General features: G+C 64.9%; 54 protein-coding genes and 2 pseudogenes. 32 read left to right on the top strand and 24 right to left on the bottom strand.

Annotation, left to right across the window (positions count from 1 at the left end; genetic code table 11):
- Positions 1-97: 97 nt before the first annotated feature.
- From KRX52_RS16200 to KRX52_RS16180, 5 genes are all read right to left on the bottom strand, one after another.
- Complete coding sequence (locus tag KRX52_RS16200; protein ID WP_217682765.1) at positions 98-892, bottom strand: hypothetical protein; 795 nt, start codon at positions 890-892, stop codon at positions 98-100.
- Between the two features lie 35 nt (positions 893-927).
- Complete coding sequence (locus KRX52_RS16195; protein ID WP_217682764.1) at positions 928-1,464, bottom strand: hypothetical protein; 537 nt, start codon at positions 1,462-1,464, stop codon at positions 928-930.
- A complete protein-coding gene (locus KRX52_RS16190) occupies positions 1,461-4,211 on the bottom strand; it encodes a glycoside hydrolase family 19 protein (RefSeq protein ID WP_217682763.1) in 2,751 nt (916 codons plus the stop codon). The genes KRX52_RS16195 and KRX52_RS16190 overlap by 4 nt, the downstream gene beginning before the upstream one ends.
- 61 nt (positions 4,212-4,272) lie before the next feature.
- Entirely contained in the window at positions 4,273-6,300 is a 2,028-nt protein-coding gene (locus KRX52_RS16185) for a type VI secretion system Vgr family protein (RefSeq protein ID WP_217682762.1), read from the bottom strand.
- Between the two features lie 234 nt (positions 6,301-6,534).
- Positions 6,535-7,830 carry an NAD(P)/FAD-dependent oxidoreductase gene (locus tag KRX52_RS16180; protein ID WP_217682761.1) on the bottom strand — a complete coding sequence of 432 codons (1,296 nt, stop codon included), beginning with the start codon at positions 7,828-7,830 and terminating at the stop codon, positions 6,535-6,537.
- A gap of 126 nt (positions 7,831-7,956) precedes the next feature.
- On the opposite strand from KRX52_RS16180, the gene KRX52_RS16175 reads away from it, so the two are divergent.
- Positions 7,957-8,757, top strand: a complete 801-nt coding sequence (locus tag KRX52_RS16175; protein WP_217682760.1) for an IclR family transcriptional regulator — start codon at positions 7,957-7,959, stop codon at positions 8,755-8,757.
- Positions 8,758-8,859: 102 nt separating this feature from the next.
- On the opposite strand, the gene KRX52_RS16170 is transcribed toward KRX52_RS16175, so the two are convergent.
- A complete protein-coding gene (locus KRX52_RS16170) occupies positions 8,860-9,792 on the bottom strand; it encodes a LysR family transcriptional regulator (protein ID WP_217682759.1) in 933 nt (310 codons plus the stop codon).
- Between the two features lie 136 nt (positions 9,793-9,928).
- On the opposite strand from KRX52_RS16170, the gene KRX52_RS16165 reads away from it, so the two are divergent.
- Both KRX52_RS16165 and KRX52_RS16160 read left to right on the top strand, forming a co-directional pair.
- On the top strand, positions 9,929-11,029 hold the full coding sequence (locus KRX52_RS16165; protein ID WP_217682758.1) for an NADH:flavin oxidoreductase/NADH oxidase: 1,101 nt from the start codon (positions 9,929-9,931) through the stop codon (positions 11,027-11,029).
- Between the two features lie 14 nt (positions 11,030-11,043).
- The gene (locus KRX52_RS16160) at positions 11,044-11,343 is read left to right on the top strand and encodes a putative quinol monooxygenase (protein ID WP_217682757.1); all 300 of its coding nucleotides are present in this window, start codon (positions 11,044-11,046) and stop codon (positions 11,341-11,343) included.
- Positions 11,344-11,371: 28 nt separating this feature from the next.
- On the opposite strand, the gene KRX52_RS16155 is transcribed toward KRX52_RS16160, so the two are convergent.
- Together KRX52_RS16155 and trhA are read right to left on the bottom strand one after the other, a co-directional pair.
- The gene (locus KRX52_RS16155) at positions 11,372-13,435 is read right to left on the bottom strand and encodes an HD domain-containing protein (protein WP_217682756.1); all 2,064 of its coding nucleotides are present in this window, start codon (positions 13,433-13,435) and stop codon (positions 11,372-11,374) included.
- 31 nt (positions 13,436-13,466) lie between these two features.
- Positions 13,467-14,084: a PAQR family membrane homeostasis protein TrhA gene (gene trhA / locus KRX52_RS16150; RefSeq protein WP_217682755.1), complete on the bottom strand. Its 618-nt coding sequence runs from the start codon at positions 14,082-14,084 to the stop codon at positions 13,467-13,469.
- Between the two features lie 163 nt (positions 14,085-14,247).
- Between trhA and KRX52_RS16145 the strand changes: the two genes are divergently transcribed.
- The gene (locus KRX52_RS16145) at positions 14,248-14,907 is read left to right on the top strand and encodes a M23 family metallopeptidase (protein ID WP_217682754.1); all 660 of its coding nucleotides are present in this window, start codon (positions 14,248-14,250) and stop codon (positions 14,905-14,907) included.
- 74 nt (positions 14,908-14,981) lie between these two features.
- Here KRX52_RS16145 and KRX52_RS16140 read toward each other — a convergent pair whose 3' ends face one another.
- Positions 14,982-15,344 (bottom strand): hypothetical protein, encoded by a 363-nt coding sequence (locus KRX52_RS16140; protein ID WP_217682753.1) that lies wholly within the window; start codon positions 15,342-15,344, stop codon positions 14,982-14,984.
- 263 nt (positions 15,345-15,607) lie between these two features.
- On the opposite strand from KRX52_RS16140, the gene KRX52_RS16135 reads away from it, so the two are divergent.
- From KRX52_RS16135 to KRX52_RS16115, 5 genes are all read left to right on the top strand, one after another.
- Positions 15,608-15,817 carry a CsbD family protein gene (locus KRX52_RS16135; protein WP_217682752.1) on the top strand — a complete coding sequence of 70 codons (210 nt, stop codon included), beginning with the start codon at positions 15,608-15,610 and terminating at the stop codon, positions 15,815-15,817.
- 131 nt (positions 15,818-15,948) lie between these two features.
- Positions 15,949-16,779 (top strand): BON domain-containing protein, encoded by an 831-nt coding sequence (locus KRX52_RS16130; protein WP_217682751.1) that lies wholly within the window; start codon positions 15,949-15,951, stop codon positions 16,777-16,779.
- Positions 16,780-16,851: 72 nt separating this feature from the next.
- Positions 16,852-17,229 (top strand): hypothetical protein, encoded by a 378-nt coding sequence (locus KRX52_RS16125; RefSeq protein ID WP_217682750.1) that lies wholly within the window; start codon positions 16,852-16,854, stop codon positions 17,227-17,229.
- Positions 17,230-17,253: 24 nt separating this feature from the next.
- Positions 17,254-18,171, top strand: a complete 918-nt coding sequence (locus tag KRX52_RS16120) for a hypothetical protein (protein WP_367890555.1) — start codon at positions 17,254-17,256, stop codon at positions 18,169-18,171.
- A gap of 153 nt (positions 18,172-18,324) precedes the next feature.
- A complete protein-coding gene (locus tag KRX52_RS16115) occupies positions 18,325-18,483 on the top strand; it encodes a DUF3309 family protein (protein ID WP_217682749.1) in 159 nt (52 codons plus the stop codon).
- Here KRX52_RS16115 and KRX52_RS16110 read toward each other — a convergent pair.
- Positions 18,430-19,227, bottom strand: coding sequence for a Crp/Fnr family transcriptional regulator (locus KRX52_RS16110; protein ID WP_217682748.1), 798 nt, complete (start codon positions 19,225-19,227; stop codon positions 18,430-18,432). The genes KRX52_RS16115 and KRX52_RS16110 overlap by 54 nt on opposite strands.
- A gap of 209 nt (positions 19,228-19,436) precedes the next feature.
- Here KRX52_RS16110 and KRX52_RS16105 point away from each other — a divergent pair, with 209 nt between their 5' ends.
- The 5 genes from KRX52_RS16105 (at position 19,437) to KRX52_RS16085 (ending at position 22,849) form a co-directional block, all read left to right on the top strand.
- A complete protein-coding gene (locus tag KRX52_RS16105) occupies positions 19,437-19,583 on the top strand; it encodes a lmo0937 family membrane protein (protein ID WP_217682747.1) in 147 nt (48 codons plus the stop codon).
- 123 nt (positions 19,584-19,706) lie between these two features.
- Complete coding sequence (locus KRX52_RS16100) at positions 19,707-20,267, top strand: lipid-binding SYLF domain-containing protein (protein ID WP_217682746.1); 561 nt, start codon at positions 19,707-19,709, stop codon at positions 20,265-20,267.
- Between the two features lie 370 nt (positions 20,268-20,637).
- A complete protein-coding gene (locus KRX52_RS16095; protein WP_302850388.1) occupies positions 20,638-21,885 on the top strand; it encodes an AI-2E family transporter in 1,248 nt (415 codons plus the stop codon).
- Between the two features lie 241 nt (positions 21,886-22,126).
- On the top strand, positions 22,127-22,423 hold the full coding sequence (locus tag KRX52_RS16090) for a hypothetical protein (protein WP_217682744.1): 297 nt from the start codon (positions 22,127-22,129) through the stop codon (positions 22,421-22,423).
- A 105-nt stretch (positions 22,424-22,528) separates the two neighbouring features.
- Positions 22,529-22,849: a DUF2388 domain-containing protein gene (locus tag KRX52_RS16085; protein ID WP_217682743.1), complete on the top strand. Its 321-nt coding sequence runs from the start codon at positions 22,529-22,531 to the stop codon at positions 22,847-22,849.
- A gap of 166 nt (positions 22,850-23,015) precedes the next feature.
- Here the strand turns inward: KRX52_RS16085 and KRX52_RS16080 are convergent, their stop codons facing one another.
- Positions 23,016-24,482, bottom strand: coding sequence for an MFS transporter (locus tag KRX52_RS16080; protein WP_217682742.1), 1,467 nt, complete (start codon positions 24,480-24,482; stop codon positions 23,016-23,018).
- 231 nt (positions 24,483-24,713) lie between these two features.
- On the opposite strand from KRX52_RS16080, the gene KRX52_RS16075 reads away from it, so the two are divergent.
- Together KRX52_RS16075 and KRX52_RS16070 are read left to right on the top strand one after the other, a co-directional pair.
- Positions 24,714-25,982, top strand: coding sequence for an amidohydrolase (locus tag KRX52_RS16075; protein ID WP_217682741.1), 1,269 nt, complete (start codon positions 24,714-24,716; stop codon positions 25,980-25,982).
- Entirely contained in the window at positions 25,979-26,602 is a 624-nt protein-coding gene (locus KRX52_RS16070; RefSeq protein ID WP_217682740.1) for a trimeric intracellular cation channel family protein, read from the top strand. The genes KRX52_RS16075 and KRX52_RS16070 overlap by 4 nt, the downstream gene beginning before the upstream one ends.
- Positions 26,603-26,989: 387 nt before the next feature.
- Here the strand turns inward: KRX52_RS16070 and KRX52_RS16065 are convergent, their stop codons facing one another.
- The 3 genes from KRX52_RS16065 to KRX52_RS16055 form a co-directional block, all read right to left on the bottom strand.
- On the bottom strand, positions 26,990-28,444 hold the full coding sequence (locus tag KRX52_RS16065; protein ID WP_217682739.1) for an ATP-dependent nuclease: 1,455 nt from the start codon (positions 28,442-28,444) through the stop codon (positions 26,990-26,992).
- A 33-nt stretch (positions 28,445-28,477) separates the two neighbouring features.
- Positions 28,478-28,816, bottom strand: coding sequence for a hypothetical protein (locus KRX52_RS16060; protein ID WP_217682738.1), 339 nt, complete (start codon positions 28,814-28,816; stop codon positions 28,478-28,480).
- Between the two features lie 108 nt (positions 28,817-28,924).
- Positions 28,925-29,524: a helix-turn-helix domain-containing protein gene (locus KRX52_RS16055; protein ID WP_217682737.1), complete on the bottom strand. Its 600-nt coding sequence runs from the start codon at positions 29,522-29,524 to the stop codon at positions 28,925-28,927.
- Positions 29,525-29,777: 253 nt separating this feature from the next.
- Here KRX52_RS16055 and glnT point away from each other — a divergent pair, with 253 nt between their 5' ends.
- The 5 genes from glnT (at position 29,778) to KRX52_RS16030 (ending at position 35,967) form a co-directional block, all read left to right on the top strand.
- Positions 29,778-31,112: a type III glutamate--ammonia ligase gene (glnT, locus tag KRX52_RS16050; RefSeq protein WP_217682736.1), complete on the top strand. Its 1,335-nt coding sequence runs from the start codon at positions 29,778-29,780 to the stop codon at positions 31,110-31,112.
- A gap of 61 nt (positions 31,113-31,173) precedes the next feature.
- A complete protein-coding gene (locus KRX52_RS16045) occupies positions 31,174-32,079 on the top strand; it encodes a class II glutamine amidotransferase (RefSeq protein WP_217682735.1) in 906 nt (301 codons plus the stop codon).
- Positions 32,080-32,090: 11 nt separating this feature from the next.
- Positions 32,091-32,774, top strand: coding sequence for a GltB/FmdC/FwdC-like GXGXG domain-containing protein (locus KRX52_RS16040; RefSeq protein ID WP_217682734.1), 684 nt, complete (start codon positions 32,091-32,093; stop codon positions 32,772-32,774).
- Between the two features lie 257 nt (positions 32,775-33,031).
- On the top strand, positions 33,032-34,354 hold the full coding sequence (locus tag KRX52_RS16035; RefSeq protein ID WP_217682733.1) for an FMN-binding glutamate synthase family protein: 1,323 nt from the start codon (positions 33,032-33,034) through the stop codon (positions 34,352-34,354).
- A gap of 332 nt (positions 34,355-34,686) precedes the next feature.
- Complete coding sequence (locus KRX52_RS16030) at positions 34,687-35,967, top strand: ammonium transporter (RefSeq protein ID WP_217682960.1); 1,281 nt, start codon at positions 34,687-34,689, stop codon at positions 35,965-35,967.
- Between the two features lie 349 nt (positions 35,968-36,316).
- Here KRX52_RS16030 and KRX52_RS16025 read toward each other — a convergent pair whose 3' ends face one another.
- Together KRX52_RS16025 and KRX52_RS16020 are read right to left on the bottom strand one after the other, a co-directional pair.
- Positions 36,317-36,709, bottom strand: a complete 393-nt coding sequence (locus tag KRX52_RS16025) for a globin (RefSeq protein ID WP_217682732.1) — start codon at positions 36,707-36,709, stop codon at positions 36,317-36,319.
- Between the two features lie 424 nt (positions 36,710-37,133).
- Positions 37,134-37,265 (bottom strand): annotated as a pseudogene (locus KRX52_RS16020) (TraR/DksA C4-type zinc finger protein); the annotation flags it as partial.
- 338 nt (positions 37,266-37,603) lie between these two features.
- On the opposite strand from KRX52_RS16020, the gene KRX52_RS16015 reads away from it, so the two are divergent.
- Positions 37,604-37,999 (top strand): lysozyme inhibitor LprI family protein, encoded by a 396-nt coding sequence (locus KRX52_RS16015; RefSeq protein WP_217682731.1) that lies wholly within the window; start codon positions 37,604-37,606, stop codon positions 37,997-37,999.
- Positions 38,000-38,013: 14 nt separating this feature from the next.
- Here KRX52_RS16015 and KRX52_RS16010 read toward each other — a convergent pair whose 3' ends face one another.
- Complete coding sequence (locus KRX52_RS16010; protein ID WP_217682730.1) at positions 38,014-38,280, bottom strand: DksA/TraR family C4-type zinc finger protein; 267 nt, start codon at positions 38,278-38,280, stop codon at positions 38,014-38,016.
- 199 nt (positions 38,281-38,479) lie between these two features.
- On the opposite strand from KRX52_RS16010, the gene KRX52_RS16005 reads away from it, so the two are divergent.
- The gene (locus tag KRX52_RS16005) at positions 38,480-39,457 is read left to right on the top strand and encodes a hypothetical protein (RefSeq protein WP_217682729.1); all 978 of its coding nucleotides are present in this window, start codon (positions 38,480-38,482) and stop codon (positions 39,455-39,457) included.
- Between the two features lie 10 nt (positions 39,458-39,467).
- Here the strand turns inward: KRX52_RS16005 and KRX52_RS16000 are convergent, their stop codons facing one another.
- Positions 39,468-40,334: an isocitrate lyase/PEP mutase family protein gene (locus KRX52_RS16000; protein WP_217682728.1), complete on the bottom strand. Its 867-nt coding sequence runs from the start codon at positions 40,332-40,334 to the stop codon at positions 39,468-39,470.
- 340 nt (positions 40,335-40,674) lie between these two features.
- Between KRX52_RS16000 and gstA the strand changes: the two genes are divergently transcribed.
- On the top strand, positions 40,675-41,283 hold the full coding sequence (gstA, locus tag KRX52_RS15995; RefSeq protein ID WP_217682727.1) for a glutathione transferase GstA: 609 nt from the start codon (positions 40,675-40,677) through the stop codon (positions 41,281-41,283).
- A gap of 68 nt (positions 41,284-41,351) precedes the next feature.
- Here gstA and KRX52_RS15990 read toward each other — a convergent pair whose 3' ends face one another.
- Positions 41,352-42,134, bottom strand: a complete 783-nt coding sequence (locus tag KRX52_RS15990; protein ID WP_217682726.1) for a TorF family putative porin — start codon at positions 42,132-42,134, stop codon at positions 41,352-41,354.
- 288 nt (positions 42,135-42,422) lie between these two features.
- Between KRX52_RS15990 and KRX52_RS15985 the strand changes: the two genes are divergently transcribed.
- On the top strand, positions 42,423-43,229 hold the full coding sequence (locus KRX52_RS15985) for a hypothetical protein (protein WP_217682970.1): 807 nt from the start codon (positions 42,423-42,425) through the stop codon (positions 43,227-43,229).
- Positions 43,230-43,254: 25 nt separating this feature from the next.
- Here KRX52_RS15985 and KRX52_RS15980 read toward each other — a convergent pair whose 3' ends face one another.
- Positions 43,255-44,166, bottom strand: coding sequence for a response regulator (locus tag KRX52_RS15980; protein ID WP_217682725.1), 912 nt, complete (start codon positions 44,164-44,166; stop codon positions 43,255-43,257).
- 1 nt (position 44,167) lies between these two features.
- A complete protein-coding gene (locus KRX52_RS15975) occupies positions 44,168-45,472 on the bottom strand; it encodes a sensor histidine kinase (protein ID WP_254797633.1) in 1,305 nt (434 codons plus the stop codon).
- Between the two features lie 242 nt (positions 45,473-45,714).
- Here KRX52_RS15975 and KRX52_RS15970 point away from each other — a divergent pair, with 242 nt between their 5' ends.
- The 6 genes from KRX52_RS15970 (at position 45,715) to KRX52_RS15945 (ending at position 50,760) form a co-directional block, all read left to right on the top strand.
- Positions 45,715-46,263, top strand: coding sequence for a hypothetical protein (locus KRX52_RS15970; protein ID WP_217682724.1), 549 nt, complete (start codon positions 45,715-45,717; stop codon positions 46,261-46,263).
- A 314-nt stretch (positions 46,264-46,577) separates the two neighbouring features.
- Positions 46,578-47,126 (top strand): dimethylamine monooxygenase subunit DmmA family protein, encoded by a 549-nt coding sequence (locus KRX52_RS15965; protein WP_217682723.1) that lies wholly within the window; start codon positions 46,578-46,580, stop codon positions 47,124-47,126.
- Positions 47,123-48,067: a PDR/VanB family oxidoreductase gene (locus tag KRX52_RS15960; RefSeq protein ID WP_217682722.1), complete on the top strand. Its 945-nt coding sequence runs from the start codon at positions 47,123-47,125 to the stop codon at positions 48,065-48,067. Before KRX52_RS15965 ends, KRX52_RS15960 begins: the two co-directional genes overlap by 4 nt.
- A 15-nt stretch (positions 48,068-48,082) precedes the next feature.
- Positions 48,083-49,108 (top strand): heme-dependent oxidative N-demethylase family protein, encoded by a 1,026-nt coding sequence (locus KRX52_RS15955; protein ID WP_217682721.1) that lies wholly within the window; start codon positions 48,083-48,085, stop codon positions 49,106-49,108.
- 86 nt (positions 49,109-49,194) lie between these two features.
- Positions 49,195-50,328: an aminomethyl transferase family protein gene (locus KRX52_RS15950; RefSeq protein ID WP_217682720.1), complete on the top strand. Its 1,134-nt coding sequence runs from the start codon at positions 49,195-49,197 to the stop codon at positions 50,326-50,328.
- A gap of 87 nt (positions 50,329-50,415) precedes the next feature.
- Positions 50,416-50,760 carry a DMT family transporter gene (locus KRX52_RS15945; RefSeq protein WP_217682719.1) on the top strand — a complete coding sequence of 115 codons (345 nt, stop codon included), beginning with the start codon at positions 50,416-50,418 and terminating at the stop codon, positions 50,758-50,760.
- A 95-nt stretch (positions 50,761-50,855) separates the two neighbouring features.
- Here KRX52_RS15945 and KRX52_RS15940 read toward each other — a convergent pair whose 3' ends face one another.
- Positions 50,856-51,476 carry an eCIS core domain-containing protein gene (locus tag KRX52_RS15940; RefSeq protein WP_217682718.1) on the bottom strand — a complete coding sequence of 207 codons (621 nt, stop codon included), beginning with the start codon at positions 51,474-51,476 and terminating at the stop codon, positions 50,856-50,858.
- A gap of 495 nt (positions 51,477-51,971) precedes the next feature.
- On the opposite strand from KRX52_RS15940, the gene KRX52_RS15935 reads away from it, so the two are divergent.
- Positions 51,972-52,472: a hypothetical protein gene (locus KRX52_RS15935; protein ID WP_217682717.1), complete on the top strand. Its 501-nt coding sequence runs from the start codon at positions 51,972-51,974 to the stop codon at positions 52,470-52,472.
- A gap of 78 nt (positions 52,473-52,550) precedes the next feature.
- On the opposite strand, the pseudogene zapE reads toward KRX52_RS15935, so the two are convergent.
- Together zapE and KRX52_RS15925 are read right to left on the bottom strand one after the other, a co-directional pair.
- Positions 52,551-53,713: pseudogene (gene zapE, locus KRX52_RS15930) on the bottom strand (cell division protein ZapE).
- Positions 53,714-54,169, bottom strand: coding sequence for a nucleoside deaminase (locus KRX52_RS15925; protein ID WP_217682716.1), 456 nt, complete (start codon positions 54,167-54,169; stop codon positions 53,714-53,716).
- Positions 54,170-54,678 lie beyond the last annotated feature (509 nt).

Below are 54,678 nucleotides of genomic sequence, written 5' to 3'. Positions count from 1 at the left end.
GATTGCATGGCGGTGGCTCGTTGGACGAGCGTGCAATTATCGTAAGTGCGGCTCGGCGGTGGAGCGCTCAGGATCTCTCGAATAAATTAACGGCTCCCTAGAACTTTTCAGTGCACTGTTGATATGGGAGGGATTTGAGGTCTGTAGGTGTGTATTTTTTGAATTCGTATTTTTCTGGGGTAACGAGTACGAAAATTCCGATGGGCTGAGTCGGATTGGTTGTTGAGTAATTTATGAATGTCTTCTTGTAGGGGATTGTATAGCACTCGTTGCTTTTTCTCAGGTAAGTGTCTGGGGTTGAGTTTTCAAGATCAGATAGAGATTTGTAGTTTTCGTGAATCTCAATCAATGCTATATTTCCTTTTGTTATGTCGAGCGACTTTCCATGCATGGTTAGCGAGGTGATGTCAATTGTAGATGCTTCATTCTTCCATTGATCGGTAAATGAGTATCCAAGCTCTGCATAGTTTTGGTCTAATTCCTTGTTTATGTCGCACATGGACTTTCTGATAGATACTCCTGTCTGATTGCTTCTGGTCTCGGCAATAGCACAGTCGATGAGGGTTTTTCCATTTTTTTCTTTTAGCGTATATATGATGTCCGCGTCGCCTGAGGTAAACAGTGCGGGGGTTCCGTTAGTTTTGATCAGGTCTCGATAGGTTCCGTCTTTGGATTTTGTTATGTCTTCGTAAATGATTTGGTTGTTTAAGATTATGCCGCCATTTTTGCCCTTTGTGATTTCTGCGGCATCGGTCGGCAGAACTAGCGCTATTTGTGCGGAGGTTACGATGAATAAAAGGCGTTTGGTTTTTTGGTGTGTGAGAAGGCGATGGTGATTTTTTATAAATATCATTGGTGTGGTGAGTGAGGTTGCAAGAAGTAAATATTTCATGCTTCTGATTTTTGAATTTATTGGAGGATTAAGATTCATTTGTCGGTATTTGAGATTTCTTTTTCTCCGAGATTGATGGTTTGTATTCCGTCAAAGGCGTCGTCCGCTATGTAAATTTTTCCAGGTTCTTCGCATGATTTGTTGAAGACTTCCTTTCCGTTTTCCGTGACCACCAGTCGATAGCTTGAAAGTCCCCGCTTTTCGAATGAATAGATGTAGGTCTCTTTACTAAATCTTAAGGCTTGGGTTATTCCGTCAATACTGTCTGATTTATAGATTTTAAATATTTTTTTGGGGGAAGTGATGCTTTTAGGAAATTGCAGTTCAAGCTTTTCTCCTGGGATCCCGTACCGGTATTGAATATATCCTGAGTCAGGTGATTCGTTGCCCTTCGCACATATGGATGCGACTTTTATTTTGTTTTTCTCATTGGCGTTGAAGGAGCAGCTTATGTATATGGCTTCTCCTTCCGTACACATGGTGTCGTGGATGTCAATGTAGGGGTCTCCCCCGAATGAAATTGTTGGAAGTAGTAGAGTGCAGCCTACAACTGTTAATATTGTTGATTTCATTCCATTATTCCTTTTCGCCAAATTGTCTGGAAATGATTTTTTCTTTCTTGTCGGCTGTCGGTGTTCATGTTGACAATATCTGTTATTAGGTCAACTGCTTCTGGGGTGCTACCTGTGTCTGCTCTTTGGTGTAGATTATTGGTTATCCAGAAGTTCGCGGCAGATCGAACGGCATATTTTATGGTTTTAAGGAGGTCAGGGTTTTCAATGAAGTTGTTTTCATCGCCTGGCCATTGGCTTAGGTTCTCACGATGCCATGAGTCAAATGAAGTGTAATTAGCGCGTCCGGTCAGTTGCTTCAGTCCACGCCCTCTATATTTCCAGCCGTCCCCGCTTGCATAATTACCGTTCCCAAGTTCGCGTCGGCCGCCATAAGCACCATTCGCGATGGCTTCGAAATCTGTTTGGTTCATTGGCTGGCCATTTCCTTTTATTGCTCCGTGAAGTATGACGAATCCGTGCTCTTCTGCTTTGTCTGGATTGTCTCGAAAATATTTGAACTTTGCGGTTAGTCCGCTTACTCGATATGTTAGATCTTCTTCTGTTCGAAGTCTTTGGCCAGTCTCTTGAAGGATTTGTGCAAAAAAATGAGCTCTTCGTAGGGGGGTGTCGAGTTTGTAAAAATATATATGGTTGTTTATTTCGTTCGCGATTTCTTTGAGCTCTGGGAGGCGCGCCGTAGGCAAATCTTGATATAGCTGTTTCATGATATCTAGCGTGAACCTAAAGCCCGTGTTGTTAAAGCATTCGATCAGTGCGGTTGGATGTAGGTGGTAAATGTTTTTGGTGGTTAAAATGCTTCTCAGATCGCTCCACCAAAGGAGTTCATTGATACGCTGTTTTTCTGTGTTCCAGTCTTTTTCGCCCTCCTTGGTCATGTGGCAATCCAGTGCTTTCCACTTGCTCAGTTCAGGATCTGCATGCCACTCGCTTTCATATTGCACAATCAATCGGCTTATGGATTGTGCATGCCAAGGCTTTTTTAATGCTTCCTTGATCTCATTAGTTGTAAGCTTGTAATCGTTGTTCTTGTCGATGATTTTATAAAGTCGCTCATTAATTGGTCCCCCGTCCGCGTTGTTGATCTGCGCCAGATAGTTGGTCATCTCCCCCTCATCCAAAACACCATCAGCGCTGAGCTTGCAAACATACTGCTCGCTCGGAGTGCTGGTTTCCTTGATAAAGTCGAAGCCTTCCCAGTCCCAAGCATGCAGGCGAGGAGTCATGATTTCGCCTTCTTTCACCCAGCCGCTGATGGGGTTGCCGTCCTTGCCGGGCAAGTTGTCCAGCTTCCACCATTGTTCCGTCGTGGTGGCGCCGTTGACGGTGGTGGTCAGGGTGATTTTCTTGTCCGCTGGCAGTGCATTGAGTACCGCCAGGGGCAGGATCATGTCGTAGGCGGTGGGGTGGCCGGGATCGGAAGGATGTGGTGGGTTCGCCTGGCTGGCACTTTCTTTGGTGATGACCTTGGTCTCGGACGGAATCTTCAGCAGGGTCTTCTGTTCCGGCTTGAGTTGCTGGGCTCGTGCGCGACTTTGGGCGACCAAGGTCTCTACGTCATCACAGGAGAAGACTTCGAGGTGCAGAAGGTCGTGAGCTTCACTCTGCGAGGCGGCTTGGTACTTGCCAAGATGGCCGATCAGCGCGCCGGCTTGGATCGGCACAGGCGTTGGCAGAACTTGAACGGTTCTGAGCGGTGGTGTCTCCGGCGATGCGGCCTTCAGTGAGTCGAAGTGAATGTAGCCGGCAATGTTCGGGGCGCAGTTGGCGCTCAGCGGCGCACTCAAGGTGGAAGCGGTTATCGATTTGATCTTGCGGTACTTTCCGGTTCCGTCTTCGAGCTGGACTTTGGCGCCAACGGGAAGAACGGCCATTGCCGCGGAGTCTCGCTTGGCTTCCTTGCGCACCGTCAGACCCTTGCCCGGGAGAAGTGAGGCGTTAACATCGTTAGCCTCCTCCCCAATAAGAAATACATCGCCATCTGTGGTTGGGCTCATTTCGCCGGGAAAGACCCAGTGCTCGATTTCGGGGGCCAGCGCAGGAGATGCCTTCCCTTCCAGAATGCTAACGAGCTTCCGCCATCTTTCGTCGACTGATGAGATCTCACCGACTCTGACCTTACAGCCCTTAGGGATGATTGCGACTTTGTTCGCATGCTCCGGGGTACCTGGAGCGCCACCCCTAACGAACAGTCCAGAGAAGTCATTCGTGGAGCCTTCTTCGCTGACGGCGTACTGAGTTGGGCACATGAAAGTGGGCGGGATCGGCGCCCCTGCTTTTTCGTAGTTCTCCCAGTCCATCAAGTGCATGTACAGACTGTAGAACGTCAGCTCTGGCTCAGCGGCAGGCGGCGTTCCGGCGGGTGGAGTAGTCGCTGCGGGGGCCGGCGGCAGTTCCATACGGTGTTTCACCAGCACGAACCCGGTCGAGTAGGTCACCTCTCTGGAAGTGCAGCTTCCGGTGTAAGTGAGCTTCTTGTAGAACTCGTCGATGCGATAGGCGATCACCACGCCATCGGCGATGCAGCGCACGGAGGACTGGTCGAGGATTGAGGCGGTGTTCTGGTCGAAGTGCACGCCGCCGTGCCAGAGGCCGTTGCTAGCGACCGGGTAGTAGCCACTTTCGGCTTTCGCCAAGGCCTCATAGTAGATCTGCGGGTCGGTGACTTCGCTGCTGGCGGCAGCGCCGCTGCCCTTGGCCTTGAAAGGGTAGGACCAGCGTTCGACTTTCTTCTGTTTTTCTTCCATGGTGATGTTCCGTTTCCAGTTCCGTTGAGCCGGCGGGTAGGCGTCCAGCCTGGCTATCCGATCAGAAGGAGAAGTTCAGCATTCGGCGTTTGGTGGTGGTCAGCTCCAGCGGCGCATTGATCAACGCCTGCTCCGTTACTTCCCCCGCCTTGTCCCCATCCGCCGCCCCCGGCAGCACCGGAGCCTTGATGCCAATCCCCGACCCCGCCCCCGGCGAGCCCCCCGCATTGACCCGCACCTGCGGCCCAACCACGGTGACGCCGCCCGCATCCAGTTTGATGAAGCTCCCACCCACCTTGAGGGTGAGTTCGGCGCCGGCTTCGATGATGATCTTCTGTCCGGCCTTGAGGTGGATTTCGCGGCCGGCTTCGATCAGCTGGGCGGTGCCGAGCTTGATGTGCTGGCTCTGGCCGACGGTGAGGTGGTCGTCGGGCTTGACCTCGACCTTGCGGTCGCCGTGCACGGTCAGGTGTTCCTCGGCCTTGAGCTCCGTGTAGCTGTTGGCCTCCACCGTGTCGTGGCGCTGGTGGCCGACGCGGATTTTCTGGTCGTGCTCGATGTTCTGGTCCCAGTCGCGCTGGGCGTGCAGGTAGATCTGCTCCGCGCCCTTGCGGTCTTCGATGCGCAGCTCGTTGTAGCCGCCACCGCCGGGCGAGCTGAGTGTCTTGAATACCGTGCGGGTCTTGTTGGCCGGCAGGTCGTAGGGGACCACGTGTTCCTTGTGGTACAGGCAGCCGCTGACCAGCGGCTGGTCGGGGTCGCCTTCGAGGAAGCTGACCAGCACCTCCATGCCGACGCGCGGAATGGCGATGCCGCCGTAGCGGTCGCCGGCCCAGTTGGAGGACACCCGCAGCCAGCAGCTGGTGGTGTCGTCGGCCTGGCCCTCGCGGTCCCAGTGGAACTGCACCTTGACCCGACCGTACTCATCGCAGTGGATCTCCTCGCCGGCCGGGCCGGTGACCACGGCGGTCTGGCTGCCCAGTACCCTCGGTTTGGGATGTTTCAGGGGCGGACGGTGGGGGATGTCCCAGGGCGTGGCGGTGAAGCGGTTGCGGTAGCCCTGCTGGAAGCCGTCGCTGGGTTGAGCAGTGCTGGTGACCGACTCTTCCAGCACCTGCGGCTGCCGGCCCTGGTGATGAATTTCCCGCAGCAGCCAGAGGTCGTTCCACTCCCGGCGCGGATGTTCGCTGATGGCGAGGAAGTGCCCGCTGCGCAGCGCCGGCTGGTCACTGTCGCCCTCGGCCAGCCGGTAGTCGCTGCGGTGGCTCTCCAGGGCGCGGCGGGCCAGATGCTTGCCGCGCGTGCGGTCGGTGAAGCGGCCGGGGTAGTCGTAGTCCTCCAGGTCCGGGGCGAACTCACTGGCGGCGGCGCTTTCCAGCTGCAGGCGCGGCTGTTCGAAGTCGTAGTCGCGGCGGGCCACCCGGTTGCTGCGGGTTTCCAGGCGCACGCCGAAGCGCTTGATCACCGGCTCGTCGGCGACCATGCCGCTGTCCTGCACATAGGCGCTGGGCCGCCCGAGCTTGGGGAAGGCCGTCTGGTCGTCGCCGAACACCAGCAGGTGGCCGTCCGAGCTGTGGCGGAAGTGGTAGTGAAGGCCTTCCTCCTCGCACAGACGCTGGATGAAGTGCAGGTCGGACTCGTCGTACTGCACGCAGTAGTCACGCGCGGGGTAGCTGGCACCGAGCTGGAACAGATGGCCGTCGCCGGCGAGGATGCCGTGCTCCTCCAGCACCCGAGCGAGAATCTGCGGCGCCGTCAGGTGCTGGAAGATGCGCTGGTTGACTCGGTGGGCCAGGTAGGCGAGGCGCGGTACCAGGCTCAGTCGATAGCGGGTCAGGCGCTGGCCCGACTCGCCCTGGGCGATGCTATAGACCAGCCCATGTACCCCGCCGCCATCCGGTGCGAACCTCAGAAAAGCCGGGCGGTTGAGCAGGGTTTCCAGGTCGAGATCGGGGCGCGCGCTGACCAGTTCGAGGTCGAAGCGGTAGGGCGCGTCGAGGGCCTCGCGGCCGTCGAAGGCGAGCACCTGCAGATCGGTGGCGACGCCGGCTACGGCCAGCGTGATATGCGCCTGATTGGCATCCAGCATGCCTTGGCCTCCTTCCTTGGGGTGGGCGAAGGCGGCAGGGTGCAGGAGTGGGTGGCGGCGTTCAATGCAGCAATTCCCATATTCAGAATGTGGTCAAGGACACCCTGTAAAACTGTGCCATCAGTTGCAATATCCAGGCGGAACCGGTCAGCCGCGACCAACCCTGTCGCCTCCTCTGATCGGTGCCTACCTCGGAAAAGATCCCAAGACGCCCCGTTTGCCAACCGCTCAGCGCTACAGCCGCTCGAAGCAGAACGGACGCGGATCCACCAGCGGCGGCGTCTCCATGATCAGATCCGCCAGCAGCTGCCCCGCCCCCGGCGCGATGCCGAAGCCGTGGCCGGAGTAGCCGGTGGAGAGGAACAGTCCCGGCAGTTGCGCCACTGGCCCGATCACCGGAATCGCATCGGGCGTCACGTCCATCGCCCCGGCCCAGCTCTGCGCGATGCGCAGGTCCTTGAAGAACGGGTAGACCGCGCCCAGCGCCGCACGCGCTTCGGCAAGGATCGCCGGCGAGGGCGCGGGATCGAGAACCCGGCAGCGCTCGAACGGGCTGACTTCGTCCAGCGCCCAGCGGCTGGGCAGGCGCCACTCGTCGATGAATTCGCGGCCAAGGCGCACGCGCACCTCGCGGTATTGCTTGCTTAGCGCCGGCAGGAAGTCGCCGAGGTAGCGGAAGCTGTCCGGGGTGATCGGCGCGAGGTTGGCGGTGCGCTGGGCGATGGTGTAGCCGCCGTCGGCGCGCTTGCGGAAGGCGAAGCGGCTGGCGCCCAGCGCCTGCTCCGGGCCGCCCGGCATCGGCGGGGTGCGCAGCACCGAGGCGATCACCTTGAGCTGCGGCAGGCGGATGCCGAGACTCCTGCACAGCAATGAGGACCAGGCACCGCCCGCGAGCACCACCGTGGAGCAGCGCAGTTCGCCGCGCTCGGTAATCACCGAGGCCACGCGGCCGCCTTCGGTGCCCACCCCGCGCACCGCGCAGCGGGTGAAGATCTGTGCGCCCAGCCGGCGCGCGGCGCGGGCAATCGCCGCGCTGGCCAGCTGCGGCTCGGCGCGGCCGTCGTGCGGGGCGAACAGCGCGCCGCTCCAGCCGGCGTGGGCGCCCTCGGGCAGATGACGGCGCAGTTCGGCGCCTTCCAGCAAGCGCGCTTCGGCGCCATAGGCGCTGGCGCCGCGCAGCCAGGCGGCCTGCTCGGCCAGCTGGCGCGGGTTCTCGCAGGCGTAGCAGATGCCGGTGCGCACGAAGCCGGTGTCCTCGCCCAGCGTCGTCTGCCAGTCGTCCCACAGGCGCAGGCTGGCCAGCGCCAGCGGAATCTCCGCCAGGTCGCGGCCCATGCTGCGCACCCAGCCCCAGTTGCGTGACGACTGCTCTGCGGCGATCTCGCCCTTCTCCAGCAGGGTCACCGCGATGCCGCGGGCGGCTAGCGCGTAGGCGGTGCACACGCCGACGATGCCGCCGCCGATGATCGCCACATCGGTGCGGGCGGGAAGCTGGGCGTCGCTGGCGACGGTGGGGATCTGCGGATACATGGCGCACCTCGGATGGGACGGGAATGACCCCGATCCTGCCGCACGGCCCGCGGCGCGCAACTTGCATCGATTTCCAGCGAGCGACTTTCCCAGCATGTGGGAATCACCCCGCGGAGATCCGCCGCCATGCCTACCGCCAGCCCCGCCCAGGTGCCGGGCACCCAGACCCTCGATCGCACCTTCGCCCTGCTGCGCGCCATCGCCGCGGCGGGGGAGGCGGGCGCCAGTCTGGACGAGCTTTGCGCCCAGCTGGGCGGCACCACGAGCACCACCTACCGCCTGCTGCAGGCCCTGCGCCAGCAGGGCTTCGTGCGCCCCGGCGTGGAGCGCGGCCGCCATGTGCTGGGCTACGAGCTGTTCGCCCTCGGCGCCCAGGCCGGCAACCCCGGCGGCCTGCGCGACCTCGCCCGTCCGGCGCTGCTGCGCCTGGCCGAGTGCTTCGGCGACAGCTTCTTCCTGCTGGTGCCGGACGGCCACGCCGTGCTGTGCCTGGAACGCCAGGGCGGCAAGCAGCCGGTGCGCAGCTACAGCGAGGCGGTGGGCGGGCGCATCCCCATGGGCGTCGGCCAGGGCTCGCAGGTACTGCTGGCACATCTGGGGCGCCGCGATTGCCGCGACATCCTGCGCCACAACGCCGCGACGCTGCGCCTCGACTACGGCCTGGACGCCGAGCTGATCGCCGCCAGCCTGCCCAGCGTGCGCCGCCTCGGCTACGCCTGCGGCCTGCCCGACCGCCGCCTGCCCGGCTACACCGGCCTGGCCGTGCCCATCGTCGACGGCGCCGGCCAGGTGCTCGGCGCGCTCAGCTGTGCGCTGTCGCGGCCACGGATGACCGCCGCCCGCCGCCAGGCGCTGGCGGAGGCGATGATGGGCGAAGTGGTGCAGATCGTCGGGTCGCCGTCTGGCGGAGTTGTTGCCGGCGGTTGAGGATGCGCAGAGCAAGTCGTCCCCGCGCAGGCGGGAATCCAGAGGCCCCTAGCACCTGGGCTCCCGCCTGCGCGGGAGCGACGGTAGCGTTGCCTCGCGGTTTCAGCCGCATGCTTGCGGCTGCTGCAACTCCCCCGCCACCTGCTGGATCTGCTGGCGCAGCCAGCGGCGCAGGCGGTCGGCGTCGGTGCGTTCGTGCCAGATCTGCATCAGCTCGACGCGTGGCAGCTCGATGGGCAGCGGATGAACCACCAGGTCGGGGTCGCGTTCGGCGGCTTCCATGGCGATCGAGCGCAGGCAGGTGAGCAGCAGGTCGGTGCCGCGGATCAGCCGGGTGGGGACGACGAAGCTGGACAACCCGGCGGCCACCCGGCGCTGCAGCCCGCGCGCCTCCAGGGCGCGGTCGACCAGCCCGTGCAGGTCGCCGGTCAGGGTGGTCAGCAGGTGTTCGCAGGCGACGAAGGCGGCGAGGTCGAGGCCGCCGGCCAGCAGGCGATTGCCACGCGAGGCGAGTACCACGAAGTCCTCGCCGAACAGGCGCTGCTGGCGGAAGGTGTCCGGCAGGTTGGCGTAGAAACCGGCGATGGCCAGGTCGCAGGTGCCCTTTTCCAGCTCCTCGCGCGGCAGCTGGCCGCGGGTGTTGTGGGTGATCAGCACCAGCTCCGGCGCCTGCGCGCGAATCCGCGGCAGCAGGCGGGGCAGCAGGGTCTGCTCGATGAAGTCGGTGGTGTACAGGTGGATGCGCTCGGCGCGGGCGAGGAGGTCGCGGCCGTCGCAGTGGTCATAGAAGGCGTCCAGCTCGCCGACCAGCCGCTGCACCGTCGGCGCCAGCTCGTGGGCCCGCGGCGTCGGCGTCAGCCCGCGCGGCGCGCGGACGAACAGCGGGTCGCCGAACTCGTGGCGCAACTTGTTCAGCTTGTGGCTCAGCGCTGGCTGGCTGAGCGCCATCCGCGCCGCAGCCAGCGAGGCGTTGCGCTCCTGATAGAGCACGTGGAAGACCAGCAGCAGGTTGAGGTCCTTGTTGCAGATATTCATAAACCGAATACCTCAGATCAAAGCTTTCGAATTATCGAATCATAGCCGTCCGCCTATGATGCTCGCCATCCAACCCGCCATTGGCCCCGCCACGGGCCGGCGCACCCGTTCATCCCGATTCCTGAGACGACTCCGCATGTCCGCACTGTTTTCCTCGTTCCAGCTGAAAGACGTCACCCTGCGCAACCGCATCGCCGTGCCGCCGATGTGCCAGTACAGCGCCACCGACGGCCTGATCAACGACTGGCACTTGCACAACTACGCCAGCATCGCCCGCGGCGGCGCCGGCCTGGTGATCGTCGAGGCCACCGCGGTTTCCCCGGAGGGCCGCATCTCCCCCGGCTGCACCGGGCTGTGGAACGACGCCCAGGCCGCCGCCTTCGCCCCGGTCGCCCGCGCCATCAAGGCCGCTGGCGCCGTGCCGGGTATCCAGATCGCCCACGCCGGGCGCAAGGCCAGCGCCAACCGCCCGTGGGAGGGCGACGACCACATCGCCGCAGGCGATCCGCGCGGCTGGCAGACCATCGCCCCGTCGGCCATCCCCTTCGGCGCCCACCTGCCCAAGGTGCCCGAGGCGATGACCCTCGACGACATCGCCCGCGTGCAGGCCGATTTCGTCGCCGCCGCGCGCCGCGCCCTGGCGGCCGGCTTCGAGTGGCTGGAGCTGCACTTCGCCCACGGCTACCTGGCGCAGAGCTTCTTCTCCACGCACTCCAACCAGCGCGACGACCAGTACGGCGGCAGCCAGGCCAACCGCAGCCGCTTCCTGCTGGAAACCCTCGCCGCGGTGCGCGAGGTGTGGCCGGAGCATCTGCCGCTGACCGCCCGCTTCGGCGTCATCGAGTACGACGGCCGCGACGAGCAGACCCTCGAGGAGTCCATCGAGCTGGCCAAGGGCTTCCGCCGCGGCGGGCTGGATCTGCTCAGCGTCAGCGTCGGCTTCACCATCCCCGACACCAACATCCCGTGGGGCCCGGCCTTCCTCGCCCCGGTCGCCGAGCGCGTGCGCCGCGAGGCGGAGATTGCGGTGGCCTCGTCCTGGGGCATCGACAGCCCGGCCAACGCCGAGCGCGTGGTCGCCGACGGGCAGATGGATCTGGTGATGGTCGGCCGCGCCCACCTGGCCAATCCGCACTGGCCGCTGCAGACCGCGCAGCAGCTCGGCATCGAGCGCCCGACCTGGGTGCTGCCGGCGCCCTACGCGCACTGGCTGGAGCGCTACCGGGTCGGCGAATGAGAGAGGAGAGCACGATGACCATCCACGTGATCGCCCGCGTGCAGGCCAGGGCCGAGCACCGTGCCGAGGTGGAAGCCGAACTGCGCCGCATGGTTGACGCGACGCGCGCCGAGCCGGGCTGCCTGCGCTACGACCTGTTCGCCGACCAGGACGGCGGCGCCGGCTTCTCGCTGGTCGAGGCCTACCGCGATGCGGCCGCCCTCGACGCGCACCGGGGCAGCGCCCACTACCAGGCCTATCGCGAGCGCGCTGCCGGGTGGCTGGCGGCGCCGACCGCGGTGCAGGTGCTGCAGGCGCTCGACGTCCGCGACTAGGCTCGTCGCGGTGGCGGGGCGCGCCGGTTCAGAACACCAGTGCGTTGTGGATCGGATGCTCCTCCGCGTACTTCTCCCGCAGCCAGTCGAACAGGGTGCGGGAGAAGGCCTTGCTGCTCGCCCGCAGCTCCATGTACAGGTCGGAGTCCTCGCGGTGTTCCTCGCGCAGGGCGGCCAGCTCGCGGCGGTTGGCCGGCTCGGAAATCTGCCGCAGGAAGAACTCGTAGATCGCGAAGATCTCCCGCGTCTTCGCCCGCAGGCGGTCCGAGGCTGGCTCGGCGCTGGCGACGGCCTGAATCCGCTCCAGCGCGGGCAGCTCCAGCAGGGCGAGCAGGCGCTCGATGCGCGCGTCCTGGGCCGTCTCGCCGGCGGTTTCGGCGATGGCGACGATGCCGGCGAAGTACAGCAGCTTGCGCGAGAACTTCAGCTTGATGCTGCGCAGCCCCCAGTCCCTGCGGTCGACGCTGGCCTTGTGCTGCACATCGGTGGCGATGGTCCGGTAGCAGCGGATCACGTCGTTGAGCAAGAAGCGCGAGATCGCCTTGTCCCGGCTGCCCTTGCCGATGTACGCCTCCAGCAGCCGCCGGCGCAGGCGCGCGAAGTGCTCGTCGCCGTACAGGCTGCGGCCCTCCAGCAGCAACAGCATGCGCCGGGTCAGCGAGCGGTTGCTGTCCTGGCTGCCGCCGATGTGCTCGACCAGCGGCGCGAAGTCCTGGGTCGCCTCGCTGCCGAACAGCCCGGAGTCGCCGGGTTCGCGGGCGATGTGGCGTCCGATGACCTGGCGGGTCTGCGCCTTCTCCGCGAGCACGTCCGTGGCCGCGCAGCCATCGAGCAGGATGAACCAGTCCAGGTCGGAGTCCGCGCAGGCCTCGTCGCGTCCGTAGGAGCCGGTGGCCACCACGCACAGCCGTTCGCGGCACGGGCTGGCGTCCAGATGCGCGTGCAGGTCCGCGCGGATGCGCTGCACGACTGCCGCGCTGTGCTGCCTGGCCCTGGCGATGTGCGGATAGTCGTGCAGGAAGTCGCGGTACGCCGGGTTGCGCGCCCGCTGCGGACGTTCGTGCGGCTCCAGCTTGGCCAGCAGGGCGCTGGCCTGGGTCTGCTGGTGGCCGCGGATCAGCCGGTAGCGCTGGCTGAAGTCCTGTTCGCCATCGACGAAGTAGCCGCGAAATTCGATCTCGAAGTCCTCGTCGCTGAGCCACGCAGGCAACTGGTGGCGCTGCAACTGCGCGAAGCCCTCGAACAGGCGCGGGTACTTGTGCTGCCAGAGGGTTTCGCCAGCATAGAAGTCCTCTTCGGCGATGGCCTGCCCGCCCTGGGCGCCGGCGAAGAACTGCCGGCTGGCCTGGTCGGCGAGAATCCCCAGCGGCTGGCGGATGAACTGCGTGTAGACCAGGTTCTTGCGCTCCCAGAACTCGTCGAGGGTGGCCAGCGCCTGGGCGTCGTGCTGGCTGTCCAGCAGCGCGGCGCGGGCGGTGCTCAGCCTGCACAGCGGCGGCAGGCCGGGCGCCAGGCAGTCGAGGGAGCGGGCGATGCCGTCGAAGGTGTCGATGTTCATGCGGCTGACGAACAGGTCGCCGCCGGTGGTGCCGCCGATATTCTGCTCGAGCAGGTTGAGCAGGAAGGGCACGTCGGCCACGCTCTGCAGCAGGGCGTTGAGTTCCCGGCCGATGCGCACCTCGCCGCGGATGATCCGCGCGCCGGCCTCGTGATGGTCGTAGCCAGTGCGCGCGCGCAGGGCCGCTTCGGCGCTGTGCGACAGCGGCGGGTGGCCAATGTCGTGGAGCAGGGCGGCGATCACCAGCTGCTGGCGCAGGGCCGGCGGGTAGTCCCGGCCACAGGCCACGTAGTTGGCCAGGGCGGCGACGTGCAGGGAATGGGCGGCGCGGCTGCGCTGCGCCTTGGGCAGGAACAGCCGGTGCGTGTAGTCCAGCGCGCCGAGAAAGGACACGTCGTGCAGGCGGCGGAAGGCCTGGGTGTGCATGATCGCCAGGACCACCGGGTCGCTGGCGGTTTCCGCGAGCCAGGCGTCGAGGCTGGCTTCCCGTGCGGTTGCGCCATCACTCCGGGGCCGGCCGGCCATGGGGTTCATGGGGTGGGCCGGCGCTTGTCTATCGGTGTCTTCACACCACATACACCAGTACCGTCACGTAGTGCAGCGTGCTGCCGCCAATCACGAACAGGTGCCAGATGCCGTGCCAGTGACGGAAGCGGTCGTCGAAGACGAAGAAGACGATGCCGACCGTGTAGGCAAGCCCACCGGCGACCAGCCAGCCCAGCCCGCCCTCGCCGAGGGCGTCGGCCAGCGGCCCCAGCGCCAGCACGGCGCTCCAGCCCATCAGCGCATAGATCACCAGCGACAGCACCCGCGCCTCGGAGCGCGGCTTGAGTTCCTGCAGCATGCCGACCAGCGCCATCCCCCACACCAGCCCGAGCAGCGACCAGCCCCAGGGCCCCTGCAGGGTCACCACGCAGAACGGCGTGTAGCTGCCGGCGATCAGCAGGTAGATCGACAGGTGGTCGAGCTTGCGCAGCACCACCTTCGCCGGGCCGCGCACGCTGTGATAGGCGGTGGAGACCACGTAGAGCAGCACCAGGCTGCCGCCGTAGACCGCGACGCTGCCGATCTTCAGCGGCTCGCCCTCCCACGCGGCCGGCACCAGCAGGCAGACCGCGCCGATACCGGCCAGCACCGCGCCGACCAGATGGGTCCAGGCGTTGAAGCGTTCACCGTGGTACATGATTGCCTGCCTCACGCGTCGATACGGGCATGAGCATCCTGCAGGGGCGGCGGTCGCGATCACTGCGGCCCGTAATGACAGTTCAGCACATCCGGGCCATCGGGAGGTGATCTTGCCCAGGTAAATCTAGAGTTCATCTGTCAGCGCCGGAGATTCTGCCGCCATGATGACGCCCCGCTCAGCCACTCATGCGCTCATGCGCCGACTCGCCTCGGCGCCTGGCGCATTGATGCTGGCCGTCGCGTTGACCCTGCCCTTGCCCCATGGCCGCGTGGCGGACAGTGAAACGTGCGCTGTCGACGGCGGGGCGGCGAAGGAATCGGCCGACATGGCCAGTCCCGAGCGCGCCACCGAGCGTTTGGCGGCCGAGGATGCTGCGCGGCTCACCGCGGCGGGCTTGATCGTCCCGGTCGACGGCGTCCCGCGGGAGAACCTGCGCGACTCCTTCAACGAGTGCCGCGGCCTGCACCGACACGAGGCGATCGATATTGCGGCGCCCCTCGGCACGCCGGTCATCGCCGCTGGTGATGGACAGGTGGTCAAGCTATTCAACAGCGTGCCCGGAGGGCTGACGATCTACCAGTTCGATCCCGATGAGCAGTTCGCCTACTACTACGCGCACCTCAATGCCTATGCCCCCGGCTTGAGCGAGGGCGCCAAGCTCAAGCGCGGGGATCTGCTGGGCTATGTCGGCACCACCGGCAATGCGGCGGCCGCTGCGCCCCACCTGCATTTCGCGATCTTCCGTTTGGGGCCCGAGAGGCAGTGGTGGCAAGGCGCGGCGGTCAATCCGTACCCGTTCCTCAATGACGCGAACCGCTGACTCGCGGCGCGAAGCGGGTCAGCGTGACCGCTCGGCGGATTGTCTTAGGCAGGCTCGGCGTGGACCGCTGCGCGTCACTTCTGCCCTTCCTCTTCCCAGTGAAAGCGGTGCAGCACCCGGTGCACCACAGGCGCCAGCATGATGCTCATCACCGCGATGAACACCAGGCCGGCATACAGCGCATAAATACCCGCGAAGATCTTCCCCGCCTGGCTCAGGTCGACGGTTTTGACCGGCCCCATTCCGCCGAGCAGCATCGCCGAGTTCACGAAGGCATCGGTCCAGGACATCTGCTCGTAGTGCTGGTAACCGAGCATGCCGAAAAACAGCGAGATCGTGATCACCACCAGGGCCACGCCAGCGTGCGTCAGCATGCGCAGAGCGAACCGGGCTGTGGGGATGGGGGGAGTGTGGTGGGGCTCGTAAATGGGGCTCATCCGGGTTCCCTGCCTTGTCGGTTCCGAAGGGTTCGCTGACAGGCCAGGCGCTAACTCACCTGCGCCAACCTTCCCTCAGCGTAGAAAAATTTGGCGCCGCTCGGGCGGAGCCTGTTCAGGCCTGCGCTCGCAGTTTTGCGCGTTGCCCGAAACCGAATGGCATAAGTGGGCCAGCGCACCGATGCAGGGTTCGTTCACTGCCATTGTTCTGCTTCCGGCGCTACGCAATTACGCGAGGTCGCCGGTCTAGAGGACAAACCATCATGAGCCTACCCAGTGCAGACGAACTCAAGGGCAAGTGGAAACAGCAGGTCGGCGCCGCCAAGCTCGCCTGGGGCAAGTTGACCGAGGATGAGCTGCTGCAGGCCGAAGGTCGCCAGGACAAACTCGCCGGCCTGATTCAGGAGCGCTACGCCATCGCCCACGAGGAAGCGGAAAAGCAGGTCAAGGAATTCCTCGACAAGATCAAGTAGCGCGGCCATTCGGAATTTGCGCCGTTCCGGCCGCGCCGGGACTCTCGCCCGTCGGGACGACACTCATGCCGGTCGGGCGCCGTCAGGCTCCGCGACCGGCAGCGGTTCCCTTCTCCAACGGGGGAGACAACATGTACGCACAGCCGCGCAAGCTCATCCTCGCCGCCGGCATCGCCCTGGCGCTCAACGCGGTGAGCGGCATGGTCGCCGCCGCCACGGTGTCCCAGGAAGTCACCGATGCCCGCCAGGAAACCCAGATCTGGACCACCTATGCCCTGAGTCCCTACCTGCGCGCTCTCGACCTCAAGGTGTCGGTGCAGAACGGCAAGGCCACGCTGACCGGTACGGTCGAGGAAGAGGTCAACAAGGAGCTGGCCAAGGAGATCGCCCTCGGCGTGAGCGGCATCACCGAGGTGGACAACCAGATCGTGGTCAAGGCCGACTACATGCCCAAGCCGAGCCCCGAGCCCGGTTATGGCGAGCGCATCGAGGACGCCAGCATCACCGCGGCGGTCAAGTCGAAGCTGCTGTGGAGCCGCCACGCCGAGGGCCTGGCCACCAAGGTCGAGACCCGCCGGGGCCGGGTGACGCTGAGCGGCACCGCCGACAGCGAGGAGGCGAGGGCTACCGCCGGGCGCCTGGCCATGGGCACGCGCGGCGTGGTCTCGGTGAACAACCAGCTGGTGGTCGCCAGCGGCAAGCCGACCGCCGTCGATAGCGCCAAGAGCACCGCCAACGAGACCAAGGGCGAGATCGCCGACAGCTGGATCACCACCAAGGTGAAGTCCACTTTCCTGTATTCCAGCAATGTGGCCGGCACCGACATCGATGTCAGCACCCAGGGCGGCATCGTCACCCTGAGCGGCAAGGTGCACAGCGGGGCCGAGCGTGACCTGGCGATCGAGCTGGCGCAGAACGTGCGCGGCGTGAAGAGCGTCGACGCCAAGGGCCTGACCTACTAGCGCGCCGGCTACAGCGCTGATACGCCATCACATCTCGCCGGCATCAAGGTGCCGGCTTCAGGAGGGTTAGCCATGAATACCTTGATCATCGAAGGCTGGCGGAAAGGCAGCGACGATGAAAAGTCCACCCCGGTGGGTATCATCCAGTTCTACGTCAGCGAGCCCACCCATCTGCGGCTGGAGAAAGCCGAAGAGCAGCTGAACAAGGCCATGGAGGCGCATGAGGCAGAGGCGTCGCTGCGCTCGGCTGAGAACGCAGTCATGGTCGATGCCGATATGGCCACGCTGGACCTGGTCATGCCGGAGGGCTACGGTCCCTTGTCCGACTGCCAGTTCCGCGTCTATCTGGGCGGAGAAGCCCAGCGCGGTCAGTTCCACCTGGTCGGCCATCTGGCGAGAGATGGCAGCCTGATCTACAGCAACGCGGTGATGATCGACCAGCTCGGCTAGCCGAAGGCCGCGAGGATAGCGGAGGTGCTTTCGCCAAGGCGGCTGGCAGCTGCGGGGGCGACTGCGGCGGTGCGGCTGCGCGCCGGCGTGCTCTGCGTGCTGGCCCTGCTGGTGCTGCCGCTGGCCTGCGGCCAGGACGCGGCAACGTTGCTGGCGCGCCATGGTGCCTTGCGCCTGCAGCTGGAGAGCAACCCGTTCCAGCGGCCGCTGTACATCGAGTCGAGCCAGAGAGCCGGCAAGCTTAAAGGCGACATCTACGCCCGTTTCGAGCAGCCCTACGCCGTGCTCGGCCCGGCGCTGCAGGGCCGCGAGCACTGGTGCGACATCCTGATCCTGCACCCCAACGTGAAGAGCTGCCGTCCGGCCTCCGGCGACCGGCTGCGCATTGACGTCGGCCGCAACTTCGAGCAGCCGCTGTCCGCTGCCTACGCTTTCGAGTTCCGCTATCAGGTGGTGACAGCCACCCCCGACTACCTGCACCTCGCGCTGAACGCCGAGAGTGGGCCGCTGGGTACCAGTGGCTACCGCATGGCCGTGGAGCTGGTGGCACTCGATGCCCGGCGCAGCTTCCTGCACATGTCCTATGCGTACAGCTACGGACTGGCGGCGCGCCTGGCCATGCAGAGCTACCTGGCGACCGCCGGGCGCAACCGGGTGGGTTTCACCGCCGTCGGGCGTCAGGCCGACGGGCAGCCGATCCATGTCGGCGGCATGCGCGCGGTGGTCGAGCGCAACACCATGCGCTACTACCTGGCGATCGAGGCCTTCCTCGGCGCGCTGTCGACACCGCCGGCGCAACGGCAGGAGAGGCGCCTGCAGCTCTGGCACGCCAGCGCCCGGCGCTATCCGTTGCAACTGCAGGAGCCGGCAAGCGGCGTCTACCTCAAGATGAAGCGCCATGAAAACCAGCGCCAGCAGGCGCCGGAGCAGGAACTCCGCTAGGGGCGGTATCTGCTGACAAAAACTCCGCCCTGTGTGTGCTGACGAACAGAGTCGAGGCGGCCCATGCGCCCATTGTGTGGATGTGCCGATAGCCGAGTGGGGCTTGTGGCCCCAGTGCAGCGAGCCTGCCTCAACGAGTCCGCGGAGAACGCCATGAGCCTGGGTACCATTCTGCTAATCATCCTGATCCTGATGCTGCTCGGCGCTCTGCCGACCTGGCCGCACAGTCGCAACTGGGGCTACGCGCCGATGGGCGGACTAGGGCTGGTGCTGATCATCGTGCTCGTCCTGGTGCTGCTGGGACGGCTGTAGCCTGCGTGTTGTTGCCGTCCCACCCGGGCGTACGGGAACCCAGGGCAGCAGGCGATCGGTTTCCTGCTTGACCACGGCATAGCACTCGCAGCTCAGCCGCTCGAGCACGGGACGGTCCAGCACCGTGATATGCCCGCGGCTGTACTCGATCACGCCGCGCTTCTGCAGCTTGCAGGCCGCCTCGGTGACGCCTTCGCGGCGCACGCCCAGCATGTTGGCGATCAACTCCTGGGTCATGGTCAGGTGGTTGTCCGGCAGGCGGTCCAGCGACAGCAGCAGCCAGCGGCACAACTGCTGGTCGATGGTGTGGTGACGGTTGCAGGCCGCCGTCTGGGCCATCTGGGTGAGCAGCGACTGGGTGTAGCGCAGCACCAGGTGCTGCAACTCGCCGTGGCGCTCGAACTCCTCGCGCAGCCGCGAGCCCAGCAGCCGCCAGGCATGACCGGCGCTCTGCACCACCGCCCGCCCCGTGGTGCCGCCGCCGCCCATGAGCATGGCGACGCCGACGAAGCCTTCGTTGCCCACCATCGAGATTTCCGCCGAGGCGCCGCTTTCCATCACGTAGAGCATCGACACGATGCAGTCGATCGGGAAATAGACGTGACGCATGAGATCCCCGGACTCGTAGAGGACCGTGCCGAGCGGCATGGGCACCCGTTCGAGATGGGGCAGCAGACGGTTGCGCACCTCGGCGGGCAGGGCGGCCAGAAAGTGATTCTCTGGCGGCGTGGTCATCTCGGTCATGGAGTAACCCTGGCTGGGAACGTCTTTTCCGTTCGTCGCAAGGAAGGATAGTCCAGCAGCACCCCCACGCCATTGGTCGGCCTGCGCAGCGCTATACCAGGCACCGATACGGCCGGCGCTGTGTTTGCTAGCGAACAGACCCGTCCCCGCGTCTACGCTCACTCTGGCGACAGGCAGATGGCTGCCAGACATTGATCGGAGATACAGACATGCTCATGACGATCGCGATTATCTTGCTAATCCTCTGGGTGCTGGGACTCGTTTCGACCTACACCATGGGCGGGTTCATCCACATCCTGCTGGTGGTGGCGATAGTAGTGATCCTGGTCCAGTTCATTCAAGGACGCAGGGGCTGATGCGAACGGCACCTTGAGGCGCCGGATGGCCTCTCGCAGGGAGCGGATTCTGCTCGTTGCATGCGCGAGCTACTGCTCGGTGGTTCGTCACATGCGGTCCATCACTGTTATCGGAGCACGCAAATGACCCAGTCAATGAGGTTCTTTCTCGCGATCATCCTCGCGACCGTATCCCTGGCGTCGGCGAGTCTGCTGAACAACGCCAGCGCCGCAACCGCCGAAGACCTGGACAAGGATTCCAAGCAGGCGTTGCAGATCCTCTACAAGGCCCATCCATTTGCCGAAACCATTTCGCGCAATGCCAAGGCGGTGCTGGTCTTCCCGAAGATCATCAAGGCGGGCCTGGTGTTCGGTGGCAGCTATGGCGAGGGCGAGATGTTGCGCGGCTCCAAGGTGGACGGTTACTACAACTCCGTGACCGGCTCCTGGGGACTGCAGGCGGGCGCCCAGTCGTATGCGTATGCGGTGTTCCTGATGACCGAAAAGGCCGTGAACTATGTGCGCGAGACCAAGGGCTGGGAAATCGGCGTGGGCCCGACCGTGGTCGTGGTTGACGAAGGGATGGCCAAGAACCTGTCCAGCTCGACGCTGAAGGACGATGCCTACGCGTTCGTCTTCGACCAGCAAGGCTTGATGGCCGGGGTCAGCATCGAAGGCACCAAGATTTCCCTGATCAAGCGCTGAACGTCGGCTCTTGCAAGGCTTCTGCTCTGTTGAAGCCTTGAGCGTGCGTGCTGTGGCATTCCGAGCGGCCCCCTGGCCTGTCTGCCAGGGGGCGCGAGGGGTAAATGCGGCCTGAGTGAAGGGTGATCGCCGTGGGCAACAAAGAAGAAGGGAAGGCGGGGTGGATTCTGCTGTGGCTGTTGGGAGTCCCGATCCCGATCCTGCTGATTCTGTACCTCCTGCGTGGGTGCACCTGAGGGGGCCTTAGCGAAAAGATGCCCGGGTGACCTGCGAAACGCCATGAGGCTCCGGCTGTTCCTGAAGTCCTGGCTCGGCTTCGCTGGGAGGCTTTGGCCGACGATCGCCAGGGCGCTGCAGGACAGGAGGCGACATGGCGCCAACTAGCGGACCCGATGAGCGTCCTCCAGAGGAGGCGCGGCGCCGAGTGATTCGCATCGAATTCGCTCCCCGTACCCTCGTTATCCTGACTCTCCTCATCCCCGGCCTGTGGGTGCTGAGCCGGCTCTTGCCCGTGCTCCTGGTGCTGGTGGCGGCGCTGATGATCGTCGGCACCATGGGGCCCGCGGTCCGCTGGCTCGAGGGGCGGCGCATGCACCGGGGCCTGGGCATCGCCATCGTGTTCACCGGGATCATGGTGGCTACCGTGCTGTTCATCACCTTGACGATTCCGGCCCTGATCGAGCAGGCGACCAACCTGGTCGATCAAGAGCCCATCCTGCGCGAGCACCTGGCGGACTGGCTGGAGGGCTTCAAGCTGACCAGCCCCCTGGCGGACATGCTCCGCGACCTGCGCGTCGGCGACGTGGTAACGGTGACCGTCTCGACGGCCCTGGAGTTCTCCGGCAGTGTCGTGGCAATCGTCACCTACATCCTCAGCTCGGTGTTTCTCGCCCTGTACATCATGCTCGACCGCGATCGCCTGCGCGGCGGTCTGTTCCTGCTGGTGCCCATATCCCACCACCTGCGGCTATCGCGGATCATGCTGGGTCTGGAAACCATCGTCGGCGGTTACATCCGCGGGCAGGCGATCACCTCGGCGTGCATGACTATCTTCGTGTTCATTCTGCTGACGGCCTGTGGTGCTCCCAACGCCCTGGCCATCGCGATTTTCGCCGGTGTTGCCGACGTGCTGCCCTACATCGGCAGCCTGCTGGCGCTGGTGGCCGTGGTGGCGGCCGTGCTCACCCAGGGAATCACCGTCATCAGCATCGTGCTGGTGTCGATGCTCGCCTACGAGGAGGTCGAGAACCGCCTGATCGTGCCGCACGTCTATGGACGTGCGTTGCGCCTGCCGTCGTCGGCGATCTTCTTCGCGCTGTTGGTGGGGGCCGTCCTGGGTGGCATTCCCGGGGCACTGCTGTCCCTGCCCGTGGCGTCGGCCCTGCTGATGCTCATCGAGGAACTCCGCGTCGAGTTGCCGGGGCAGCAGGAGCAGGCCGCCGATGTGCAGACCCGCAAGAGCGACGAGCAGGGCGAGGCGGAGTACGAGCGCCGGGCCGAAGGCATGCCCGCCGAGCAGGCCGCCGCCATCGCCGTCGAAATCGCCACCGATCGCCACAAGGAAGAAAGCACGCAGCCAGCGGAACCGGATCCACCTGTCGATCCCGGCAAGGGCTGAGCCGCCGCCTGGTGAGCTTTTGCGACGCCCTGACTAGCCTGCACGGATTGCGAGGCCCGAGCCTCTCGAGTGGTCTAACCTAGATAGATGGGATCACGACCGATCAAGCCCCGAACAGGTTTGAAGCTCCATGGAATAGCCGTGTTAACCAGGGCGGCGGGGCGGCCAGGGATGCGGCATTTCCAACCGTGAGATGTGGTAGGCCTTCGCGGGTACCACACTCTGCGCAGGAGATTCACAGATGGTCATTCACGTTACCCACTTCATGGTCGCCGGGCACCTCGCCTGCGGCCGCCACGGCGACACGCTGGTTTCCACCACGGAAGTGGCGCGGGTGAAATGTCGCAACTGCCGTGGCACCGAGGCGTTCCGCGAGGCGCGCAGACTCGAGCGCAACGCGGCGCGCAGAGCCGCACGGCAAGCCGCCAAGGCCGCTCACGCCGCGTACCACTGGCGCGCCGCCTGGCTGCAGAAGCTCACCGACCTGCCGGGACTCCAGCGCCTGCCACGGGGGTTCAAAGGTCAGTCCTATGTATAGTGGGGCTCAATAGATACCGATGGCCGGTGCCCGGCGGCCGGGAATTCCAGCCTGTGCCGCGGTTCTAACTCAGTAGGCCGTTTCGGCCGCCAGAGGGTTATTGCCATGCGCCGCACACTTGTTGTCGCTTCGCTTGCGCTCTGCCTGCCCGTCGCCTCGGCACTGGCCGGCAGCGTGGATGTAGAAGATGTCGCCACCTCCGCGGGGATATCCGCCTCGCTGTATTCCACCTTCAAGGACGACAAGATCGTCGTGGTTGCCAAGGACGACGCCAGCAGCTTCATCGCCAGCGGCGGCACCATCCGCGGCGCCTACCTGGAGGCCGCGCTGCAGCAGATCCGCCGCGAGCATCCCGGCTTGCAGGCGAGCGATCAGGAACTGGCCGCCGCGATCCTCGCGCAACCGCAGGACTCCGCCGCTCGATAAAGTGAGTCGTCCCCGTTGGCGTAGACGGGTTGAATGACCGCAGTTGGCTGTTCGCACCCATCCCGCCGAAAGCCTCTTGAACTGCCCGCGACATGGAGTTTCGGGCGGTTCAAACCGGCCACTTCGACTCACTTGCACTTGAGTTGCCACGACGCCCCGCAGGACCTCAGCCCTGAACCTTCCGGCCCTTGGGCACGGTGAGCATGATCGAGACGATCGCGATCACCACCATCAGCAGGTTGAAGCCCAGCGCGATGAAGGCCGCCTCGCGGACCGCCAGGTTGTCCTGCCGCCCGGCGAAGGTAATCACGCCCTCGAGCCAGCTCACGCTGCCGTTGTCGCCGGTCAGCGCGGTGAATACGGCCGCCGAGATCGCTACGCCGAAGGCCGCCCCCAGCGACGACGCCATCTTGTAGATGCCCGACCCCGAACCGCTCTGGGCGGCCGGGAGGTTGGCCAGCGCCGCGTCGGTCGAGGGGGTGGCATAGAACGCCAGGCCCACGCCGAACAGCGTGTAGCCGATCACGGCGAGCATCCGATACTCGGCCAGCAGCAGGTTGGCCGGCATCAGCAGCGCTATGGCCAGGCCGGTGATCAGGCAGCCCCAGAGCATCGGCAGGCGCGGCCCGAAGCGCTGCAACAGTTTCTCGCCCATGCGGATGAAGGCAATGATGGCGACGGCATAGCCGAGGGTCAGGAAGCCGGCCTGCTGCGCGTTCATGCCGCCCCCCAGCTGTACCAGCTGCAGCGACACGATCAGCGTGCCGGCCGTGCCGTTGATCAGGAAGTTGGAGAGGGTCGCGCCGGTGTAGGTCGGGTTCCTGAACAGGCTGAAGTCGAAGAAGGCGTTGGCCGAGCGGCTTTCGATGCGCAGGAACAGCAGCCCCATGACCACCGTCACCGCCAGCAAGCCGAGGCCGAGCGGGCTGGTCCAGCCCAGCTTGTTGCCCTGAGTCACCAGCACCTGCAGCGCCAGCATGGCCACCATGAAGCTCAGCACGCCGGGCAGGTCGAAGCGGTAGTCGCCCTGGGTGTCGGCCTTGTTTTCCGGCGTGCCGCGCATCAGCCACAGGCCGAGGATGCTGACCGCGATGGCGACCCAGAAGATCGAACGCCAGCCGAAGTTCTCCGCCATCAGGCCGCCGAGCAGCGAGCACAGGCCCGAGCCGCCCCAGGAACCGATGGACCACAGGCTGATCGCGCGCTGGCGCCCGGCGCCATCCCAGTAGGCCTTCACCAGGGCCAGGCTGGCCGGCATGATGCAGGCCGCCGACAGGCCCTGCAGCGCCCGTCCGGCCAACATCACCGGCGCCGCCAGGCTGCCCGACGGTGTGACGGCCACCAGCAGCGAGCCGGCGATGCTCAGGTAGAAGCCGATCCGGGTGATCCGCAGCCGGCCGACGCGATCGGCCAGACCGCCCATCACCACGATGAAAATGCCCGAGAACAGCGAGGTGATGGCCACCGCGTTGTTCATGGTGGTGGACCCCAGCCCCAGATCGCGCTGCATGTCGGGGGCGATGTTCAAGGTGGTCTGGGCGAACAGCCAGAAGGCCACCACCCCCATGATGATGCCGAGCAGCAGGCGGTCGTTGCCGACGGGCGGCACATCGGCCTGTACGGTCGTGCTCATGCTTCACTCCTCAAAACGCTCAGACGCAGCCGGGTCACTCCAGCGCATTGGCTTTCACCGATCATAGCCGCGGTGGCGTTGCCATGTTGTGCAGCGCCTCGGCCAGCGGAATCCGCAGTGCCATTCAAATGCCTCATTCGGCAATGCTAGGCTTGCAGCACGCATCGACGGGTGCCGCATACCGCTGTCGCGGCCCGGCGGCGCTCGCTCCCCAGCCATGGAGAACCGCGCATGAACCCGCTTGCCGACGCTCTGGATACCCCGCTCGACCGGCTGCTGCCCGAACTGGAGGCCATCTACAAGGATCTCCACCGCCACCCCGAGCTGTCGATGCAGGAACACCGCACCGCCGGCATCGCCGCCGACTACCTGGCCGCCCACGGCTTCGAGGTGACCCGCGGCGTCGGCGGCACCGGCGTGGTCGGCGTGCTGCGCAATGGAGCGGGGCCGACGGTCATGCTGCGCGCCGACATGGACGCACTGCCGGTGACCGAGGCGACCGGCCTGCCGTATGCCAGCGAGGTCAAGGCCCGCGACGAGGAGGGCGCCGAGATCGGCGTTTCCCATGTCTGCGGCCACGACCTGCACGTGACCTGGCTGCTGGGCGCGGCGCGCCTGCTGGCCGAGCACCGCGCTGCCTGGCACGGCACCCTGCTGGCGGTGTTCCAGCCGGGCGAGGAGGTCGGGCGCGGCGCGCAGAGCATGATGGACGACGGCATGATCGAGCGCTTTCCCAAGCCCGAGGTGATCCTCGGCCAGCACGTGATGGTCGGCGAGGCCGGCACCGTCGGCTACCGCAGCGGCACCATCCTCTCCGCCGGCGACAGCCTCAAGGTCAAGCTGTTCGGCCGCGGCGCCCACGGCTCGATGCCGCACAACTCGGTCGACCCGGTGGTGATGGCGGCGTCGACCGTGATGCGCCTGCAGACCATCGTCTCGCGCGAAGTCGCGCCGCTGGACAGCGCGGTGGTCACCGTCGGCGCGCTGCAGGCCGGCACCAAGGAAAACATCATCCCCGACGACGCCACCCTCAAGCTGAACATCCGCACCTACAGCGAAGGCGTGCGCGAGCACGTGCTGGCCGCGGTGAAGCGGATCTGCTGCGCCGAGTGCACGGCGTCCAACGCACCGCGCGAGCCGGAGTTCACCACCCTCAACGCCTATCCGCTGACCGAGAACGACGCCGCCGCGACCGCGCGGGTGGCCGCCGCTTTCCGCAGCCAGTTCGCCGAGCGTGCCTTCGAAACCCAGCCGGCCCCGGCCAGCGAGGACTTCAGCATCTTCGGCCGGCGCTGGGGCGTGCCCTACGTGTTCTGGTTCGTCGGCGGCACCGATGCGCAGACCTACCGGGAAGCCAAGGCGCGCCAGCAGCTCAACGCCATCCCCAGCAACCACTCGCCGCAGTACGCGCCAGTGCTGCATCCCACCCTGAAGACCGGCCTGCAGGCCATGCTGACCGCCGCCTCGGCCTGGCTGTGCGCGGACGCCGCGGAGGCATGAACGCACAGACCCTGTTCGTCGCGCTGGATCTCGCCGGGGTCTTCGCCTGTGCCATCAGTGGCGCCACCGCAGCCCTGCAGCGGCGCCTCGACCTGTTCGGCGTGGTGATGGTCGCCTTCATCACCGCGGTCGGTGGCGGTGTGGTGCGCGACCTGTGCATCGGCGCCACCCCGCCGGTCGGCCTGAGTGACTGGAGCTATCTGGTTACCGCGGTGCTCGCCGCGCTGCTCACGATAGGGGCCGGCCCGCTGGTCGAGCGCCTGGCCTACCCGGTGCTGCTGTTCGACGCCCTCGGCCTCAGCGTGTTCGCCGTCACCGGCGCGCACAAGGCGCTGGCCTACGGCCATAACTACGAGGTGGCGATCCTCCTCGGCACCACCACCGCGGTCGGCGGCGGCATCGCCCGCGACGTGCTGCTCAACCGCGTGCCAGCGATCCTGCGCAAGGAAATCTACGCGACCGCCGCGCTGCTCGGCGCCAGCATCCTGGTACTCGGCGAAGCACTGGGCTGGTCGCGCAACTGGCTGACCTGGCTGGCCATCGCGGCGTGCTTCGTCCTGCGCCTGCTGTCGCTGCGCTATGGGTGGCATTTGCGGCTGAACGTGGCCGAGCGGCGCTGAGGCGAGCCGTAGGCCTCGTGGCGCCCGGCGCAACCCGGTTTCGTGAGAGGTGCCGATGGCTCCCACGCTCCGGCGCGGGAGCCGGAACGATGGACGCTCCGCGTCCCGCCGCAGGAGCGGCTATGTGGCGTACCCACGCGGGAGCGTGGGCACGATCATAAAGACAAGCTCTGGGTAGTCGTGGGAAACCACGGTTTCGCTAGCCGTAGGTGGGCAACTGCCGCAGGCATTGCCCACCGTGGGGCGCCGTGCCGGCGCCGTGGTAGAAAATCGCGGCGCGAGTTTTCTACCCTACTTGCTGGAGGCGTTGCCCACCTTGGAGTACCTCACCCGGCAGAGCGGTAGAAAATCGCTGGGCGAGTTTTCTACATTACATACTTTTGGGTATTAACAGTCCTGCGCTAATACATCTTCAACTGAGCGGTATATTCTCTCTTTGTCAGTATCAGTCAAACAAGTCCGTACCCACTCGGAAACAAGAGTTTCCCATACCGAGAGATGAGATTTGCGGACCTTGTCACCTAGTTTTCTGTTCCAGTTATGATGCTCTGGGTCTGTCATGATATCTTCTAAATCCGCAAATAAAGTCCCTGCGCCAATGCCTATTCTCTCAGGAAGATCTGCCCAGTTTTTTTCTTTTAACTCGTTATAGATCACGACTTCAGGCGCATATTCGCCTGGCAGAACAATGCAGCCTTGACTTGGTTCTTTATCTCCATTCAAGATTGCAAGATTCTTTAGAGTCGGGAGGCGGCCTTCAGCACCCAGTGCCCCCATGGTCTGCACTACGTTCGCTGGCCCAACAGGGCAAATATCAAGACGATCAACGACCTGTGCTCTGTTTTCGTCTGACACTAATATTTCGCGCAACCATATTTCCGCCTCCCGATCCTCAACATAAACTGCCATCTCCGGATGAACTTGGTCATCCATTCGGCTCATGGCAAATTCTACGCTTGCGCCGTAAATTACATTCGTCCCTTGACTTCCGGGTACCAGAAGAACTCTAGCCTCTTGGGGGAGTTGCTCAAGAATATACGGACTGTGCGTAGAGACCACAATCTGGCATCTCTTCTTACGTGAGAGCTTCATGAGAAAGTCAATTAACCTCCTCTGTGCCTTTGGATGAAGTGAAGCTTCAACCTCATCGATAATTAGTAAGCTGGTTTGCGGGATTGTTTCCAGGATTCTGAAAAGATCGAGGGTGGCGTCCTCGCCTGCACCTTGGTGGTATTGGCTGAATTCTCCGAATGATCTCTTGAATAACCCAACCGAGTGGGCGGAGACGTCGGACTTTGCGAATCTCGCAGATTCATATTGTCGACCTAATACATGCGACAAATGAGTAAGGTTTTCGTTTGATATGTTTTCGCTGGTGGTTTCTGTTTTTCCCATCTTTGCGATCCGTGCGTACCCAGCGGTTGCATCAATGGGTAATGTTCTTGAAATATCTTGATATATTACCTTGCGTTTAGGTCTGTTGTCGCCGAAATTCCATCGGGATGTTTTTTTGCTAATGCGGTAGCTCTGAATGGTGTCACCTTGTTTTATAGAGTATTTGATTGCAACGCCCTCAACTCTATCCCAAGGGGTGTCCTGAAAGAAATCAGAAGGATAATATGTGTCGGATTTTTCAGCTGCCTCATAGCAACATGCGAGCGATTTCAGTAGCGTTGTCTTTCCTGTTCCGTTTTCACCTACAACAGCGACAACGGGGAATTTAAATTGCACAGATTGACCAGACCACCCACGAAGTCCCTCAATTTCAATGCTATTAACAAATTTTGGCCATAGATCGGCTTGCATTTGTTCGCGAAGTTTATAAATTTCACTCTGGTCCATTGGTGTATTTCCTTTTTATGTGATTGTAGAAGTCTACGTCTTGATGGCACCCACGCTCCAGCGTGGGTGCCCGAACTCTGGACGCTTCGCGTCCAGCCGCAGGAGCGGCCGGGCTGTGTGCCCACGCGGGAGCGTGGGCACGATCATCGACACGTCGCGGGTGCTTTGCGGGACGCCGAGGCGCTCGCTCTGAATTTGGTGCCGGTCCATATTCGGCGCCGCCTTACAAGCGCAGCCGATGTTGGGGGTAGTGGCTTTCTGACGGGGGAAGGCGGTTGCGAAGGTGCTGGGGCCGCGCCGGTATTCTTCGCGAGCGCGGCTGACGCAGCGCCCGAAGGCCGCCGCCTTGAGACTCGGTAGGTCATTGATCATGGACCGCTCCCTCGGTGCCGTTCCGCCTCACACGCGAGGCATGTCCTTCCTTGCTTTACGCATTCCCGCAGAAGGGGAATGCGTCAGTAGACGAGCGGGGACTCTCCCTCACTCCTTCCCATAATTCACCACCGACAACAGCTTGATCGGCACCTTCACCAGTTGCTCCGGCCCATGCGGCACTTCGCCGTCGAAGGTCAGGCTGTCGCCGGGGCCCATGGAGTAGAGCTGGTTGCCGTGGCGGTAGACCAGTTCGCCTTCCAATAGATGGAGGAACTCGGTGCCGGGGTGGGAGAAGGTCGGGAACACTTCGCTGGCGTCGCCCATGTCGACCATGTAGGCCTCGAAGGTCTTCTTCGGCCCGCGGGTGTGGTTGAGCAGGTGGTAGGTGTGGCCCTTGTCGGTGCCGCGACGGACCACTTCGAGCCCTTCGCCGGCCTTGACCAGCAGCGCGCCGCTGCCTTGCTGGTCGTACTGGCTGAACAGCTTGGACATCGGCATGCCGAGCACGTCGCACAGGCGGCTGAGGGTGTCGAGGCTGGTGGAGACCTGGGCGTTCTCGATCTTGCTGAGCATGCCCTGGCTGATGCCGGCGATGCGCGCGACGTCGGCGATCTTCAGTTCCTGGGCCTGGCGCTGGCGCTTGATCTGCATGCCCAGGTACTGCTCCAGCTTGAGGCGAGGCTGGTTGTCGTCGGATTTTCTCATGCTGGCCTGCACTCTTTCAGTTCAAGAATATAAGATTCGCACCAAGAATGAACGGGGTTCGAACGAGCGGGGTCCGTCCTGACGCGTCGATTTCCCGGTATGAAACCATCTTTCCCATATAGATAGAAGGATTGCGGGGTTTTTGCCGGGTTGGCGAGCGGTGGGCAAGGTTGGCAAGGTGTTTGCATTTCTTTTGGTGAAAGTAAATTTCCCCAGCGGAATAAAGCATCAGCGACCGAGGAGCCAACCGCCCATGTTGCCCAGCGAAACCCAGAAAATCATCGAACAGCACGGCATCAAGTATGTGCTGGCGCAGTTTGTCGACATCCATGGCGCCGCCAAGACCAAGTCGGTACCGATCTGCGGCCTGGAGGCGGTCGCCGAGGCCGGCGCCGGCTTTGCCGGTTTCGCCATCTGCGGCATGGGCATGGAGCCCCACGGCCCGGACTTCATGGCCAAGGGCGACCTGTCGACCCTGACCCCGGTGCCCTGGCAGCCGGGCTACGGCCGGGTGGTGTGCATCGGCCACGTCAACGACGAGCCCTGGCCCTACGACAGCCGCTACGTGCTGCAGCAGCAGGTGCAGCGCCTGAGCGACAAGGGCTGGACCCTCAACACCGGCCTGGAGCCGGAGTTCAGCCTGTTCCAGCGCGACGGCGCCGGCAAGCTGCAACTGGTGGACGCCTCGGACAACCTGGACAAGCCCTGCTACGACTACAAGGGCCTGTCGCGCTCCCGCGAGTTCCTGGAAAGGCTGACCGAGGCGCTGCAGCCGGTCGGCTTCGAGATCTACCAGATCGACCACGAGGACGCTAACGGCCAGTTCGAGATCAACTACACCTACAGCGACGCCATGACCTCGGCGGACCGCTTCACCTTCTTCCGCATGGCCGCCGGCGAGATCGCCAACGAGCTGGGCATGATCTGCTCGTTCATGCCCAAGCCGGACCCCAAGCGCGCCGGTAACGGTATGCACTTCCACCTGTCGATCAGCAGCGCCACCAGCAAGAACCTGTTCCATGACGCCAGCGACCCGAGCGGCATGGGCCTGTCGAAGATGGCCTACCACTTCATGGCCGGCCTGCTGGCCCATGGCCCGGCGCTGTGCGCCTTCGCCGCGCCGACGGTGAACTCCTACAAGCGCCTGGTGGTGGGCCGCTCGCTGTCCGGGGCGACCTGGGCGCCGGCCTTCATCACCTACGGCGCCAACAACCGCTCGGCGATGGTGCGCATCCCCTACGGGCGCATCGAGTTCCGCCTGCCGGACGCCGGTTGCAACCCGTACCTGGTCAGCGCCGCGATCATCGCCGCCGGCCTCGACGGCATCGACCGCCAGCTCGAGCCGGGCGCGGTGTGCAACGAGAACCTCTACAACCTGAGCCTGGAGGAGATCGCCGGTCGCGGCATCGCCACCCTGCCGCAGAGCCTCAAGGAAGCCTGCGACGCGCTGGAGGCCGACCCGCTGTTCCGCGAGGTGCTCGGCCCGCAGATCGTCGACGAGTTCATCAAGCTCAAGCGCATGGAGTGGGTGGAGTACAGCCGCCATGTCTCCGACTGGGAAATCCAGCGTTACACCGAATTTTTCTGATGCCTGCGCTCCCTGCGGGGGAGTGCGAAGGCCAAGTCGAATTGTTGCAGGAGTCATAGATATGTGTGGAATCGTAGGTCTCTACCTGAAGAACCCGGCGCTGGAGTCCCAGCTCGGCAAGCTGTTCGAACCGATGCTGCTGGCCATGACCGACCGCGGTCCGGACAGCGCCGGCTTTGCCATCTACGGTGACGAAGTGAAGGACGGCTGGGTCAAGCTGACCCTGCAGAGCACGGTCGGCGAGTACGACTGGAAGGCCCTGATGGGCGCGCTGGAAGGCCGCCTGGGCTGCTCGCTGGACTGGTTCCAGAACGCCAGCGCCGCGGTGCTCAAGGTCGCCGCCGAGGAGGCCGTGGTGCGCGCCGCGCTGGCCGAGCTGGCCCCGCAAGTGCGCATCATGAGCGCCGGGCAGAGCATCGAGATCCTCAAGGGCATGGGCCTGCCGGCGGAAATCGCCGAGCGCTTCAAGCTGGCGAACATGAAGGGCAGCCACATCATCGGCCATACCCGCATGGCCACCGAGAGCGCGGTGACCATGGAGGGCAGCCACCCGTTCTCCACCGGCGCCGACCTGTGCCTGGTGCACAACGGCTCGCTGTCCAACCACAGCCGTCTGCGCCAAGAACTCAAGCGCAAGGGCATCACCTTCGAAACCCTCAACGACACCGAGGTGGCCGCCGGCTACCTGACCTGGCGCCTACAGGAGGGCGACTCGCTGAAGGCAGCGCTGGACCACTCGCTGGAAGACCTCGACGGCTTCTTCACCTTCGCCATCGGCACCCGCAACGGCTTCGCGGTGATCCGCGACCCGATCGCCTGCAAGCCGGCGATCCTCGCCGAGACCGACGACTACGTGGCCATGGCCTCGGAGTACCAGGCGCTGGCCAGCCTGCCGGGCATCGACAAGGCCAAGGTCTGGGAACCCGAGCCGGCCACCATGTACATCTGGGAACGCAAGTCCGCCTGAGGAGCGCACACATGAAAACCATCGACCTTTCCACCGCCACTGTGCGCGATCTGAACCAGGCCCTGCACGACCAGGTGAAGACTCTTGAAGAACGCGAGTGGGTCGTCACCCATTCGGACGGCAAGCACAACCTCGCCGTGGGCATCAACGAAGCGCTGTCCGTCGATATCCAGGGCCATGCCGGCTACTACTGCGCCGGGATGAACCAGAAGGCCAGCATCACCGTGCACGGCAACGTCGGCGTCGGCGTGGCGGAGAACATGATGTCCGGCTCGGTACGGGTGAAGGGCAGCGCCTCCCAGGCCGCCGGCGCCACCGCCCACGGCGGGCTGCTGGTGATCGAGGGCGACGCCGGCGCGCGCTGCGGCATCTCGATGAAGGGCGTCGACATCGTGGTCGGCGGCAGCATCGGCCACATGAGCTGCTTTATGGGTCAGGCGGGCAGATTGGTTGTGTGCGGCGATGCCGGCGATGCGCTGGGCGATTCGCTGTACGAGACGCGCATCTACGTGAAGGGCACTGTCAAGTCGCTGGGCTCGGACTGCATCGAGAAGGAGATGCGCGCCGAGCACCTGGAAGAGCTGGCCGATCTGCTCAATCGCGCCGGCTTCGACGAAGACCCGGCCAGCTTCAAGCGCTACGGCTCGGCCCGCCAGCTGTACAACTTCAAGGTCGACAACGCTTCGGCGTACTGATCGAGCCCGGCCCCCGGCCGGTGCGCGCGGTGCACCCTACGGGACACGAGTGTGAGGTGCGCGCGGCGCACCCTACGCCTGGCACCAACCCCACGTAGGGTGCGCCATGCGCACCGAAGCCGCCGAACCGTGAACGTAGGGTGCGCCATGCGCACCAAGACCCCGCCCCGCGGCGGGGGCACTGAACAACGTAGGGTGCGCCATGCGCACCAGGCAGCCCGCCCGAGTCGCGGGCGCCACCCAACGAGGAATTCGAAATGAGCGAGAAACACACCCCGGTACTGCGCGAGTCCGCCACCTTCGACCGCCTGACCATCCAGGAAATCCAGCGCGCCGCCGAAACCGGCATCTACGACATCCGCGGCGGTGGCACCAAGCGCAAGGTGCCGCACTTCGACGACCTGCTGCTGCTCGGTGCCAGCATGTCGCGCTACCCGCTGGAAGGCTACCGCGAGAAGTGCGGCACTGACGTGGTGCTCGGCACCCGCTTTGCCAAGAAGCCGATCCACCTGAAGATCCCGGTGACCATCGCCGGCATGAGCTTCGGCGCGCTGTCGGCCAACGCCAAGGAAGCCCTCGGCCGCGGCGCGACCATCGCCGGCACCAGCACCACCACCGGCGACGGCGGCATGACCCCGGAAGAGCGCGGCCAGTCGCAGCACCTGGTCTACCAGTACCTGCCGTCGCGCTACGGCATGAACCCCGACGACCTGCGCAAGGCCGACGCCATCGAGATCGTCCTCGGCCAGGGCGCCAAGCCGGGCGGCGGCGGCATGCTGCTGGGCATGAAGGTCACCGAGCGCGTCGCCGGCATGCGCACCCTGCCGATCGGCGTCGACCAGCGCAGCGCCTGCCGCCACCCGGACTGGACCGGCCCGGACGACCTGGCGATCAAGATCGCCGAGATCCGCGAGATCACCGACTGGGAAAAACCGATCTACGTGAAGATCGGCGCCAGCCGCCCGTACTACGACGTCAAGCTGGCGGTGAAGGCCGGCGCCGACGTGATCGTCCTCGACGGCATGCAGGGCGGCACGGCCGCGACGCAGGAAGTGTTCATCGAGCACGTCGGCATCCCGATCCTCTGCGCCATCCCGCAGGCCGTGCAGGCGCTGCAGGAGATGGACATGCACCGCAAGGTCCAACTGATCGTCTCCGGCGGCATCCGCACCGGCGCCGACGTGGCCAAGGCCATGGCCCTGGGCGCCGACGCGGTGGCCATCGGCACCGCCGCGCTGATCGCTCTCGGCGACAACCATCCGCGCCTGGACGACGAGCTGAAGAAGATCGGCTCGGCTGCCGGCTTCTACGACGACTGGCAGAACGGCCGCGACCCGGCCGGCATCACCACCCAGGACCCGGAGCTGAGCAAGCGCCTCGACCCGGTGGAGGGCGGCCGCCGCCTGGCCAACTACCTGCGCGTGCTGGTGCTGGAAGCGCAGACCATGGCCCGCGCCTGCGGCAAGTCGCACCTGCACAACCTCGACCCCGAGGATCTGGTGGCCCTCACCGTGGAATCCGCCGCCATGGCCCGCGTACCGCTGGCCGGCACCGCCTGGATTCCCGGCCAGCAGTTCTGAGCCCGCTACGGCGCCGGCCTGAGGCTGGCGCCGCTCTTGCATGACGTAGCCGGGGGTTGGTGAAGAGGTCCGCCGCGGGATACCCGCGGCCAAGGAAACCCTGAAAAGGCCACTTGCCGTCATTCCCGCCTGCGCGGGAATGACGACTTTTCAGGACTCCTCTGAGGACCCGCGACCGGCGCCGTCTTAGTTTGAACGCACTCTGCAAGCTGCCAGGAAATTCCCATGACCGTTTGAGGAGCACCACCATGTCGACCACTCCACAAGCTTTGCCAACACCATCTGCCTCACCGCTAAGTCGCACGCTGAGCCGTGCCCTGCCGCTGTTGCTGATGACCTTCGCGCCGCTGGCGCTGGCCGAGGAGGCCGCGCCCACTCTGGATACCGGCGTCACCGCCTGGATGATGACCGCCACCGTGCTGGTGCTGTGCATGTGCCTGCCGGGCCTGGCGCTGTTCTACGGCGGCCTGGTGCGCGCCAAGAACATGCTCTCGCTGTTTTCCCAGTGCTTCGCCATCGCCGGGGTGATCGGCGTGTTGTGGGTGATCTACGGCTACAGCCTGGTGATCGACACCACCGGCATGACGGCCGGTGAATACAGCTTCAACAGCTTCGTCGGCGGCCTGGAGCGGGCGATGCTCGCCGGCCTCAAGGGCGACAGCCTGGTGCTGGGCATGCCGGAAGGGGTGTTCATCACCTTCCAGATGACCTTCGCCATCATCACCCCGGCGCTGATCGCCGGCGCCTTCGCCGAGCGCATGAAGTTCGTCGCCGCGCTGGTGTTCATGGCGCTGTGGTTCACCTTCGTCTATGCGCCGATGGCGCACATGGTCTGGGGCGGTCCGGGTGCACTGATGCACAACTGGGGTGCGCTGGACTTCGCCGGTGGCACCGCGGTGCACATCAACGCCGGTGTCGCCGCGCTGGCCGCCTGCCTGCTGCTGGGCAAGCGCAAGGGCTATCCGCATGTCGAGATCAAGCCGCACAACCTGCCGCTGGCGATGGCCGGTGCTGCGCTGCTGTGGGTCGGCTGGTTCGGCTTCAACGTCGGTTCTGCCGCCGGGGTCGGCACCGTGTCGGGCATCACCATGCTCAACACCCAGCTGGGCGCCTGCGCCGGCATCGTCGGCTGGATGCTCATCGAGCTGGTGAAGACCGGTCGGGCGAGCGCCATGGGTCTGGCTTCCGGCGCCATCGCCGGCCTGGTCGGCATCACCCCGGCCTGCGCCTACGTCGGCGCCGGCGGTGCGCTGGTCATCGGTCTGCTCAGCGGCCTGCTGTGCTACCTGGCGGTCACCTCGCTGAAGCAGCGCTTCGGCTATGACGACAGCCTCGACGTGTTCGGCCTGCACGGCGTCGGCGGCGTGGTCGGCGCCATCCTCACCGGCGTGTTCTGTGTGCCGGAGCTGGGCGGCTACGTCGAAGGCAGCGAGATCGCCACCCAGGTCTGGGCGCAGGTGAAGAGCGTGGCCTTCACCTTCGTCTACTGCTTCGTGGTCAGCTGGGTACTGCTCAAGCTGGTCGACAAGCTGGTCGGCCTGCGCGTGGACGAGGAAGTCGAGGACATCGGCCTCGACCTCGCCGAGCACAACGAGCGGGCGTACAGCCACTGATGAGTTTCTGGCAGTGCTGAACGAAAACGCCGGGCGATGCCCGGCGTTTTCCTGTCTGCAGATCGTGCAGTTTCTTTTCTGAACAATCGAGTAAGCGGCACAATAGTTGTGGTTGAAAGATCAGGAGATCTTGCGCAGTGAAGATCGAGCCTGTTTTGTCGCGCAGAAACTCCAGCACTTAGCCAGCGGTTATCCATGCCCGTATTGCGGAATCATCTTTGATCCGGATGAGCATAAAGGCCGAGAGTGGAGGTGTCAGAGCAGTTGTAGATGCCCAGACTGCCGGGCAGGGGTAGCCAGCTTAAAAGCAGGCGCCCTGCCATCAGGGTATGGAGAGAAGAACTGTCGATCAGTAATACGACTTGATCAGGCCTATGCCTTTGCTCAGCACTTCTCGCCAGGCGGAAATGTCTTCATCGTTGGCATTGCTGTCATGCGACTTGACTGCGCGAATAAGAGCTTCGAACCACAGATCGTAGAGTTCTGGTCTGATATTGAGGCCCGCGCGCGAGTGGCTCTCGCCAAGAGCCCGCAGTTTGCTATCGGACATGCCGCGTGCGAACAGCACCAGATTCAGGATGCCGGCCCGCAGCAGCTGCTTCTGCGCAATCATGTCGGTATTAACGAAGCGATCTCGGATCGCCGGGGAGCTGGCGAGAAAGTTTTCATAGAAAGTATCGAAGAAGGAGGTGCTGGCACAGCATCGACCATAGCTCTGCATCACGCGACTAGCAGCGTTCATGACATACCTTTTTCAAAAGAAACATCCCTGATGGCTCTACCTGCCGGCTAAAGCAGAATGGCCACAATGAATGAATTGTTTTTAAGTAACATCTCGGTTGATTTTATGCTGTTCATGATTTGTAGCGCAACACAATTACTTGGCGAAAATGGAGGGTGGTATTTTTCCGGAAAAAAGAGAAATGCTGTATTTCATGTGGTTAGGAATTCAATGGTGGCGAGCCCGTCATGCGATTCATTGTTCTACCGCTCTCGCCTCGGGTATCTGCGGATGTAGGGGGATGATCCCCTCTGAGATCATCGAAGGCTGCGCTATCCAGTTGGCGTCATTCAGAAAGCCGATTCAATGGCGGCAACCGTGTAACTCGCCGGCTAGTTCTCGATCGACTCAGGCGAATGCATTTTCTCTGCCGAACTCATCCCGGCGCGTCGTATTCCTCGCAGTGGCGCAGGCTGTCACCGCGTGGCAGCTGGCTGCGCGCGCGGGCGACGGCGTCCTCGATGGTGCTGTCGATCTGCTCCTGTACCGCTCCGTCACTGGTCCAGCCGCCGGCCATGCTGCCTCGGAATATGGGGTGTCGTTGCCTGAAGGTATGTGCACTTGGGCGCGCTGATGCAAGGCCTCGTCTGTCCGGGAGGCGTGGCTGGTGGGTCGGTGCTGGTCTGCCAAGCCTGGACGCGGTGGCCGCAAGCCCCTGCCGTTGGCGCGGCAGGTTCGGCGGGCCTAGAGTGTTGGCAATGTTGCTGGAGTAACGCGGGCGCCGGGTAAGCCCGGCGTTGTGCTGCATGGGGCATCGCCTCCGTGTGGCAAGCCCTCGCTGGCCCTGACCTGGGGCTGCCCGCTCGGGGGCTGTGGCGGCACCCAGTGGCGTTTCCTGTTCGGGAGGTTCTTGTCATGCGTCAGTTTGTTCTGCCTGTCCTGTTCCTGGCGCTCAGTGCCCCCGTCGGGGCGCAGATGTACGGCGCGGACTACGAGGAGTGCAACCAGGAAATCACCGCCGACATCGTCGACTGCCTGAATGGCAACACGAAAACCTGGGACCGCCGTCTGAGCGGCGCCTACAAGGCGCTGATGCAGCGTAGCGACTCTGGCCAGAAGGAGCCGCTGAAGGCGGCGCAGCGGCTTTGGGTGCAGTACCGCGACGCGAACTGCGGCTTCTATGCCGCGGGCGAGGGCTCCATCAGCCAGATTGCCGCGGCCGAGTGCCTGCGGGCGATGACCCAGCAGCGGGCCTGCGAGATGGAGGCCGCCAACATGCAGGAGGGGGCGGTCGGGCAGGGCTGCGAGTAGGTTTCGGCACGCGGTCAGCGCAGCTGGCTGTCCTTGCTACCACGGCGGTTGTAGCCGCTGAAGGTGCTCTGCTGCTTGTCGTGCTCGCTCTGGCAGGCGACGCACAGGCGTACGCCGCGGATGGCCTGGCGGCGAGCCTCGGGGATGGGCGCGTCGCATTCCTCGCAGTGCTGCAGGCTATCGCCGCGCGGCAACTGGCTGCGCGCGCGGGCGATGGCGTCCTCGATGGTGCTGTCGATCTGCTCCTGTACCGCTCCATCGTTGGTCCAGCCGCCGGCCATGCTGCCTCCGCGAGAGTGAGAGAAATCTTGTCGAAGATATGCACCCTGGCGCGCGGTTATGCAAGGCCATGGCGAGCTGCGTGGCGACGCACGGAACGCTGGCTGCGCTCGTGACGGCGGCCATCGGCGGCGCCTATGCTCTGCGCCACGGACGCCCGTGAGCTGCCGACCGAATAAGAACAACCAGGGGTGGCAGCAATTGATCGTTCCACAATACTGGGCCGAGGCCCGCGCGCAGTACCGGCGCAACGGCAAGCACATCACCGTGCGCCGCTTCGGCTGGTCCGATGTCAGCCAGGCCGAGGCGCAGGCCCACGCCGAGCAGCGTGCCCAGGAGGCGCTGGATGGCCTGCGTGACGGCGAGAAGCTGGCGCGCCGCGAGCCGAAGGTGCCCTACAACGGCGCCGAGGGGGTGCCGATCCGCGAGGAGATCGTCGCGCGCCACGACGACGTGCTGATCACCCGCAATTCCTACGGCGCGCGCTGCCTGAACAGCGCGGACGTGCTGTTCGCCGACATCGACTTCGCCCAGCAGCCCAGCCTGCGCTTCGCCATCGGCGTGTTCGCCACGCTGGCGGCGCTGGGGCTGCTGGCCGGTTGGCTGACGCACTCGGTGCTGCTGCTGGCGGGGCTGTTGCTGGTCGCGCTGTTCGCCTCGGGCCTGCTGGCCGGGCGGGTGCATCGCCTGTACCTGGACTGGCAGGGCGGCGCGGCGGCGTTGGCGCGCCAGCGCATCCTGCGCTTTCTCGAGCGCCATCCCGACTGGAGCTTCCGCCTGTATCGCACGCCCGCCGGGCTGCGCGCGCTGGCCACCCATCGCACCTTCGTCGCGGACGATCCGGCGGTGGCGCAGTGCTTCAGCGCGCTGGGCGTCGATCCGCTATACGCCCGCATGTGCCAGCGGCAGCAGTGCTTCCGCGCGCGGCTCAGCGCCAAGCCCTGGCGCATGGGCCTGGCCCACCACCTGAAGCCGCGTCCCGGCGTCTGGCCGGTGGCGCCGGAGCGCCTGCACATGCGCCGCGACTGGGTCGAGCGCTACGAGGCGGCGGCCCGCGGCTATGCGGCCTGCAGTTTCCTCGAGGTGCTCGGCAGCGGCGTGGTGGCGCCGGAGGTGGCCCGCGTCCAGTGGCTGCACGACGAGCTGTCGGGGGCGGCGAGCGGGCGGCCGATCGCCTGAGCGGGGCGCCTCACTCCCTGACGTTCATGTACTCGCCGGCCCAGGCGATGTAGTCGTCGGGGTGGGTGTACTTGGTCACCAGCTCGGAGGCGTTGAGGCCGTTGCCGGTGGCGATGCCGCGCTGTTCGCGCAGGCAGTCGTAGGTGGCCTTGACCGCGGCGAAGTAGGCGCCGTGGCCGTCGACCACGATGCGCACGCCGAGATCGGCCAGGCGCTGGTCGTCGCGCAGTTCGGGGTTGCCGTAGGTGATCAGCATCAGCGGGATGCTCAGGCCCTCGGCGATGGCTTCCAGGTGGGCGAAGTCCTTGACTCCGGCCAGGCAGATGCCGTCGGCGCCGGCGCCCTGGTAGGCCTGGGTGCGGTGGATGACTTCCTCCAGCGGCTGCACGCCGGCGTGGGTGCGGGCGATGATCGCCATCGCCGCATCGTCGCGTACCGACAGGGCGGCGCGCAGCTTGCCGACGCCTTCCTCGACGCCGATCAGGTCGTACGACTTGAGGCCGAACTGGGCCGGCAGCAGGGTGTCCTCGAGGGTCAGCGCGGCCACGCCGGCGCGCTCCAGCTCGATGACGGTACGCATGGCGTTGTGCGCGTTGCCGTAGCCGTGGTCGGCGTCGGCGATCACCGGCAGGCGGGCGACGCGCCCGATGCGGGTAGCCTGCTCGGCGAACTCGCTGAGGGTGATCAGGGCGATGTCCGGAGCGGCGAGCACCTGCAGCGAGGCGACCGAGCCGCCGAGGATGCCGACTTCGAAGCCGAGATCGGCGGCGATGCGCGCGGACAGGGCGTCGAACACCGAGGCGGTGTGGTAGCAGGCGGGGCTGGCGAGCAGGGCACGGAAGGCTTCGCGCAGCTGGTGATGACAGGCTCTTTGCATGGGATTTTCCTGCTGAGTCATTGTTTGAGGTCTTTTTACCAAGGTTGTATTGCAAGTCCTGTACCGGCTCTGAAATAGGGCCTGCGCCGCGGCTTTCCGGCGCTCTGCCGGGGTTGGGCTGGCGGAAAAACGCCGATGGCGCATCGGACGCGGCGAACAACCGCCAACCGGGCGCAGGAGGGCGCCATGGGGGGCATGGCGGTTGCCTGTGCAGCGTTCGACAGTGCGGTGAGGATTGGCACGCAGCATGCGCAGGCCGACCCGCAGCGCCGGCCGTCGCGCGAGCAGTCTCTGTGCTAGGTTTTCGGGGGTTCGTCTACAACTCCTCGAGGAGAACCGCATGAAGCTCTACTACACGCCGGGTGCCTGCTCGCTGGCGGCGCACATCGTGCTCTGCGAGCTGGGCCTGCCCCATGAACTGGTCAAGGTGGATCTGAAGACGCATACCACTGCGGATGGCAGCGACTACTACGCGATCAATCCCAAGGGCTACGTGCCGGCCCTCGAGCTGGAGTACGACCAGGTGCTCACCGAGGATGCGGTGCTCCTGCAATACCTGGCCGAACTCAAGGGTGACGTCAGCATGCTGCCGCCGGCCGGCAGCATGGAGCGCTGGCGCGTGCTGGAATGGCTCAACTTCATCAGCAGCGAACTGCACAAAGGGCTCGGCGCATTGTTCAATCCGGCGATTACCCCGGAGTGGAAGCAGGCGGTGCTGGAGCGGGTGAGCCTGCGTTTGGGCTTCGTCAACCAGGCGCTGAAGGGGAATGCCTTCCTGTGCGGTCGCCACTTCACCATTGCCGACGCCTATCTGTTCACCATCGTCAACTGGACCGGCTTCATGCACATCGACCTGGCGCCCTGGCCGGAGCTGGCCGCCTACCAGGTGCGGATGGCGGAGCGCCCGGCGGTGCAGCAGGCGATGCGCGCGGAGGGCCTGCTGAAGTAGCGGGTTGTGCCGAAAATGAAAAAGGGGCGCCATCTGGCGCCCCTTTTGCTGTCGGCCCGAGGAGGGGCTTACAGGCTCTTCGACACCGATACCACGAAGTTGGCATCGCAGTAGTCGGACTTGCCGCCGGCAGCGAAGCCCTTGCACTCGCTGTCGCTGAGGCTGGTGTCGGTGTAGGTCATGCCGAAGTCCAGGCCGGCGTAGGTCTTGGTCAGGCCGATGGACCAGTCGTTGTAGGAGTCTTCCTTACCAACGCCGGCGCTGTTGAGGAAGATGTTGTCCTTGAAGTCGTAGTTGCCGTACTGCAGGGCCAGGCCGATCTCGTAGGGCAGGGTGTAGTCGTAGCCGATGTAGGTGTACAGGGTGGTGTTGTCGTCGGCGAGGCCATTGCTGCCGAACATGGCGAAGTCGTCGGAGTAGGCGGCGCCGACCTTGAAGCCGTAGGCCGTCACGCTGCCGTAGTACTCGCTGTAGTTGGCGGCGGTGGCGCCCGGGTAGTCGTACTTGATCCAGCCCAGGTCGTAGGAAATGTCGTCGGTGATGTTGTTGGTGAAGCCGAGGTAGTAATCGAATTCGACGTTGGCGTCGTTGCCGTCGGCCGCGACGAAGTCGACGTTGGAAGCCCAGGTGCCGACGTACAGACCGCTCGAGTGGGCCACGTCCAGGCCGCCCTGGATGGCGCCCTTGCCTTGGGTTTGTGACACGCCGCGGTAGATGTAGTCCGTGGTCAGGGCGGCGTTCATGCTGACGTCGAAGTCACCGATCGGGCTTTTCACGGTTTCGGCGGCGGCGAAGCTGCTGACGGTCACTGCGCTGGCGGCGGAGATGGCGAGGGTCAGTTTCTTGAGCATGGTCATTTGTCCCTATGGTCCGACGAGGAATTGGCATCCTCGGCTTTTTTAGTGTGGTGTTAAGTCTGAGTGGAGCTGATTTGCCTTATGCATACGGCTTGCCAACTTTATAAATTCCTTTAAATACAATGACTTATGGATGTCATTGGCGATGTGGCCGGTTGTGCGGGTTTTTGCCTGGCGCCGTTGTGCACCATCGGCGGGCACGCTCTGGCCCGGTTTGGTGGCGTGAAAAAGCTGGCGTGCCCTTTGCAACCATAGGTGGTTTTCCTGCCTGGAGTGAGATGGATGCGTACCTTGTTGATGCTCGGATCGAGCCTGCTGGCCGGTGTTGTACAGGCCGCGGAGCTGCATGTGGCCGCCGGCCAGGAGCGGCTGATCGACGAGCCGCGCCTGCAACTGGAGCGCCTGGTGCTCGAAGATGGTGCGACCCTGCGCCTGGCGCCGGGGCTGCCGCGTTTCGAGCTGCGTGCCGACCAGGCGTGGATCGGCCGCGACGTGCGCCTGCTGGCGCACGGCAGCGATGCGTCAGCGGGGCGCGCGGGCGCTGCCGGTCATGCGGGCAAGCCCTGTGCGGATGGCGAGGCCGGTCAGTCGGGCGAGTCCGGTGGGGCCGGCGCTGCCGGGAGCGACCTGCAGATCACGCTCGGCCTGCGTAGCTTCGGCTCGCTGCTGCTGGATACCCGCGGCGGCGCGGGTTCGACGGGGGGCGACGGGGGCGCAGGCGGCGCTGGCGGCGCGGCGGATCGCTGCGCGGGCGGGGCGGGTGGCGCCGGTGGCCGGGGCGGCGAGGGCGGAGCCGGCGGGCGCGGTGGCGCGGTGGCGCTGCGCTACTGGAGCCTGAGCGAGGCCGGCTATATCCCAGTCAGCAACCACGGCCCGGGCGTGCAGATCCTTACCGCCGGTGGCTTGGGCGCCGCGGGCGGCAGTGGAGGCAAGGGCGGGGTTGCCGGTGCCGGCGAATTCAGCACCCGCGGCAACGGCATCAAGGTCTATCGCAACGGCGGCGCCCCGGGCCAGGACGGTCTGAGCGGCGCCGCGGGTGCCAGCGGCGAGACGGGGCACTTCCTGGTGCAGCCGCAGGCGCGGCCCTGAACGCGCGGCGCCGGTGCGGCGGTGCTCAGGCGATCAGCCGCTCGCGCAGCCGTCCCAGCATGCCCAGCAGGCTGCCGACCTTGTCGCGCTCGCGCTCCTCTTTCGGCGCTTCGGCCAGGCGCGCCACCACATGGGTCGGTTGGGTGCGCCAGGTCTGGGCCTGACGGGCGGCCGCGCTCAGGCTCTTCTCGAACAGGGCCGGACGGATCGGTTTGGGCAGGTAGCGGAAGATCTGCGCCTCGTTGATCAGCCTGAGCAGCGCCTGGGTGTCCTGGAACGGCGTGACCACCAGGCTGAGCAGGCGCGGATGGGCCTGGGCCAGGGTCTTGAGCAGCGGCGCGGTGTCTTCGCCGGCGAGCTTGAGGTCGCTGATCAGCAGGTCGACCGGCTCGCTGTTCAGCTGCAGCAGGGCTTCGGGCAGGTTGCGCGCGTGCAGCAGACGGTGGCCGCCGGCGTGGCAGAAGCTGCCGACCGCGGCCAGGGTTTCCGCGTGGTCGTCGAGCAGCAGTACGGTCAGCGCGGTGCTCGGTTGCGAGCTGTCGGTCAGCGCCACGGGAACCTGGCTGGCGGCGATCCCCGCCGCCTGGCGCAGGGCGGTGGACATCTCCTGCTGATCCCACGGCTTGGTCAGGTAGCGGAAGATGCCGCCGCTGTTCAGCGCATCGACCGCGGCGTCGAGGTCCGAGTAGCCGGTGAGCAGGATGCGCAGGGTGTGCGGGGCGATCTCGCTGGCCTGGGCGAGGAACTCCGCGCCGCTCATCTGCGGCATGCGCTGGTCGCTGACGATGATCTGCACCGACTCGCTCTTCAGGCGTTCCAGCGCGCGACGCGGGTCGCATTCGGTGAGCACGTCGTACTGGCGGCGGAACTGCATGGCCAGGCTGCGCAGGATGCGCTCTTCGTCGTCGACGAAGAGGATCCGGGTGGGGGTGGTCATATCAGGCACTCTCCTGCAGGTTGGGCGCTTGTGCGCGCGGCAGCCGGATCAGGAAGCGTGTGCCTCGCCCCGGCTCGGAGGCGACGCGAATCGTGCCGCCATGGTCCTGGATGATCTTGAAGCTGATGGACAGGCCGAGGCCGGTGCCCTGGCCGACCGGCTTGGTGGTGAAGAAGGGGTCGAAGATCCTCGCCAGCACCTCGGCCGGCATGCCCTTGCCTGAGTCCTGCACGGAAATGAACACCGCGGCGTCGTCGGCCCAGGTCTTCACCAGGATCTGGCCGCAGCGCTCCATGGCCTGGGCGGCGTTGGTCAGCAGGTTGAGCAGCACCTGGTTGATCTGCGACGGCGCGCAGGGCATGCGCGGCAGCTCGCCGAGCTGCAAGGTGACCTCGGCCTTGTCCTTGATGTTGTTGCGGGCGATCACCAGGGCGCTGCGCACGCAGTCGTTGAGGTCGATGTCCTCGCTCATGGCGCGGTCGAGGCGGGCGAAGTTCTTCAGGCCGACCACCAGCTCGCCGATCTGCTCGAGGCCGTAGAGGGTGTCGCTGAACAGCTGCTGGAGGTCTTCCTTGAGCAGCTCCGGCGCGGCCTGTTCGCGGGCGTCGACAGCCTCGCCGAGGGCGGCGGCTAGGCGCGCCTCGTCGCAGTCCGCGGCGTGCAGGCAGTCGAGCAGGGCGCCGTGGGTGTCGGCCAGTTGCAGCAGCGGCTGCTTCAGCTCGCGCAGCAGCTGCACGTTGTTCTTCACGTAGCCCAGCGGGGTGTTCAGCTCGTGGGCGACGCCGGCGACCATCTGGCCCAGCGAGGCCATCTTCTCCGACTGCACCAGCTGGGCCTGGGATTCCTTGAGGTCGACCAGCGCCCGGCGCAACACGGCGTTGCGCTGGGCGACGCGTTTCTCCATAGCCTTGAGCAAGTCGAGTACCGTGCCCAGGCCCTGGTAGCGGCCTTCGCCGTCGACCAGGATGAAGTCCTCGGTGATCGGGTAGGTCAGCTGCGAGGTGACCTGCTGGGCGGCTTCTTCCAGGCGGGTGTCCAGGCAGACCACCAGAGGGGCGTCGTTCATCACGCTGTGCGCCGGTTTTTGCCCGTGCAGGTCGCGGCCGAAGCGCAGCATGAAGATGTTCTGCAGCGCATAGCGGCTGATCAGGCCCAGCGGACGACCGTCGGCGTCGACCACCGCCAGCGACAGGAAGGCCTTGCATTCGGGGGTCAGCAGACGGTCGGCCACATCCGCGATGCTCATGTCGGGAGCCAGCGGCGCTGCGGACATCAGCAGCGGTGTCAGTGCGCTAGGGGTGGTCATGCACGACTCTCAATGTCCTATCGAGTGGTCGCCATTGAAACAGCGCAAGGTTGCGATGGTGTTACCGGTGGTTTTGCGCAGCGCGGCACATTCCCGCGGTGCCCGGCTTGCGCCTTCCGGCGCGCTGCGATCTGTCGGTGGCCGGTCGGGAATGGTGCCGGGCCGGCGAATAAGCTCCCCGCCCGAGCGCTGCATCGGCGAAAATGCCGGCGAATTTTCTTGGCTCCCACAGGACCTTCCCCATGAAAGAACAGCTGATTGAGCTGATCACCCTGATCAGCTCGGGCTGCATGCGCGACGAAGAGATCGCGCGCATCGCCGACGAGGCCGCCCAGGCCTATGCCGATCCGCAGGCGTTCCTCGCCGCCAATCCCGACGTCAACTACGGCGACGATTTCCCCATTCCACTGGGCGAGTGGGTGGTGGTCGGCAGCCTGCCGGATACCGTGCTGTTTCTGGGTGACAGCCCCAGCGAACTGTTCCAGCAGATCCGCGACTCCTTCGGCCCGGGCGTGCCCTTCGTGCTGACCGCCAAGCAGCTGGCCAAGGCCGACCTGCTCAGCGCCCTGCGGCGCATGCAGGTGCAGATGAGCGCGCTGTATCCGGAGAAGGGCGGTTACGTGCTGGTCGACTTCAGCGAGCCGCTGGACGACGAGCTGCAGATGGTGCTGGTGTACACCGCCGATCTGCCGCGGGTGCTGGAGTTGGCGGTGGAGGTGGGCATCTACGCCGCGCCGGCCTACGAGAGCCTGCTGGCCGCAGCGGAAGACGAAGGCGAAGACGCCGAGTAAGCCTTCCCGTCCCGCCGCCGGTGCAATGCCGGCGGCAGCCATGACTTCTTCATTGGCTGCCTGGGCTGCCCCGCAAATGCCCCTTTTCGGCCGGTCGTGCGCAAGCGTTGTGCACGACGCGGGCTGTGCTGGCGTGCCTGCGGGCGCGAAATTTCCCCGGCGTTCATAAAACTCTTTTCAGATCAGTAGCTTGCCAAATAATGGCATGCAATGTGCTTTCCCTTTAGGAACTAAATGTTCTCTTGAGTAATTTTCTGCGGGTGTGTGGCGGCTTACTGGTCGTTTGCTCCCGGCAGAGTATGGGAGGTCTGAAAATGAGTGTCGAAGCTGCTGGTGTGATGCGCAGCAAGCCGGTGTACGCAGCGGTCCCGACGGTTCTGAGCACGGGGCGCCGGCTGCTGGTGACCCAGGACGCCAGCCTGGCGGAAGCAGTCGATCTGCATGGGCAACTGAGTGCCGACGGCCAGACGCTGGAGCTGCTCAGCCTGCGCGGCAGCGGAGGTGTGCATGACCACGGTGATCCGCAGCGGCTGGAGATGCGTCTGCTCACCCTGCTGTCGGCGGCCCCGGTCGGCACGCGGCTGTACGTCTGCGGCGACGAGAGTTTCGTCTGGCGCATCTACCGCCTGGCGCGCCACAGTGGCCTGCTGGCCGAGGAGATCGAGCTGGTCAAGACCGGCAGCCGCCGCGAGCTGTACTGCGTGCACTGCGCTACCCAGCAGAGCATCGGCAGCGAAGGCGAGGTGACCTGCAGCGGCTGCGGCGTGCGCCTGCTGGTGCGCGAGCACTTCTCGCGCCGCCTCGGCGCCTATATGGGCGTCTGCCTGGATCCGGACCAGCCGCACGGGGAGGGCCGCCCATGAGCCAGTTGCTCGATGTACGGGTCGCCGCCGTGCGCCAGCTGACTCCGCTGGTGCGTGAATTCACCCTCGAGGCCGTGCAGGGCAGCCTGCCCGGTTTCTCCGCCGGCAGCCACGTGCTGGTGCACCTGCCGACAGCGGAGCGCTGCCTGCGCAACGCCTATTCGCTGCTCGGCGATCCGTCCGCCCCGCAGCAATACCGCATCGCCGTGCGCCTGCAGGAAGACTCGCGCGGCGGCTCGCGCTTCCTGCACGAGCAGGTGCAGGAGGGCGATCGCCTGCAGCTGTCGCCGCCGGCCAACCTGTTCGCCCTGCATTCCCAGGCGCAGCATCACCTGCTGATCGCCGGCGGTATCGGCATCACCCCGTTCCTCGCCCAGGTCGCCGAACTCGAGCGCCGCGGCGCCAGCTTCGCGCTGCACTACGCCTGCCGCGGCGGCCTCACCGACGCCTATCGAGGCGAGCTGACCGAGCGCCTGGGCGAGCGCTTCCAGGCCTACGACGCCGCTGCCGGCGAGCGTCTTGAGCTGCTGGAGCTGCTCGCCGCGCAACCGCTCGGCAGCCATGTCTACGTCTGTGGTCCGCAGCGGCTGATCGACGGCGTGCGCGCCAGCGCCGCCGCCCTCGGCTGGCCGGCCGGCCGGGTGCACTGGGAGGCCTTTGCCGCCGCCGAGCCCGGCGAACCCTTCGTCGCCGTGCTGGCCAACAGCGGCCGGCGCATCGAGGTGCCGGCCGAGGCCAGCCTGCTCGAAGCGCTCGAAGAGGCGGGCGTGGAAGTGCCCAGCCTGTGCCGCGGCGGGGTCTGCGGCCAGTGCGCCACCCGTTATCTCGACGGCGAGGTGGAGCATCGCGACGGTTTCCTCGCCGAGCCAGAGCGGGCCAGCCAGCTGATGCCCTGTGTTTCCCGCGGCCGTTGCGGCAGCGCCCTGTTGCTCGACCTGTAAGAGGAGTCCTTCGTCATGCCCGTCACCCTCAAGCCGCTGGAAAGCTACCGGGACGATTTCACCTTCCGCAACAGCCCCGAGGCCATTGCGCGCTTTCCCTTCCCGTTCCCCGAAGACCACTACATGTACTCGGTGAACATCGAGCCGGCCACCCCCGGCGCGCCGGGCTCGGTGTTCGCCCACTGGTTCGACATCGACGAGCACTACCGCTCGGAAACCGCCGAGCGCGCGCGGGTACTGAAGAAGGACCCGCAGCGCTGCATCGTCATGCCGCACATGCACGAGGCGAGCTGGGATGCGCTGGAAATGCTGATGACGCATCTGGCCGCCGACTATCCGCAGCTGTACCGCCTGACCCGCGACGGCAAGCAGTGGACCTGGGAGAACCACGCGCTGGACATCTGCCAGCGCTTCACCTTCGGCGACGCCGACACCCTGCCGTACGAGCCGCTGGAGTACATCGGCCGCCAGGTGCAGGGCGACATCGCCCTGCTCGACCAGCGCGACGGCGACCTGTACATGGACGCCGGCATTGTCACCGGCCCGGCCGACTGGTCGCTGGCCTTCGACGCCGGCATGAGCTTCAAGCAGTGGCACGCGCCGGTGCCGATGGCCCCCGAGCTCGGCGTGTTCGACCGTGCGCTGAAGTACCTGCTGAACATCCCGGTAGACCGCCCGGTGCGCCGACTGAACTGGACCATGACCATCAATCCGCGTCTGGACACCTCCTCGGAAACCTTCCACGAGTGGGGCCACGAGCGCGGCCTGGTGAGCGCCGAGAACGTCGCCCGTCTGGTGCATCTGCGCGTCGAGTTGCAGTTCATGGCCCGCCTGCCGCGCAGCAATGCGTTGCTGTTCGGCATCCGCACCTACCTGATCAGCCTCGAGGAACTGGCCACCAACCCGGCCTGGGCGCAGCGCCTGCACCGCGTGCTGCGCGACCTGCCGGACGCCATCGCCGACTACAAGGGCCTCAGCCGCTACCGGCAGACGGTAGTGGAGTGGCTCGGCCAGTTCGATTCCGAGGCCGTGCCCGCCTGAGTGCCGGCCCCCGATTTACCCGATTCGCAAGCCGCCTTGCGTGCGCCCCTCACGGGCGTGCGCCAACAAGATTCAAGGAGAACGACATGGCCAATTCCTGGCGCATTTCCGCCCTCGCCGAACGTCACCGCGCCCTGGGCTCCCAACTCGAAGACTGGAACGGCATGGGCACCGCCTGGACCTACGAAGCGACCAGCCTGGCCGATGCCCACGAGGCGATCCGCACCCGTGCCGGCCTGATGGACGTGTCCGGCCTGAAAAAGGTCCACTATGTGGGCCCGCACGCCGAATCGCTGCTCGAATACGCCACCAGCCGCGACATCGCCAAGCTGTATCCCGGCAAGTCGGTGTACGCGACCATCCTCAGCGAGACCGGCAAGTTCGTCGACGACTGTGTGATCTACCGTACCGGCCCCAACGCCTTCATGGTGGTGCACGGCGCCGGCGGTGGCTACGAGATGCTGGTGCGCTCGGCCCAGGGCCGCCAGGTGGCGGTGTTGTTCGACGACGATATGCACGACCTGTCGCTGCAGGGCCCGCTGGCGGTGGACTTTCTCGCCGAGCACGTGCCGGGTATCCGCGAGCTGCCGTACTTCCACCATATGCAGACCAAGCTGTTCGGCTACCCGGTGATGATTTCGCGCACCGGCTACACCGGCGAGCGCGGCTACGAGATCTTCTGCAAGGCCGCCGACGCGCCGCTGATCTGGGACACCATCCTCGACAAGGGCCAGCCGTTCGGCATCATCCCCTGCGCCTTCCTGGCCCTGGACTGGCTGCGCGTGGAGAGCTACCTGCTGTTCTTCCCCTACGACAACTCGGAGATGTACCCCTTCGCCGACCAGGGCGCCGGCGACACCCTCTGGGAGCTGGGGCTGGACTTCACAGTGTCGCCGACCAAGGCCGAATTCCGCGGCGGCCTGGAGCACGCACGGCTCAAGGGCAAGGAGCGCTTCAAGATCTTCGGCGTGCTGCTTGAGGGCGAGCAGGCCGCTGCGGGTGGCGACACCCTGTGGGCCGACGGCAAGCAGGTCGGCGTGATCACCTGTGGCATGTACTCGCGCCTCACCGGCCGGTCGATGGCCATCGCGCGCATGGAGGTGCCCTACGCCGAACAGGGTTGCCCGCTGCAGGTGCGCGGCAGTCTCGAGGTCAAGGCCATCGCCCACACCATGCCGTTCGACGATCCGGAGAAGAAGAAGCGCACCGCCAAGGGCTGAGGCTTCTGCTTCGCAACAGAGTTCCTGGGGCTGGGAACAGGGCGGCACAGGGATGTGCCGCCCGCTTTCATTTCAGGGGGAGTCGATATGTTCACGGGTTCCAGCGCCGGCTGGTGGTTTCTCCTCAGCGCCGGCCTTTGCGAGATCTGCTATGCCGCGGCCATTCCGAAGACCGCAGGCTTCACCCGGCTGTGGCCGACGCTGTATTGCGCGGTATTCATCGCCCTCAGCCTGTACCTGCTGGCCCTGGCGGTGCGCACCCTGCCGGTGGGCACCGCCTACGCGGTGTGGGTCGGCATCGGCGCAGTGGGCACCGCGATCTACGGTATCGCCTTCCTGGGCGAGGCGGCCAATGCCGGGCGCATCGCCTGCCTGCTGCTGATCGTTGCAGGAGTGGTGGGGCTCAAGCTGTTTTCGCCGAGCATGGCCTGATACACGGTGACGGCGAAAATGGCCCCGCCCCCGGTTGTCTGCCGGCCTGCTCGGTGGGCTTCGATTCGAGCAGGTATGCGCCAGCGAGATGGCCGCTAGTGCGCAGCCGGGGCTGCGTCGGCCTTCAGTGCGCTGGCCACCCGGCGTTGCATCTCGTAGCCAGGCGCTTCGACGCTGTTGTAATCGCGGGTGTAGCGCGCGGCAAATCCGGCAACGCCCCATTGCTGGTACTGCTGCACGTGCTTCAGCTCATGCGCCCAGAGCGCGACATTGTTGAGTGCGTCATCCTGATTCCGAAAGACGATGATGTCGATGAGGGTGACTGCATTCACATCGGGATTCTGCAGCACGGCGTTGGCGGCGTTCAGCTCGGTATCATCGCCTATCTTGTAGCGCACGGACTCGAGTACTTGCATGTCGTAATAGGGTTCGAGCTGGGCGCGGATATTCAGCGGAATAGGCTGAATGTCGCCAGTTGCGGCGGTGTTGCGGGCTTGCACTATCCAGTTCTGCAGGCCGGAGGCCGCCACCTGGTTGACGTTGTCGTAGAGCGCCCCGGTGTCCTCCTTGGAGCCGGGGGCACAAAAACAGACGACCACGCAGACTTCCTGCTGCCCAGTCGGGCAGGAGGAGGCCGCGAACACAACGGACGAAATGCCGACAGCAAAAAACAGCAGTGCTGAGCGGAAACACTGACGCAAGAAAACAGCTGGCAATGGGCTCTCCCACAAGCAATGGCAATCGGCGGGTGATGGGGCCGTCACCGTCGTGCCCGGACGCCCACCGCATGTTGGACCGCTGCAGGCGGCGTTCGTTACCCGGTGCTCCTCGGCTTTTTCCGGCCGTTCCCCTGTCCACGGCCTACCGCGACAGTGCCCGGGCGCTGGCTGATGCAAGGTGCCGTTGAGGCTGAGGCCAGCGTTTCGGCCTTCCATGGTCGAAGGTCTTATTCCTGTGCCGTTTCGCCCGTGCTTAATGAGCGGCTTGGCTCACCCGGGTCGTATTGGCTCGATGGTTAGCCGCGCAGTCGCAGGGCCCCAGCCGGAGAGCTATCCCGGCATTGTCATAAAGCTTCGGTCGACGGCAGCCAGGCATGAGGCTGGGTGACGAGGCCGACTCCCGGATAGCGTGCAGGCTGGGGCAGGTGAAAAGGACGCGAGCTGTTCCTCTGGCTGCTAGCCTTTAATAAAAACAACCAGAGGAGGCAAGGGATGAATATGGATAGTGCAGTACCTCCATGGTTGAACTCGGCACAGGCTTTGCGCAGCCTGCACACAATGACCGGCATCACTCTGACCGGTAGGGAGCTGCTCGAACTCTGTACGACAGAGGTCTGCCGGGACTACGTCGATTGCTCGTTCGCGGTGGGGCCGGCTCCCGACAACCAGTTGTTTGTGCGCAAGGTCAGGGGCGCGGGGTATTGCGAGTTGCTGGAGGCGGACACGCTGAGCGTGTTCCTGCCCGATACCGGCAGTGAGCCTTTGCTGGGTGTCAGCGGTACGGCCATCGTGCGCGGCAGCGCTTGGGTCTACTCCAGCGAGGGACAGCGCCCAGGACGCGAGGACGGCATCTGGCAGATGGATCTGGGCGCTCGATGCCGGCCCCTGTATTTCAGCCCGGCCGATCTCCAGGCGCTGGCAGCCACGCTCAACGGCGGCGAGCCGGCACCGGCAACTTCCAGCAATGCGCGGATACTCAACCGGGCCAAATGACCACTACTTATACCGGCTGACTGTCTCCGTCAGCCGCAGTGGTGACCCGCTACCGTGTCGTGCGATAGGGGGGAGGCGTCAAGGCTGCGCCGGTGTGACCTCGGCAAAGCGCTGCAACTGCATTTCCCGCAGGCGGCTCAAGGTGCGGCGGAAGGGGAAGGCCAGTCCACCCTCCGTATACAGCTCCTCCAGCGCCACCTGCGCCTCCAGGTAGAGCGGCACTTGGCGGTCGTAGCACTCGTCCACCAGGGCGATGAAGCGCCTCACGCTGTCGTCGTGCACTGACAGCTCCGGCAACTGGCGGTCGCCGGCCTTCACCCGTTCGGCGCCATCTTCAGTGCCGCGGGCAATACGCGCTGCCTGTTGGCGGGCACTGAGGTTGGGTACTTCGCCGAGCAGGATGGCCGGGAAGTGGTCGCACAGGACGATGAAGTCGAAGGCCGACAGCGGCTGCTGGCATAGATCGGCGTAGCGACACCAGATCGCCGTAGTGCTGTGCCGGACTGCGTTGAGGGTGCGGTGGCCTTGGGTGACCGGACCGGCGATGCCCGGCTGGCCGTCGCTCAGTTGCTCGAATACCTCCGCCAAGGCGCTCTGCCGATCCGCCTGGGCGATCCAGTAGCGCTGGTGCCGCGGGCCCGGATGCAGGCGGTGATCCGCGCCACCGTCCACTGCCACTACCTGCATGTGTCGCTCGATGGACTCGATCGCCGGGAGGAAGCGCTGGCGGTTGAAACCATCGGCGTACAGCTGTGATGGCGGCTGGTTGGAGGTGGCGACCACGGTCACGTCCTCCATGAACAGCGCCTGCAGCAGTGGGCCGAGCAGCATGGCGTCGCCGATGTCGCTGACGAACAGCTCGTCGAAGCACAGCACGCGCACGTCGCTGGCCAGTTCGCGGGCCAGTGCCTGCAAGGGGGCGGCGGTGCCGGTGAGCTGGAACAGACGCCGATGTACCCAGCGCATGAAATGGTGGAAGTGTTGGCGCCGCGCCGGTACCTGCAGGCTGCGGTGGAACTGGTCCATCAACCAGGTCTTGCCGCGGCCGACCGGCCCCACAGATAGACGCCGCGGATCGAGGCATCCCGCTCGCCTGGGGCGTGCAGGGCCAGGTAGCAGCTATCCAACAGGCGTGCGGCTTGGTGCTGCGCCTCGTCGGGCTGGAAGCCGTTCGTGACGGCCTGCCGGTAGGCGGCAAGCGGTGACGGAGCTGCAGCGTTGCTCACCGCAGAATGAGGCATTCAGGCATCCCCATCCGATTCGACGCCAATGTCCTCGTTCCACAGCTCGGGGCGACTGGCGATGAAGCCGCGCATCAGCTCAATGCAGGTAGCATCCTGCAGAACCTCGACATCCACGCCGCGGGAGCGCAGCAGTGCCTCCTCGCCCATGAATGTCAGGTTTTCGCCGACGATTACCTTCGGGATGCCGTACAGCAAAATGGCGCCGCTGCACATGGAGCAGGGCGACAGGGTGGTGTAGAGCACCGCGTCGTGATAGACGCTGCTGGGCTGGCGGCCGGCGTTTTCGAAGGCATCCATCTCGCCGTGCAAAATGGCGCTGCCCTGCTGCACGCGGCGGTTGTGGCCGCGGCCGATGATGCGGCCCTGATGAACGATCACCGAGCCAATCGGAATACCGCCCTCTGCGAGGCCGAGCTGTGCTTCCGCAATGGCGGCGTGCATGAATGGATCCATGGTGTTCCCCTTGAGTGGCCGGGACGAAGTCGCTGCGTCGCAGAGAATGCTCTTGCCTGGCCCTGAGGGGAAGTGGTGTGTGGTCACTGCCTCGACCGAATGATCACCCGGCCAAGGTAGGCGGGGGACGCCCTATCAACGCCTGCTGCGGCCTGTTCCCACCGTGCCTGCAGGCAGGCTATATGCCCTGGCTTGGGGCCATCCTTGTGCGGTCGATGTAACGCATCGGGTCTTGGCGCGCACCTGCCTGAGACCAATCTGCAGAGTAGTTGCGGTATAGAGGGGGGGTGGCCATGTACCGGGCGCTGAGGCTCCTCCCAAGTTTTTCTAGGCAGGTGTTGACAGCGTTTTTAAAGGCTGTATTATTCGCCACCTCGCTGCGGCAGCCTCCGGGTTGAAGCTAGCGCAAGTGGTTGAAACGAAAAGAAATTTTCACGAAACGCTTGACAGGTTGTAAGGCTGCTGTAGAATTCGCGGCCTCGGTTGAGACGAAACACTGACTCGGTCGA

It is taken from the genome of Geopseudomonas aromaticivorans (assembly GCF_019097855.1).
Classification (GTDB): Bacteria; Pseudomonadota; Gammaproteobacteria; order Pseudomonadales; family Pseudomonadaceae; genus Geopseudomonas; species Geopseudomonas aromaticivorans.
This window is presented reverse-complemented; position numbering and strand designations above follow the sequence as displayed.

Coding starts and splice junctions, on each gene's coding strand:
- KRX52_RS16140 (WP_217682753.1), bottom strand. CDS start 15,344: ATGAGCCCCATTTACGAGCCCCACCACACTCCCCCCATCCCCACAGCC.
- KRX52_RS16010 (WP_217682730.1), bottom strand. CDS start 38,280: ATGGCCGGCGGCTGGACCAACGATGGAGCGGTACAGGAGCAGATCGAC.
- KRX52_RS16075 (WP_217682741.1), top strand. CDS start 24,714: ATGAACCCGCTTGCCGACGCTCTGGATACCCCGCTCGACCGGCTGCTG.
- KRX52_RS16100 (WP_217682746.1), top strand. CDS start 19,707: ATGACCCAGTCAATGAGGTTCTTTCTCGCGATCATCCTCGCGACCGTA.
- KRX52_RS15980 (WP_217682725.1), bottom strand. CDS start 44,166: ATGACCACCCCCACCCGGATCCTCTTCGTCGACGACGAAGAGCGCATC.
- KRX52_RS16105 (WP_217682747.1), top strand. CDS start 19,437: ATGCTCATGACGATCGCGATTATCTTGCTAATCCTCTGGGTGCTGGGA.
- KRX52_RS16190 (WP_217682763.1), bottom strand. CDS start 4,211: ATGGAAGAAAAACAGAAGAAAGTCGAACGCTGGTCCTACCCTTTCAAG.
- KRX52_RS16145 (WP_217682754.1), top strand. CDS start 14,248: ATGATGACGCCCCGCTCAGCCACTCATGCGCTCATGCGCCGACTCGCC.
- KRX52_RS16185 (WP_217682762.1), bottom strand. CDS start 6,300: ATGCTGGATGCCAATCAGGCGCATATCACGCTGGCCGTAGCCGGCGTC.
- KRX52_RS16095 (WP_302850388.1), top strand. CDS start 20,638: ATGGCGCCAACTAGCGGACCCGATGAGCGTCCTCCAGAGGAGGCGCGG.
- KRX52_RS15925 (WP_217682716.1), bottom strand. CDS start 54,169: ATGGATCCATTCATGCACGCCGCCATTGCGGAAGCACAGCTCGGCCTC.
- KRX52_RS16165 (WP_217682758.1), top strand. CDS start 9,929: ATGTCCGCACTGTTTTCCTCGTTCCAGCTGAAAGACGTCACCCTGCGC.
- KRX52_RS16195 (WP_217682764.1), bottom strand. CDS start 1,464: ATGAAATCAACAATATTAACAGTTGTAGGCTGCACTCTACTACTTCCA.
- KRX52_RS15955 (WP_217682721.1), top strand. CDS start 48,083: ATGCCCGTCACCCTCAAGCCGCTGGAAAGCTACCGGGACGATTTCACC.
- KRX52_RS16065 (WP_217682739.1), bottom strand. CDS start 28,444: ATGGACCAGAGTGAAATTTATAAACTTCGCGAACAAATGCAAGCCGAT.
- KRX52_RS15950 (WP_217682720.1), top strand. CDS start 49,195: ATGGCCAATTCCTGGCGCATTTCCGCCCTCGCCGAACGTCACCGCGCC.
- KRX52_RS16175 (WP_217682760.1), top strand. CDS start 7,957: ATGCCTACCGCCAGCCCCGCCCAGGTGCCGGGCACCCAGACCCTCGAT.
- trhA (WP_217682755.1), bottom strand. CDS start 14,084: ATGTACCACGGTGAACGCTTCAACGCCTGGACCCATCTGGTCGGCGCG.
- KRX52_RS16060 (WP_217682738.1), bottom strand. CDS start 28,816: ATGATCAATGACCTACCGAGTCTCAAGGCGGCGGCCTTCGGGCGCTGC.
- KRX52_RS16115 (WP_217682749.1), top strand. CDS start 18,325: ATGAGCCTGGGTACCATTCTGCTAATCATCCTGATCCTGATGCTGCTC.
- KRX52_RS16025 (WP_217682732.1), bottom strand. CDS start 36,709: ATGAACGCTGCTAGTCGCGTGATGCAGAGCTATGGTCGATGCTGTGCC.
- KRX52_RS16085 (WP_217682743.1), top strand. CDS start 22,529: ATGCGCCGCACACTTGTTGTCGCTTCGCTTGCGCTCTGCCTGCCCGTC.
- KRX52_RS16055 (WP_217682737.1), bottom strand. CDS start 29,524: ATGAGAAAATCCGACGACAACCAGCCTCGCCTCAAGCTGGAGCAGTAC.
- KRX52_RS16130 (WP_217682751.1), top strand. CDS start 15,949: ATGTACGCACAGCCGCGCAAGCTCATCCTCGCCGCCGGCATCGCCCTG.
- KRX52_RS16030 (WP_217682960.1), top strand. CDS start 34,687: ATGACCTTCGCGCCGCTGGCGCTGGCCGAGGAGGCCGCGCCCACTCTG.
- KRX52_RS16135 (WP_217682752.1), top strand. CDS start 15,608: ATGAGCCTACCCAGTGCAGACGAACTCAAGGGCAAGTGGAAACAGCAG.
- KRX52_RS16070 (WP_217682740.1), top strand. CDS start 25,979: ATGAACGCACAGACCCTGTTCGTCGCGCTGGATCTCGCCGGGGTCTTC.
- KRX52_RS16170 (WP_217682759.1), bottom strand. CDS start 9,792: ATGAATATCTGCAACAAGGACCTCAACCTGCTGCTGGTCTTCCACGTG.
- KRX52_RS16080 (WP_217682742.1), bottom strand. CDS start 24,482: ATGAGCACGACCGTACAGGCCGATGTGCCGCCCGTCGGCAACGACCGC.
- gstA (WP_217682727.1), top strand. CDS start 40,675: ATGAAGCTCTACTACACGCCGGGTGCCTGCTCGCTGGCGGCGCACATC.
- KRX52_RS15975 (WP_254797633.1), bottom strand. CDS start 45,472: ATGACCACCCCTAGCGCACTGACACCGCTGCTGATGTCCGCAGCGCCG.
- KRX52_RS15965 (WP_217682723.1), top strand. CDS start 46,578: ATGAGTGTCGAAGCTGCTGGTGTGATGCGCAGCAAGCCGGTGTACGCA.
- KRX52_RS16045 (WP_217682735.1), top strand. CDS start 31,174: ATGTGTGGAATCGTAGGTCTCTACCTGAAGAACCCGGCGCTGGAGTCC.
- KRX52_RS16000 (WP_217682728.1), bottom strand. CDS start 40,334: ATGCAAAGAGCCTGTCATCACCAGCTGCGCGAAGCCTTCCGTGCCCTG.
- KRX52_RS16160 (WP_217682757.1), top strand. CDS start 11,044: ATGACCATCCACGTGATCGCCCGCGTGCAGGCCAGGGCCGAGCACCGT.
- KRX52_RS15960 (WP_217682722.1), top strand. CDS start 47,123: ATGAGCCAGTTGCTCGATGTACGGGTCGCCGCCGTGCGCCAGCTGACT.
- glnT (WP_217682736.1), top strand. CDS start 29,778: ATGTTGCCCAGCGAAACCCAGAAAATCATCGAACAGCACGGCATCAAG.
- KRX52_RS15945 (WP_217682719.1), top strand. CDS start 50,416: ATGTTCACGGGTTCCAGCGCCGGCTGGTGGTTTCTCCTCAGCGCCGGC.
- KRX52_RS16180 (WP_217682761.1), bottom strand. CDS start 7,830: ATGTATCCGCAGATCCCCACCGTCGCCAGCGACGCCCAGCTTCCCGCC.
- KRX52_RS16110 (WP_217682748.1), bottom strand. CDS start 19,227: ATGACCGAGATGACCACGCCGCCAGAGAATCACTTTCTGGCCGCCCTG.
- KRX52_RS15985 (WP_217682970.1), top strand. CDS start 42,423: ATGCGTACCTTGTTGATGCTCGGATCGAGCCTGCTGGCCGGTGTTGTA.
- KRX52_RS16125 (WP_217682750.1), top strand. CDS start 16,852: ATGAATACCTTGATCATCGAAGGCTGGCGGAAAGGCAGCGACGATGAA.
- KRX52_RS16090 (WP_217682744.1), top strand. CDS start 22,127: ATGGTCATTCACGTTACCCACTTCATGGTCGCCGGGCACCTCGCCTGC.
- KRX52_RS15935 (WP_217682717.1), top strand. CDS start 51,972: ATGAATATGGATAGTGCAGTACCTCCATGGTTGAACTCGGCACAGGCT.
- KRX52_RS16040 (WP_217682734.1), top strand. CDS start 32,091: ATGAAAACCATCGACCTTTCCACCGCCACTGTGCGCGATCTGAACCAG.
- KRX52_RS16035 (WP_217682733.1), top strand. CDS start 33,032: ATGAGCGAGAAACACACCCCGGTACTGCGCGAGTCCGCCACCTTCGAC.
- KRX52_RS16200 (WP_217682765.1), bottom strand. CDS start 892: ATGAAATATTTACTTCTTGCAACCTCACTCACCACACCAATGATATTT.
- KRX52_RS15990 (WP_217682726.1), bottom strand. CDS start 42,134: ATGCTCAAGAAACTGACCCTCGCCATCTCCGCCGCCAGCGCAGTGACC.
- KRX52_RS15970 (WP_217682724.1), top strand. CDS start 45,715: ATGAAAGAACAGCTGATTGAGCTGATCACCCTGATCAGCTCGGGCTGC.
- KRX52_RS16155 (WP_217682756.1), bottom strand. CDS start 13,435: ATGAACCCCATGGCCGGCCGGCCCCGGAGTGATGGCGCAACCGCACGG.
- KRX52_RS16015 (WP_217682731.1), top strand. CDS start 37,604: ATGCGTCAGTTTGTTCTGCCTGTCCTGTTCCTGGCGCTCAGTGCCCCC.